The 56,034-nt window shown below is 71.9% G+C and carries 60 protein-coding genes (2 of these 60 running past the window's edge); 24 read left to right on the top strand and 36 right to left on the bottom strand.

The annotated features are described in order from the left end of the window. From FS825_RS00555 to FS825_RS00535, 5 genes are all read left to right on the top strand, one after another. A protein-coding gene (locus tag FS825_RS00555) for an ROK family transcriptional regulator (RefSeq protein WP_260980947.1) crosses the window boundary here: on the top strand, positions 1-789 show its 3' portion. Its footprint begins 348 nt before the window's first position; only the last 789 of its 1,137 coding nucleotides appear in the window; the start codon falls outside the window, past its left edge; its stop codon occupies positions 787-789. Next, positions 786-1,742 (top strand): Gfo/Idh/MocA family protein, encoded by a 957-nt coding sequence (locus FS825_RS00550; RefSeq protein WP_144709860.1) that lies wholly within the window; start codon positions 786-788, stop codon positions 1,740-1,742. The genes FS825_RS00555 and FS825_RS00550 overlap by 4 nt, the downstream gene beginning before the upstream one ends. After that, positions 1,730-2,749: a glycerate kinase gene (locus FS825_RS00545; protein WP_144709858.1), complete on the top strand. Its 1,020-nt coding sequence runs from the start codon at positions 1,730-1,732 to the stop codon at positions 2,747-2,749. The genes FS825_RS00550 and FS825_RS00545 overlap by 13 nt, the downstream gene beginning before the upstream one ends. Positions 2,750-2,861: 112 nt before the next feature. Continuing rightward, positions 2,862-3,908: an NAD(P)-dependent alcohol dehydrogenase gene (locus FS825_RS00540; RefSeq protein ID WP_144709856.1), complete on the top strand. Its 1,047-nt coding sequence runs from the start codon at positions 2,862-2,864 to the stop codon at positions 3,906-3,908. Positions 3,909-4,066: 158 nt separating this feature from the next. Then, positions 4,067-5,026 carry a helix-turn-helix transcriptional regulator gene (locus FS825_RS00535; protein WP_144709852.1) on the top strand — a complete coding sequence of 320 codons (960 nt, stop codon included), beginning with the start codon at positions 4,067-4,069 and terminating at the stop codon, positions 5,024-5,026. Positions 5,027-5,032: 6 nt separating this feature from the next. On the opposite strand, the gene FS825_RS00530 is transcribed toward FS825_RS00535, so the two are convergent. Further along, positions 5,033-5,611: a TetR/AcrR family transcriptional regulator gene (locus FS825_RS00530; RefSeq protein WP_260980945.1), complete on the bottom strand. Its 579-nt coding sequence runs from the start codon at positions 5,609-5,611 to the stop codon at positions 5,033-5,035. 98 nt (positions 5,612-5,709) lie between these two features. Between FS825_RS00530 and FS825_RS00525 the strand changes: the two genes are divergently transcribed. Next, complete coding sequence (locus tag FS825_RS00525) at positions 5,710-6,024, top strand: DMT family transporter (protein ID WP_144709850.1); 315 nt, start codon at positions 5,710-5,712, stop codon at positions 6,022-6,024. A 1-nt stretch (position 6,025) separates the two neighbouring features. Next, positions 6,026-6,424: a DMT family transporter gene (locus tag FS825_RS00520; RefSeq protein ID WP_260980944.1), complete on the top strand. Its 399-nt coding sequence runs from the start codon at positions 6,026-6,028 to the stop codon at positions 6,422-6,424. 96 nt (positions 6,425-6,520) lie between these two features. Here the strand turns inward: FS825_RS00520 and FS825_RS00515 are convergent, their stop codons facing one another. Both FS825_RS00515 and FS825_RS00510 read right to left on the bottom strand, forming a co-directional pair. After that, complete coding sequence (locus FS825_RS00515) at positions 6,521-7,660, bottom strand: CE1758 family FMN-dependent luciferase-like monooxygenase (protein WP_144709848.1); 1,140 nt, start codon at positions 7,658-7,660, stop codon at positions 6,521-6,523. Between the two features lie 93 nt (positions 7,661-7,753). Continuing rightward, positions 7,754-8,632 (bottom strand): phosphatase PAP2 family protein, encoded by an 879-nt coding sequence (locus tag FS825_RS00510; RefSeq protein ID WP_186376994.1) that lies wholly within the window; start codon positions 8,630-8,632, stop codon positions 7,754-7,756. 241 nt (positions 8,633-8,873) lie between these two features. Here FS825_RS00510 and FS825_RS18490 point away from each other — a divergent pair, with 241 nt between their 5' ends. After that, positions 8,874-9,326 carry a DUF4383 domain-containing protein gene (locus FS825_RS18490; RefSeq protein ID WP_186376993.1) on the top strand — a complete coding sequence of 151 codons (453 nt, stop codon included), beginning with the start codon at positions 8,874-8,876 and terminating at the stop codon, positions 9,324-9,326. A gap of 131 nt (positions 9,327-9,457) precedes the next feature. Here FS825_RS18490 and FS825_RS00500 read toward each other — a convergent pair whose 3' ends face one another. The 13 genes from FS825_RS00500 to FS825_RS00440 form a co-directional block, all read right to left on the bottom strand. Continuing rightward, entirely contained in the window at positions 9,458-10,777 is a 1,320-nt protein-coding gene (locus tag FS825_RS00500) for an ATP-dependent DNA helicase (protein ID WP_144709842.1), read from the bottom strand. After that, positions 10,774-12,681, bottom strand: a complete 1,908-nt coding sequence (locus FS825_RS00495) for a bifunctional copper resistance protein CopD/cytochrome c oxidase assembly protein (RefSeq protein ID WP_144709840.1) — start codon at positions 12,679-12,681, stop codon at positions 10,774-10,776. The genes FS825_RS00500 and FS825_RS00495 overlap by 4 nt, the downstream gene beginning before the upstream one ends. A gap of 166 nt (positions 12,682-12,847) precedes the next feature. Beyond that, entirely contained in the window at positions 12,848-13,135 is a 288-nt protein-coding gene (locus FS825_RS00490) for an HU family DNA-binding protein (RefSeq protein WP_144709838.1), read from the bottom strand. Between the two features lie 278 nt (positions 13,136-13,413). After that, complete coding sequence (gene rpsN, locus FS825_RS00485; RefSeq protein WP_071293225.1) at positions 13,414-13,719, bottom strand: 30S ribosomal protein S14; 306 nt, start codon at positions 13,717-13,719, stop codon at positions 13,414-13,416. Positions 13,720-13,721: 2 nt separating this feature from the next. Further along, positions 13,722-13,892 carry a 50S ribosomal protein L33 gene (rpmG, locus tag FS825_RS00480; protein ID WP_022908193.1) on the bottom strand — a complete coding sequence of 57 codons (171 nt, stop codon included), beginning with the start codon at positions 13,890-13,892 and terminating at the stop codon, positions 13,722-13,724. Next, positions 13,892-14,128: a 50S ribosomal protein L28 gene (rpmB, locus tag FS825_RS00475; protein WP_022903747.1), complete on the bottom strand. Its 237-nt coding sequence runs from the start codon at positions 14,126-14,128 to the stop codon at positions 13,892-13,894. Before rpmB ends, rpmG begins: the two co-directional genes overlap by 1 nt. Before the next feature lie 422 nt (positions 14,129-14,550). After that, positions 14,551-16,017, bottom strand: coding sequence for a lipase maturation factor family protein (locus FS825_RS00470; protein ID WP_186376992.1), 1,467 nt, complete (start codon positions 16,015-16,017; stop codon positions 14,551-14,553). 114 nt (positions 16,018-16,131) lie between these two features. Then, positions 16,132-16,827 (bottom strand): alpha/beta fold hydrolase, encoded by a 696-nt coding sequence (locus FS825_RS00465; RefSeq protein ID WP_144709835.1) that lies wholly within the window; start codon positions 16,825-16,827, stop codon positions 16,132-16,134. A gap of 10 nt (positions 16,828-16,837) precedes the next feature. Continuing rightward, positions 16,838-17,251, bottom strand: a complete 414-nt coding sequence (locus FS825_RS00460) for a Fur family transcriptional regulator (protein WP_186376991.1) — start codon at positions 17,249-17,251, stop codon at positions 16,838-16,840. Beyond that, positions 17,248-18,192: a metal ABC transporter permease gene (locus tag FS825_RS00455; protein WP_260980942.1), complete on the bottom strand. Its 945-nt coding sequence runs from the start codon at positions 18,190-18,192 to the stop codon at positions 17,248-17,250. Before FS825_RS00455 ends, FS825_RS00460 begins: the two co-directional genes overlap by 4 nt. Next, positions 18,192-19,088, bottom strand: coding sequence for a metal ABC transporter ATP-binding protein (locus FS825_RS00450; protein WP_395885218.1), 897 nt, complete (start codon positions 19,086-19,088; stop codon positions 18,192-18,194). The genes FS825_RS00455 and FS825_RS00450 overlap by 1 nt, the downstream gene beginning before the upstream one ends. Beyond that, complete coding sequence (locus FS825_RS00445; RefSeq protein WP_144709833.1) at positions 19,085-19,996, bottom strand: metal ABC transporter solute-binding protein, Zn/Mn family; 912 nt, start codon at positions 19,994-19,996, stop codon at positions 19,085-19,087. Before FS825_RS00445 ends, FS825_RS00450 begins: the two co-directional genes overlap by 4 nt. A 109-nt stretch (positions 19,997-20,105) precedes the next feature. After that, positions 20,106-21,371, bottom strand: coding sequence for a PTS transporter subunit EIIC (locus FS825_RS00440; protein ID WP_144709831.1), 1,266 nt, complete (start codon positions 21,369-21,371; stop codon positions 20,106-20,108). Between the two features lie 179 nt (positions 21,372-21,550). Here FS825_RS00440 and FS825_RS00435 point away from each other — a divergent pair, with 179 nt between their 5' ends. Together FS825_RS00435 and FS825_RS00430 are read left to right on the top strand one after the other, a co-directional pair. Continuing rightward, positions 21,551-21,787, top strand: a complete 237-nt coding sequence (locus tag FS825_RS00435; RefSeq protein ID WP_144709829.1) for a PTS sugar transporter subunit IIB — start codon at positions 21,551-21,553, stop codon at positions 21,785-21,787. Then, complete coding sequence (locus FS825_RS00430) at positions 21,784-22,236, top strand: PTS sugar transporter subunit IIA (RefSeq protein ID WP_144709827.1); 453 nt, start codon at positions 21,784-21,786, stop codon at positions 22,234-22,236. Before FS825_RS00435 ends, FS825_RS00430 begins: the two co-directional genes overlap by 4 nt. Positions 22,237-22,409: 173 nt before the next feature. Here FS825_RS00430 and FS825_RS00425 read toward each other — a convergent pair whose 3' ends face one another. Further along, positions 22,410-23,144 (bottom strand): GntR family transcriptional regulator, encoded by a 735-nt coding sequence (locus FS825_RS00425; protein WP_144709825.1) that lies wholly within the window; start codon positions 23,142-23,144, stop codon positions 22,410-22,412. A 106-nt stretch (positions 23,145-23,250) separates the two neighbouring features. Here FS825_RS00425 and FS825_RS00420 point away from each other — a divergent pair, with 106 nt between their 5' ends. From FS825_RS00420 to FS825_RS00410, 3 genes are all read left to right on the top strand, one after another. Beyond that, a complete protein-coding gene (locus tag FS825_RS00420; protein ID WP_186376990.1) occupies positions 23,251-23,886 on the top strand; it encodes a response regulator in 636 nt (211 codons plus the stop codon). Further along, positions 23,879-25,081 (top strand): sensor histidine kinase, encoded by a 1,203-nt coding sequence (locus tag FS825_RS00415; RefSeq protein WP_144709823.1) that lies wholly within the window; start codon positions 23,879-23,881, stop codon positions 25,079-25,081. The genes FS825_RS00420 and FS825_RS00415 overlap by 8 nt, the downstream gene beginning before the upstream one ends. A 162-nt stretch (positions 25,082-25,243) precedes the next feature. Continuing rightward, complete coding sequence (locus tag FS825_RS00410) at positions 25,244-26,551, top strand: alpha/beta hydrolase (RefSeq protein ID WP_144709821.1); 1,308 nt, start codon at positions 25,244-25,246, stop codon at positions 26,549-26,551. A gap of 143 nt (positions 26,552-26,694) precedes the next feature. Here FS825_RS00410 and FS825_RS00405 read toward each other — a convergent pair whose 3' ends face one another. From FS825_RS00405 to FS825_RS00385, 5 genes are all read right to left on the bottom strand, one after another. Then, the gene (locus FS825_RS00405) at positions 26,695-27,270 is read right to left on the bottom strand and encodes a GNAT family N-acetyltransferase (RefSeq protein WP_144709819.1); all 576 of its coding nucleotides are present in this window, start codon (positions 27,268-27,270) and stop codon (positions 26,695-26,697) included. A gap of 97 nt (positions 27,271-27,367) precedes the next feature. Then, entirely contained in the window at positions 27,368-28,948 is a 1,581-nt protein-coding gene (locus FS825_RS00400; protein ID WP_144709817.1) for a dihydrolipoamide acetyltransferase family protein, read from the bottom strand. A gap of 40 nt (positions 28,949-28,988) precedes the next feature. Next, entirely contained in the window at positions 28,989-29,948 is a 960-nt protein-coding gene (locus FS825_RS00395; protein ID WP_144711161.1) for an alpha-ketoacid dehydrogenase subunit beta, read from the bottom strand. Between the two features lie 86 nt (positions 29,949-30,034). Continuing rightward, a complete protein-coding gene (locus tag FS825_RS00390) occupies positions 30,035-31,171 on the bottom strand; it encodes a thiamine pyrophosphate-dependent enzyme (RefSeq protein WP_144709815.1) in 1,137 nt (378 codons plus the stop codon). A gap of 23 nt (positions 31,172-31,194) precedes the next feature. Further along, the gene (locus FS825_RS00385) at positions 31,195-32,274 is read right to left on the bottom strand and encodes a histidinol-phosphate transaminase (RefSeq protein ID WP_144709813.1); all 1,080 of its coding nucleotides are present in this window, start codon (positions 32,272-32,274) and stop codon (positions 31,195-31,197) included. Between the two features lie 72 nt (positions 32,275-32,346). Here FS825_RS00385 and FS825_RS00380 point away from each other — a divergent pair, with 72 nt between their 5' ends. The 3 genes from FS825_RS00380 to purB all read left to right on the top strand — a co-directional run bounded on the left by FS825_RS00380 (position 32,347) and on the right by purB (position 34,701). Then, positions 32,347-32,745 (top strand): phage holin family protein, encoded by a 399-nt coding sequence (locus FS825_RS00380; RefSeq protein ID WP_144709812.1) that lies wholly within the window; start codon positions 32,347-32,349, stop codon positions 32,743-32,745. Between the two features lie 61 nt (positions 32,746-32,806). Further along, positions 32,807-33,319 (top strand): low molecular weight protein-tyrosine-phosphatase, encoded by a 513-nt coding sequence (locus tag FS825_RS00375; RefSeq protein WP_144709810.1) that lies wholly within the window; start codon positions 32,807-32,809, stop codon positions 33,317-33,319. Beyond that, entirely contained in the window at positions 33,316-34,701 is a 1,386-nt protein-coding gene (gene purB, locus FS825_RS00370; RefSeq protein WP_144709808.1) for an adenylosuccinate lyase, read from the top strand. Before FS825_RS00375 ends, purB begins: the two co-directional genes overlap by 4 nt. 96 nt (positions 34,702-34,797) lie before the next feature. Here the strand turns inward: purB and FS825_RS00365 are convergent, their stop codons facing one another. Next, the gene (locus tag FS825_RS00365; RefSeq protein ID WP_144709805.1) at positions 34,798-35,712 is read right to left on the bottom strand and encodes a LysR family transcriptional regulator; all 915 of its coding nucleotides are present in this window, start codon (positions 35,710-35,712) and stop codon (positions 34,798-34,800) included. A gap of 71 nt (positions 35,713-35,783) precedes the next feature. Between FS825_RS00365 and FS825_RS00360 the strand changes: the two genes are divergently transcribed. Then, positions 35,784-36,713, top strand: a complete 930-nt coding sequence (locus FS825_RS00360) for an EamA family transporter (RefSeq protein WP_144709803.1) — start codon at positions 35,784-35,786, stop codon at positions 36,711-36,713. Here FS825_RS00360 and FS825_RS00355 read toward each other — a convergent pair. Together FS825_RS00355 and FS825_RS00350 are read right to left on the bottom strand one after the other, a co-directional pair. After that, complete coding sequence (locus FS825_RS00355) at positions 36,682-37,665, bottom strand: epimerase (protein ID WP_144709801.1); 984 nt, start codon at positions 37,663-37,665, stop codon at positions 36,682-36,684. The two genes, FS825_RS00360 and FS825_RS00355, sit on opposite strands and share 32 nt — an antisense overlap. After that, positions 37,662-38,336, bottom strand: coding sequence for a DUF4166 domain-containing protein (locus FS825_RS00350; RefSeq protein WP_144709799.1), 675 nt, complete (start codon positions 38,334-38,336; stop codon positions 37,662-37,664). The genes FS825_RS00355 and FS825_RS00350 overlap by 4 nt, the downstream gene beginning before the upstream one ends. A 48-nt stretch (positions 38,337-38,384) precedes the next feature. On the opposite strand from FS825_RS00350, the gene FS825_RS00345 reads away from it, so the two are divergent. Then, the gene (locus FS825_RS00345) at positions 38,385-39,305 is read left to right on the top strand and encodes a cation diffusion facilitator family transporter (protein ID WP_144709797.1); all 921 of its coding nucleotides are present in this window, start codon (positions 38,385-38,387) and stop codon (positions 39,303-39,305) included. A gap of 82 nt (positions 39,306-39,387) precedes the next feature. Here FS825_RS00345 and FS825_RS00340 read toward each other — a convergent pair whose 3' ends face one another. Together FS825_RS00340 and FS825_RS00335 are read right to left on the bottom strand one after the other, a co-directional pair. Beyond that, positions 39,388-39,999 (bottom strand): hypothetical protein, encoded by a 612-nt coding sequence (locus FS825_RS00340; RefSeq protein WP_144709795.1) that lies wholly within the window; start codon positions 39,997-39,999, stop codon positions 39,388-39,390. Positions 40,000-40,159: 160 nt separating this feature from the next. Further along, positions 40,160-41,419, bottom strand: a complete 1,260-nt coding sequence (locus tag FS825_RS00335) for an MFS transporter (protein WP_260980941.1) — start codon at positions 41,417-41,419, stop codon at positions 40,160-40,162. A gap of 48 nt (positions 41,420-41,467) precedes the next feature. On the opposite strand from FS825_RS00335, the gene FS825_RS00330 reads away from it, so the two are divergent. Next, positions 41,468-42,379: a LysR family transcriptional regulator gene (locus FS825_RS00330; protein ID WP_186376989.1), complete on the top strand. Its 912-nt coding sequence runs from the start codon at positions 41,468-41,470 to the stop codon at positions 42,377-42,379. 57 nt (positions 42,380-42,436) lie between these two features. Here FS825_RS00330 and FS825_RS00325 read toward each other — a convergent pair whose 3' ends face one another. From FS825_RS00325 to FS825_RS00295, 7 genes are all read right to left on the bottom strand, one after another. After that, positions 42,437-43,207, bottom strand: coding sequence for a superantigen-like protein SSL4 (locus tag FS825_RS00325; RefSeq protein WP_144709791.1), 771 nt, complete (start codon positions 43,205-43,207; stop codon positions 42,437-42,439). Beyond that, on the bottom strand, positions 43,197-43,736 hold the full coding sequence (locus FS825_RS00320; RefSeq protein WP_144709789.1) for an RNA polymerase sigma factor: 540 nt from the start codon (positions 43,734-43,736) through the stop codon (positions 43,197-43,199). Before FS825_RS00320 ends, FS825_RS00325 begins: the two co-directional genes overlap by 11 nt. 121 nt (positions 43,737-43,857) lie before the next feature. Then, entirely contained in the window at positions 43,858-45,267 is a 1,410-nt protein-coding gene (locus tag FS825_RS00315; protein ID WP_260981005.1) for a DHA2 family efflux MFS transporter permease subunit, read from the bottom strand. 55 nt (positions 45,268-45,322) lie between these two features. Beyond that, complete coding sequence (locus FS825_RS00310) at positions 45,323-45,586, bottom strand: hypothetical protein (RefSeq protein ID WP_144709786.1); 264 nt, start codon at positions 45,584-45,586, stop codon at positions 45,323-45,325. Continuing rightward, positions 45,583-46,242: a DUF308 domain-containing protein gene (locus FS825_RS00305; protein WP_144709784.1), complete on the bottom strand. Its 660-nt coding sequence runs from the start codon at positions 46,240-46,242 to the stop codon at positions 45,583-45,585. The genes FS825_RS00310 and FS825_RS00305 overlap by 4 nt, the downstream gene beginning before the upstream one ends. A gap of 197 nt (positions 46,243-46,439) precedes the next feature. After that, complete coding sequence (locus FS825_RS00300; RefSeq protein ID WP_144709782.1) at positions 46,440-48,506, bottom strand: DUF11 domain-containing protein; 2,067 nt, start codon at positions 48,504-48,506, stop codon at positions 46,440-46,442. 102 nt (positions 48,507-48,608) lie between these two features. Next, positions 48,609-50,246 (bottom strand): glycoside hydrolase family 13 protein, encoded by a 1,638-nt coding sequence (locus FS825_RS00295; RefSeq protein WP_144709780.1) that lies wholly within the window; start codon positions 50,244-50,246, stop codon positions 48,609-48,611. 103 nt (positions 50,247-50,349) lie between these two features. Between FS825_RS00295 and FS825_RS00290 the strand changes: the two genes are divergently transcribed. The 5 genes from FS825_RS00290 to FS825_RS00270 all read left to right on the top strand — a co-directional run bounded on the left by FS825_RS00290 (position 50,350) and on the right by FS825_RS00270 (position 54,161). Continuing rightward, positions 50,350-50,907 (top strand): NAD(P)H-dependent oxidoreductase, encoded by a 558-nt coding sequence (locus FS825_RS00290; protein ID WP_144709778.1) that lies wholly within the window; start codon positions 50,350-50,352, stop codon positions 50,905-50,907. Positions 50,908-51,039: 132 nt separating this feature from the next. Then, entirely contained in the window at positions 51,040-51,552 is a 513-nt protein-coding gene (locus FS825_RS00285; RefSeq protein WP_144709776.1) for a MarR family winged helix-turn-helix transcriptional regulator, read from the top strand. A 91-nt stretch (positions 51,553-51,643) separates the two neighbouring features. Then, entirely contained in the window at positions 51,644-52,150 is a 507-nt protein-coding gene (locus tag FS825_RS00280; RefSeq protein WP_260980940.1) for a Dps family protein, read from the top strand. An 8-nt stretch (positions 52,151-52,158) separates the two neighbouring features. Then, positions 52,159-52,959: an SDR family NAD(P)-dependent oxidoreductase gene (locus FS825_RS00275; RefSeq protein ID WP_144709773.1), complete on the top strand. Its 801-nt coding sequence runs from the start codon at positions 52,159-52,161 to the stop codon at positions 52,957-52,959. An 8-nt stretch (positions 52,960-52,967) separates the two neighbouring features. After that, positions 52,968-54,161: an NAD(P)/FAD-dependent oxidoreductase gene (locus FS825_RS00270; protein ID WP_144709771.1), complete on the top strand. Its 1,194-nt coding sequence runs from the start codon at positions 52,968-52,970 to the stop codon at positions 54,159-54,161. 97 nt (positions 54,162-54,258) lie between these two features. On the opposite strand, the gene FS825_RS00265 is transcribed toward FS825_RS00270, so the two are convergent. Together FS825_RS00265 and FS825_RS00260 are read right to left on the bottom strand one after the other, a co-directional pair. After that, the gene (locus FS825_RS00265; RefSeq protein ID WP_186376988.1) at positions 54,259-55,326 is read right to left on the bottom strand and encodes an alpha/beta fold hydrolase; all 1,068 of its coding nucleotides are present in this window, start codon (positions 55,324-55,326) and stop codon (positions 54,259-54,261) included. Positions 55,327-55,396: 70 nt separating this feature from the next. Continuing rightward, a protein-coding gene (locus FS825_RS00260) for an SMP-30/gluconolactonase/LRE family protein (protein WP_144709767.1) crosses the window boundary here: on the bottom strand, positions 55,397-56,034 show its 3' portion. It continues 238 nt past the right edge of the window; only the last 638 of its 876 coding nucleotides appear in the window; its start codon lies beyond the right edge, outside the window; the stop codon is at positions 55,397-55,399.

Here is a 56,034-nt window from a genome sequence, read left to right as displayed (position 1 = left end):
GACTCCCTCGTCGGGCTCCTCGCCGCGCACGACGCGGTGCTCGAGGGCGTCGGCGTCTCCGTCCCGGGACCGATCGACCCCGAAACCCGACGTCCCTCGGAACCGCCGATCATGCCCGGCTGGGACGCGTTCCCGATCGCCGAGCACATGCAGGAGACCTTCCCCGTCCCGGTCTCGGTCGCGAACGACGCGGACGCGATGGCCTTCGGCGAGCAGGCCGTGACGCACCCCGGCACCGGCTCGCTCTGCCTCGTGAAGGTGTCGACCGGCATCGGCGCGGGGCTCGTGATCGACGGCCGCCCGTACCGCGGATCGGACGGCGGCGCCGGGGACCTCGGGCACATCCGGCTCGCCGGCGAGGACGCCCTCTGCCAGTGCGGATCACGCGGCTGCCTCGCCGCGGTCGCCTCCGGTGGTGCCGTCGCCCGCGAGCTCCGGGGCCGCGGCCGCGACACCGCCTCCGGGCGGGACGTCCGCGCACTCCTGGCTGCGGGCGACGTCGAGACCGTCGGACTCGTCCACGAAGCCGGTCGGCGCATCGGCGAGGTCATGGCCACCGTCGTCACCATGGTGAACCCGCGGGTCCTCGTCGTCAGCGGCGACCTCGCCTCGGCGCAGCTCCTCGCCGGCCTGCGCGAGACGCTCTACCCGCGCACGCTCGCGCGGGCGACCCGACACCTCGACGTCGTGCTCTCGGCACTCGGCGAGGACGCCGGCGTCGTCGGCAACGCCCGCCTCGTCGCCGAGATGCTGTACTCCGCCGACGCCGTCAACGGTCGGCTCGCGTGACCCCGCTTCCCGGCACGGGCTCGGGAGGCGCGGTGCGGGTCGGTCTCGCCGGCGCCGGTCAGTGGGCGGCCGGCATGCACGCCCCACTGCACACCGCGGGCGCCGAGACCGAGCTCGTCGGGATCTGGTCGCACACCCCGGCGCGGACCGCGGCGCTCGCGGCGCAGCACGGCGTGCCCGCCTTCGAACGCTTCGCGGACCTCGTGGCCGCGAGCGAAGCCGTGGACTTCGCGGTGCCACCCGCGGTCCAGGCCGGCCTCGCGGTGGACGCGGCACGTGCCGGGCGCGCGCTCATGCTCGAGAAGCCGCTGGGCGCCTCCGGTCAGGATGCCGAGCGCCTGCACGACGCGGTCGTCGAGGCGGGGGTCCCCACGCTGGTGGCCTTCACCCGTCGGTACTCGGACGGCCTGCGGGCGTTCCTGTCGTCCGTCGCGGGCCGCACCGGCACGTCCGTCGTCGGCGGTCGGTACGCGCACGGCGGCCTCCTGCCCGGCGGGTTCGTCGGCGAGCGGGAGCGCTCCGGATGGCGTGCCGACGGCGGGATCCTGCTCGACCTCGGGCCACACCTGCTGGACGCCGTCGACGCCGCGGCCGGACCGGTCACGGCGATCCGTGCCACCGAGGTCCCCGGCGAAGCCGTGCTCCTCGACACCGAGCACGCGGGCGGTGCCCGCGGGCAGCTCGTCGTCTCCGGCCGGTTCGGCGGCGACGGGTCGGTGTTCGAGCTCGACCTGTTCGGCCAGGAGCCGCGCGCGCACTTCACCGGCGCGGTCATCGACACCGACGCCGTGTGGGCACGCATCCGCGCCGAGTTCGCCGCAGCCGTCCGGCTCGGGACACCCCCGACCGTGGACGTCACCCGAGGGCTGCACGTGCAACGCTTGCTGGACGCCGCGGTGCGTTCGCTCGCGGACGGCAACCGTTCCGTGGAGGTCTCCCCATGCGCGTCGTGATCGCACCCGACTCGTTCAAGGGCACCGCGACCGCCGCGCAGGTCGCGGGCGCGGTGCGCGACGGGTGGCTCACCTCGCGACCCGACGACACGGTGGTGCTCGCACCGATGGCCGACGGCGGCGAGGGCACGCTCGACGCCTTCGCGACGGCGTTCCCCGACGCCGTGCGCGTGCCCGTCACGGTCACCGGTCCCGCCGGGACGCACGTCGACACGTGGTGGCTCCGGCTGCCGGACGGTCGCGCGGTGGTCGAGCTCGCGGCGACGAGCGGGCTCCCGCTGCTCGGCGACCGGTTGCTGCCGGACACCGCGACGTCGGCCGGGTTCGGCCAAGCGATCGTCGCGGCGCTCGACGCCGGCGCCACCGGGCTCGTGCTCGGCATCGGCGGGAGCGCCTCGACCGACGGCGGCGCGTCGGTGTTCGACGTCATCGGCGACCGGCCGCTGCCGGCAGGGGGCGCGGTCGTGCTCACCGACGTGACCTCACCGCTGCTCGGGCCGACCGGCGCCGCCGCGGTCTTCGGGCCGCAGAAGGGCATCACGCCCGACCGCGTCGCCGAGTTCGACGACCGGCTCGCTGCCTTCGCCGCCCGGTTCCCGGACGTGGACCCGGCGACCCCCGGTGCGGGCGCAGCGGGCGGTGTCGGGTTCGGGTTGCTCGTCTGGGGTGCGGCCCTGGCTCGCGGGGCGGCAGCGGTCGCGGACGTGCTCGGGCTCCCCGCGCTGCTCGACGGTGCCGACGTGGTGGTCACCGGCGAAGGGCGGTTCGACGGGCAGAGTGCTGCCGGGAAGGTGCCGACCGTGGTCCGTGCGCTCGCGGACGCCCGGGCTCCCGGTGCTCGGGCGATGCTCGTCGCGGGGGCGATCGACGCGCCGCTCGACGACTTCGCCGCCGCGGCGTCGCTCACCGTCCTGGCGACGCAGACGACCGGGGAGCCGGACGACGCCCTCGGCGACCCGCTGCGGTTCGCGGCGATCGCGGGGCAGCGGTTGGCGCGGCTCGTCTGAGGCGCATTCCGGCCCAGGGGTGCCCCAACGGGACCTCCCACCCGATGGCGCGCTCCACCAGACTGGCCCGCGGGCCGGAACCGGCCCGGACGCACCACCCACGAGGAGACCATTGCGCACCGTCAACGCGTACGCCGCACCGTCGGCCACCGAACCGCTCGTCAAGACCACCATCACCCGTCGTGACCTCGGCCCGAACGACGTCGAGATCGACATCGCCTACGCCGGCATCTGCCACTCGGACATCCACACCGTCCGCGGCGAGTGGGGCGAGATCCAGTACCCGCAGGTCGTCGGCCACGAGATCGTCGGCCACGTCTCCGCCGTCGGCAGCGACGTCACGAAGCACCAGGTCGGCGACCGTGTCGGCGTCGGCTGCATGGTGAACTCCTGCGGCGAGTGCGAGAACTGCGTCAAGGGCGAGGAACAGTACTGCCTGAAGGGCAACATCCAGACCTACGCGGGCGTCGACCCGGCGGACGGCAGCATCACCCAGGGCGGCTACTCCGAAGCTGTCGTTGTCGATGAGGACTTCGTGCTGCGCGTGCCGGAGTCGCTCGACATCGAGAAGGTCGCGCCGCTGCTCTGCGCCGGCATCACCCTGTACTCGCCGCTGCACCACTGGAAGGCGGGTCCCGGCAAGCAGGTCGCGATCGTCGGCCTCGGCGGCCTCGGCCACATGGGCGTGAAGATCGCCGCGGCGCTCGGCGCCGAGGTCACCGTCCTGTCGCAGACCACCTCGAAGCAGGAGGACTCACTCCGCTTCGGAGCGAAGGCGCACTTCGCGACCAAGGACCCGAAGACGTTCGAGGAGCTCGCCAACTCCTTCGACCTCATCATCAACACGGTGTCGGCGAAGATCCCGATGGGCGCGTACCTCGGTCTCCTCAAGGTCGACGGCACGATCGTGAACGTCGGCGCTCCGTCGGAGCCGCTCGAGGTCCCCGCGTTCGCCCTCATCGGCTCGCGCCGCAGCTGGGCGGGCTCCGCGATCGGCGGCATCCGGGAGACCCAGGAGATGCTCGACTTCTGCGCCGAGCACGGGATCCTGCCGGAGACCGAGCTCATCTCGGCCGACCAGATCAACGAGGCGTACGAGCGCGTCCTGTCGTCGGACGTCCGGTACCGCTTCGTCATCGACGCGGCGACGCTGGCCTAGCGGCTCGCGTCTGAAAGCGATCGCCTGAGAGACGGGAGGCGCGGTGCCAGCTGGCACCGCGCCTCCCGTCTCTTGCCGCTTGTCCCCACAACGCGAGCCGCTCGTCCGACGCACGCATGTCCAGCACCGGTCGCGTCCGCCCACGCCAGACTGGACGGATGCGCAACACGGAGAACCCAGGGCCGTCGTCCCTCGTGTCCGTGGGCGGCTCCGACACGGACGCCGCCGTCGCTGACCTCGCCGGCATGTACGCGGGGCGGGCATGGCACTCGGGCCGCACCGACGGCGAGTACTGGTACCGCTACGTCGGCATCGGCGACGACCGGATGAGCATCCGGCGCTCGCAGATGCAGGGGTCGCTCCGCGGGGACGCCGCCGTCGAGGGCGAGGTCGTCGTCCAGTGGATCGACGCGGGCACCGCGTCGATCGACGCGGGCCGCGACGAGGTCCGGATGCAACCTGGGGTCCCGACGCTCTTCCCCGTCGAGAAGCGCTTCAGCATCGACTACCGCGACTGGGACCAGCGACTCGTGCACCTCGACCGCGACCTCGTGCTCGACGTCGCGGCGGAGCAGTACCTCGTCGACGGTGCGGTCGACTTCGAGCGGACCACTCCGCCGAGCGCCGAGTCGGTCGCGGAGTGGCGCCGGGCCGTCGCCACGTCGGTGCGGACGCTCCGCGAGTCCGGCACCGCCTCCCTCGCTTGGCACGAATCGCAGCGTGAGGTCGCCCGTGCCCTGCTCGGCATGTACCGGCTCCGCGCCGAGGCCGCTCCGCGCGGCTGGGGCGACCACCGCAACGCCCGTGTCCGCGCCGCTGTCGAGTACATCCACGAGCACGCCCACGAACCCCTGACGGTGTCCGACGTCGCACAGATCGCGGACCTCAGCGTCCGCGGTCTGCAGGAGGCGTTCCAGCGGGTGCTCGACCGCTCGCCGATGCAGTACCTCCGCGAGGTGCGCCTCCGGCACGCGCACGAGGACCTCCTCCGCGCGCAGCCCGGCCAGCTCTCAGTCGCGGACGTCGCGGAGCGCTGGGGCTTCACGCACATGGGACGCTTCTCGGGCGAGTACCTCCGACGGTTCGGCGAGTACCCGAAGCAGACGCTCCGGCGCTAACCCGGGTCAGGCGCCGACGATCCCGTCGAGGTGCCGCTGCAGCACGTCGACAGCCCACGCGGCGGGCTCCCCCGGGGCGAGCCGCACGACGTGCATCGCGAGCCCGTCGATGAGGGCGTGCAGGCGGCACGCCTCGTACTCGACGTCCGCGGAGGGCACCCCGAGCAGTCCGAGGATCTCCTCGCTCCACTCCCGCATCTCGGCGGCCACCCGGTCCAGGGCGGGCCGGAGCTCGGCGTCCGTGAGCGCGGCGTTCCCGAGGGCGAGGTACACGTCGAGTTCGATCACGCGCTCCTCGTCGAGGGGCAGCAGCTCGAGGACGATCCGGTGCGCCCGCTCGCGAGGGGGCAGGTCGACGGGGACGGCGTCGACGCGCTCGCGGGTGCGGTCGAACACGAGGGTGATGGTGTGTTCGCGCATGCTCGACTGCGTGGGGAACACGTAGCGGACGGTGCTCGGCGGCAACCCGGCCTCGGCGGCGACGTTCCGCACGCTGAGCGCCCCGATGCCGTCGCGGGCGAGGACCCGGCACGCCGCCTCGGACACGGTTCGGCGCCGCTGATCGACGTCCATGCTCCTGGCCACGAGGCCCATACTCGCACAGTCGTACGAACTCGTGCTACGGTCGAGGCCGTTGTCGCACACTCGTGCGACTTTCGGACCGCAAGCGGAAGGACCTCGTCATGGCGTGGGTGATCCTCGTCCTGTCCGGCGTGCTCGAGGCGGTGTGGGCCACCGCGCTCGGCGCCTCGAACGGCTTCAAGAAGGTGGTGCCGACGACCGTGTTCGTCGCGGGCATGGCGCTCAGCATGGTCGGCCTCGCGCTCGCGATGAAGGAGATCCCGGTGGGCACGGCGTACGCCGTCTGGGTCGGGATCGGCGCGTCGCTCACCGTGGTCGTCGCGGTCCTCCGTCGACAGGAGGCCGCCTCCGTCGCACGGATCGCCCTCGTGCTCGGGCTCGTCGCGTGCGTCGTCGGCCTCAAGGTGGTGAGCTGAGGTGGCGTGGATCGTGCTGTTCGTCAGCGCCGCCCTCGAGACCGTGTGGGCGACCGCCCTCGGTGCGAGCCACGGGTTCACCGAGCTCCGTCCGACCGTCGTGTTCGCGATCACGATCGTCGTGAGCCTCGTCGCGTTCGGCTACGTCCTCCAGCACATCCCGATCAGCACGGCGTACGCGGTGTGGACCGGGACGGGAGCAGCACTGACCGTGCTCTGGGGCATGGCGACCGGGGCGGAGCCGGTCACGTTCCTCCGCCTGCTCTTCATCGCCGGGATCGTCGGGTGCGTGGTCGGGCTCAAGCTCGTGCCGGCCCGCCCGGCGCCCGTGCGCCCGCGCGGGCCGAGACTCGGCCTGAGCGACGACTCTCGGGGCGAACGGCCCGAGAACGGTCGCTGACCCCGAGACTCGGGTCACGCGCGGGACGCGCGCCGAGACGGACGGGAGGCGCGGTGCCAGCTGGCACCGCGCCTCCCGTCCGTCGCCGGGTGCGGATCAGACGGACGCGCCGGTCCACTCGTCCTCGGCGGCGACGTGGTCACTGCCCGCCGTGCCGGCGGCCAGGGCCGCGGCGGCGCGCTCCGCGTGCGACGGCGGGTTCGACGGCACGCCGGCCGGACGACCCTCGTCGTTGATCTTCCGCAGCTCGGGGACGATGTCCTCGGCCAGGATGTCGATCTGCTCCAGGACCGTCTTGAGCGGCAGGCCGGCGTGGTCGATGAGGAAGAGCTGGCGCTGGTAGTGCCCGACGTGGTCCTTCATCGTGGCGTACCGGTCGATGACCTGCTGCGGGGAGCCCACCGTGAGCGGGGTCTGCTGCGTGAAGTCCTCCATCGAGGGACCGTGGCCGTAGACCGGGGCGTTGTCGAAGTACGGACGGAACTCGTCGATGGCGTCCTGCGAGTTCTTGCGGGCGAAGAATTGCCCGCCGAGGCCCACGATCGCCTGGTCCGCGGTGCCGTGACCGTAGTGCTCGAAGCGCTGCCGGTAGAGGCCGACCATCTGCTCGGTGTGCTGGATCGGCCAGAAGATGTTGTTGTGGAAGAAGCCGTCGCCGTAGTAGGCGGCCTGCTCGGCGATCTCCGGCGTCCGGATGGAGCCGTGCCAGACGAACGGGGCGACGCCGTCGAGCGGGCGCGGCGTCGAGGTGAAGCCCTGCAGCGGCGTGCGGAACTTGCCCTGCCAGTTGACGACCTCGTTCTCCCAGAGCTGGCGGACGAGCGCGTAGTTCTCGATCGCCAGGTTGACGCCCTGCCGGATGTCCTGCCCGAACCACGGGTAGACCGGGCCGGTGTTGCCGCGGCCCATCATGAGGTCCATCCGGCCGTCGGAGATGACCTGGAGCATCGCGTACTCCTCGGCGATGCGGACCGGGTCGTTCGTGGTGATGAGGGTCGTCGACGTGGAGAGCGTGATGTTCTTCGTCTTCGCGGCGAGGTAGCCGAGCATCGTGGTCGGCGAGGAGGCGACGAACGGCGGGTTGTGGTGCTCGCCGGTGGCGAAGACGTCGAGGCCGGCCTGGTCGGCGTGCTCGGCGATCGTCATGATGTCGCGGACGCGCTGGGTGTCGTCCGGGGTCGTGCCCGTCGTGGGGTCAGTCGTGACGTCACTGACCGTGAAGATGCCGAACTGCATGGTACCCGCCTTTCGCGATTTAGATGCGTTTGCATCGACTTGCTGGGTACAACGTAGCGCAGCGCGAGGCATTCCCGCCAGTGCCCGGCGCGGTCAGGCGTCGGTGCGGGTCGCGCGGTGCATGCCGTCGGCGATCCAGACGATCGTGACCACCGCGAGCACGCTGGCACTCGACGCCATCCGACCCGCCACGAGGATCGCGCCGTGGTCGTGCGCACCGCCGCCCCAGACGCCGTACACGAGCGCGCCGAGCCCGACCAGGAACGTGACCGCCGTCGCGACGACCAGGACACCGGTCACGATGCGGCGCACACCCCGGCGGCCGTCACGGTCGCCGCACTCGCCACGGTCGACGCGGGGTCCGAACGCGCGGACCAGCCCGAGCCAGAACAGCGCGATCGCACACGCCCCCACGATGTCGCTCACCCGGTGCCAGCCGTAGACCACCGTCTGGTTCGCCACGAACACCGCGTAGCCCGCGCCGAGCAGCGTCACGATCGGCCGGAACCGACGCGGCGTGACCATGAGCACCGCGAAGAGCGCGGCGAGGGCGATGGTCGCGTGACCAGACGGGAAGGAGTTCGGCGTCGTCGACTGAGCGATCTCCGGGCGCTCGGCGATACGCTTGACCAGAGTCGAGGTGGCTGCCGACGCGAGCACCACGACGCCCGCTCCGAGCCCCACCGCGAGCCGGCGCCGGGCGAACGCGACGGCGGCGATCACGACCAGCAGCAACAGGATCACCGGCACCGAGATGACGTTGAGCGCAGTGTCCGACGAGAACAGGTCGGATTCCCGGACCCCGCCGAGTGCGGCGTCCTCGACCCGCTGCCCCACCGGCGTCAGCACTGCTGCCGCGTAGACGAGAGGCACGATCACGAACCCCAGAGCCGCCAACAGGCCCCACCGCAACCGTCGCGAGACGTTCGTCCCACGCGACTCGGATGCGTTGCGTTCGGGCGTTCGGGTCACCGGGCTGGTCCTCCTCGGGGTCCTGGTCGTCGGTGTCGTCACGCGCCTCCTGGCGCGCCTGCGATTCGGACGGTCGCGGTCCGACACGATACCGTTGGAGCGCCGGTCGGAGCCTGGGAACCGCGGGGCAGCGACCTCCGCATCCGGGAACGCACCGATCGGCCGCGCGCGGGCGAACGCACCGGCGCACACCGCCGGATCGACGTACCCCGCGTCGGCTGCGTACGAGGAGGAAACCGAAGTGGCCATCAAGGAACCGAGCATCATCGCCTCCCCGAACCGAGGGCTCGCGCTGACCGTGGGCGGGATCCTGTTCCTCTGGGGCATCCTCGGGTTCTTCTTCGCCGCGGACGGCGACCCCGGCTTCTTCAACCGTCAGGGCGGCATGCTCTGGAACGCGTTCGGTGTGAACCCCGCGCTCGCGCTGCTCTGGGTGCTGCTCGCCGCGGCGCTCCTCATCGTCGGGCTCGGCAACACGATCGGTTCGCGCAACGTCAACGCCTTCGTCGGGGCCGTCCTCGTCGTGTTCGCGGTGTACGGGTTCGTGTTCGTGAACACCTCGGCGAACGTCTTCGCCCTCAACACGACGGACAACGTCTTCCACGCGATCGTCGGCGTGGTGCTGCTGCTCACGGCGTTCGGTGCCGACAAGCAGAACATCAGCGCGCTGCGTGCCGAGGCCGCCCGGGTCTGACCGGTCCGCGCTCGTTCGACGCCCCGCCCGCCCTCGTGGCCGGCGGGGCGTCGTGCGTCCGGGCTGGCGGGCCGCCCCGCGCGGCCGGACCGAGTCGGCGCGGCAGGGCCGAGCCGGCGCGGCCGGACCGGTCAGGCGTCGGGGCCGTCGGTGTCCGGGGCGGCCGGAGCTTCGAGCTCGGTGGCCACCACCCGGGGCGCCTCGGACATGAACCGCCGGACGTCGAGGTCCACGATGATGTCCTGCGGCCGCAAGGGACGGGTGAGGTACAGCCCCTCGAGCGAGGTCAACCGTGACAGCGCGACGTAGGTCTGCCCAGCGCTGAACACCCGGCTGCCGAGGTCCACCACGGCCCGGTCGTAGGTGCTGCCCTGCGACTTGTGGATCGTGACCGCCCAGGCCAGGCGCAACGGGAACTGCTGGAACTCGCCGACGGTGTCCTTCTTGAGTTCCTTCTTGTCCGGGTCGTACGAGTACTTGAACTTCTCCCACACCGACGGCTGGACCTCGAACGACTCCCCGTCGACGTCCACCCACACGGTGTCGCGGATGGCCGTCACGATGCCGAGAGTGCCGTTCACCCAGCGTTGGTCCTGGTCGTTGCGGAGGAACATCACGTGCGCGCCGGGCTTGAGTTCGAGGGCTTCGTCCGCCGGGAAGTTCCGGCCGCCGAAGTCGCCGTTGACGTCCGCGCGGGCGGTCTTCACCTTGCCGGGGAGCCGGTCGAGTGCTGCCTTGTTGATGCGCGCGACGGTGTCGTTCCGGGTCGCCAGGGTGATCGCGTCGTCGGGGGCCGGCCGGGCCCCGGCTGCGTTGAGCTGCCCGGCTACGTCGGCGGTCACGCGTCCGTGCCGCACGGCCGTCAGCATCGCGGCGAAGGCGTCGTCGCGCTGCCGGTGCACGGTCGCGAGTTCCACGATGTGGAGCTCGGCTTCGAGCCAGACCTTCGCGTCGAAGAACCACATCGACCGGTAGTGGTCGGTGAAGTACGCGCGCTCGTCCCCGTCGCCCGGCACCGGCGGCAGCTGGTACGGATCGCCGAACATGACGACCTGCACCCCGCCGAACGCCTCGAACTGGCGCCCACGGGCCTTGCGGAGCGAGCGGTCCATGGCGTCGAGGAGGTCGGCGTTCACCATCGAGACCTCGTCGATGACGAGGGTGTCGATCGTGTTGAGCAGCTTGCGGGTGTCCGGCCCCTGGCGGAGTTCGGCGTCCGCGATGAGCCCGATCGGCAGCCGGAAGAGCGAGTGGATCGTCTGGCCGCCGACGTTGAGTGCTGCGACCCCGGTCGGAGCGCAGATCACGACCTGCTTCTCGGTGTTCCAGGACAGGTGGTTGAGGAGCGTCGACTTGCCCGTCCCCGCACGGCCGGTGATGAACACGTGATCACGGGTGTGCTCGATGTACTCGAAGACCGCGCGCTGCTCGGCACTCAGTTCGACGCTCATCGCTCCCCCGCGGTGAGGACGGCCCGGTCGCGCCGGACCCGGACGACGACCACGGCGGCGACCGTGACGACCACCGCGACCCCGGCGACCAGGAGCAGGACCCCCGCGCGTGCCTGGTCGACGAGCGGGTCGGGGCCCCAGGTCCGACCCATCGCCCCGAACCACGACGCCTGGAGGAGCCCGAGCGGCCCCCGCATCGCGATGCCGAGCGAGACGAGCCCGGCCGCGACCACGACGGCGCCGACGACCCGGACCAGCGCTGCCGGCGTCGACGCGCGCCGCGCTCCGGCGACGACCGGGGTGAACAGGGTCGGCACGGCGAGCAGCCCGACGAGCAGGAACACGACGTCGATCACGGTGCGCCCGGTCGGGTCCCCGACGGACCAGCGGACCACCTGGGTCCCGTAGGAGGCCCACCACACCGCAGCGAGCAGCAGGAACGCCGGGAACGGCTGCGCGAGGTACCGCACGACGGCGTTGTCGACCAGGACCCCGGTCCACTCACGGACGCCGGTGCTGTCGTCGTCGCGCGGGTGCACGGCCTGCCGGATGAGCACCACGGGCGCCGCGGCCCAGACGAGCGCCGGGACGACGAGCCCGAGCACCAGGTGGGCCCCGACGTTGGCCGAGACGAGGAAGCGGTCGTAGGTGTGCAGGGCACCCGAGGTGGCGACGACGAGGGAGACCAGGGCGATGCCCGCGGCGACCGTGCGACGGACCGGCCAGTGCACGCCACGGCGGTGCAGCCGGACGATGCCTGCCGTGTACGTCGCCGCGAGGAGCACGGCCGCCATCAGCCAGAAGAGGTCGAGGTTCCACTGCGTCAGCCAGCCCCAGGCCCCGGGGGCGTGCGGGAGCGTGTCGTCGGTGAGCAGTTCGGCCGGGGACGGGTTCGTGGTCTTGCTCGGTGCGAGGTGGTCGTTCGGGGTGGCCGTGCGCCCGAGCGCCGCCGCGAACCCGCTGGCGACGCCCATGACCGCGAGTTCCACCACGATGAGGACCCAGAACGGCCCACGGCGCCCGGGGGTCTGGGTGAGCGACCGGATGGCCCGCCGGCGCTGCAGCGCCCCGAGGACCCCGAGCGCGACGATGGACGCGGTCTTCACGAGGACGAGCGCCCCGTACGGCGTCGCGAGGTTCGAGAACGCCCCGACGCGGATCTGCGCGGACGCGACCCCCGACACGGCGACGAGCACGAAGCACCCGAGCGCGATGCTCGAGTACCGCCGGACCACCACGGGGAGTCGGTCCCCGTCGATCACGGGGCGCAGGAGGACGAGCAGCACGAGCCCGCCGACCCAGAGTGCGGCGCCGACGAGGTGCAAGCCGAGCGCGGTGACCGCGGCGTCGTGGCTGGCCGTGCCCGCAGCGTGCCCCTGCTGGGCGAGCGGGAGGAGTCCGATGAGCGCCACCCCCGCCGTGAGTGCGACCATGCCCCGGGCACGGACGGCGAAGCACAGCACGGTGACGGCCGCCGCGACGAGGACGGTGACGAGCCACGCCAGCCCGAGGTCCGTCCCGGTGAGGAACACCCCCATCGACTGGCCGAACTGGTCGTCGAAGCTGATCTTCGACCCGGCGACGCTCAGGAAGGTGCAGAACGTCGCCACGGCGGACGCGACGGTCCACACCGCGGCTGCGCCGGCCGCGACGTCGATCGCACGGTTCCACTCCGGCGCGCTCCGGGACAGCCCGACGGTCGCGAGGCCCAGCCCGCCGATCGTCGCGGCGGCGGAGAGGTCGACGACGAGCCGGGCGATCGGCAGCCCGAAGCGGACGGCGACGCCCGGGTCCGCGATGAGCGCGGCGTTCGCCCCGCCCCCGACGACGAGGGCGACGAGCAGGGAGACGAACCCGACGAGCAGCAGCACGGCGGGGCCGGCGATGCGCGCGATCCGGTTCACCCGTCAAGCCTAGGCGCTGCCCCTCCCCGCCACGGAATCGAGCGGGCCGACCTGTGGAGCGCGAGCCGCGCCTCCTGGATGTGGAGGGATGCCGATGCCGGCAACCGCACCCGGGAACGACGGAAGGGACGGCCGAAGCCGTCCCTCCCGGTGTGGTGCAGAGGTCTTACTTGACCGCAGCCTTGAGCTTCGAGCCGGCGCTGACCTTGACCGAGTCGCTCGCGGCGATCTCGATGGCGTCACCCGTCTGCGGGTTGCGGCCGGTGCGGGCGGCACGGTGGGTCTTCTCGAAGGCGATCCAACCGGGGATCGTCACCTTGGTGCCGTCGGCGACCGAGCCGGAGACGACGGAGAAGAGCGCGTCGACGACGCCGTTGACGGTGGCCTGGCTCTGGCCGGACTCCTGCGCGACGGCAGCGACGAGCTCGGTGCGGTTCAGTGACTTGTCAGCCATGGATGTCCTCCTCGGACTTCTTGCAGTATCGGTCGGACGACTTCTCGTCCGAGCGCCCGGAGCGGGTGCCCCGTGCTTCGGTGCCGGTGGGCGGTCAGCCCGGCGGAACCGGAGTCGAACGTACCAGCCACATGGGACGAAATCTGCCGACTCGCCCGGATTTCCGGGGTTGTGGGGACACCAACGGGGCCAATGTGACGAATGAGACCCGGATGTACCCCGCGAACGGCGAACGCCCCGCCACCACAGGGGTGACGGGGCGTTCGCGGGAGTGGTGCTTACCAGGAGCTCTTCGTGATGCCCGGCAGCTCGCCACGGTGGGCCATGTCGCGGAAGCGGACACGGCTGATGCCGAACTCACCGAGGTGGCCACGGGGGCGACCGTCGATGGCGTCACGGTTGCGGTAGCGGACCGGCGACGCGTCGCGCGGGAGCTTCTGCAGACCGACACGGGCGGCCTCACGCGACTCGTCGGTGCCGTTCGGGTCCACGAGGGCCTTCTTCAGCTCGAGACGACGCTCGGCGTAGCGCGCGATGATGACGGCACGCTGGTTGTTCTTCGCGATCTTGCTCTTCTTCGCCATGCTTAGCGCTCCTCACGGAAGTCGACGTGCTTGCGGATCACCGGGTCGTACTTCTTGAGCACGAGACGGTCCGGGTTGTTGCGACGGTTCTTCTTGGTCACGTAGGTGAACCCGGTGCCCGCCGTCGAGCGGAGCTTGATGATCGGACGAACGTCCTGACCCTTCTTGGCCATCAGATCTTCTCCCCACGGGCGAGGAGATCCTTGACGACGGACTCGATGCCACGTGCGTCGATCACCTTGATGCCCTTCGCGCTGAGCGTGAGCGTGACGTTACGACGAAGCGAGGGCACGTAGTACGTCTTCTTCTGCACGTTCGGGTCGAAGCGACGCTTCGTCCGGCGGTGCGAGTGCGAGATGTTGTGTCCGAAGCCGGGGGTGGCTCCGGTCACCTGGCACACTGCTGCCATGGTTTCCTCCTGAGGTACCGTGCGACCGGACGGCCGCACCCAAGGTCACTTGCCTGGCGCGCACGCGCTGGTCCGGGGACCGAGCGAGGGGGTTGTGCGCACCGCCCAGGCCCGCGGACCCTGTCGAAGAGGCCGTGAGCACCGCGCGACCGCGGCGTACGCGACGGTCGGAGGGCTTGGAACAACTGGGTCTGCCGTGCGGACACGGCGAACCAAGGGTCTACGGTACGCGACGACCGGGCGTGTCGCAAGCCGCGCCTCCCGGCCGCATCGCCGAGCGGGCAGGTGCTGCCGCGCCCGTCGTCGCCGAGCGGGCAGGTGCTGCCGCTCCCGTCGTCGCCGAGCGGGCAGTTTCCGTCACTCTCGGCGCGGCCAGGCGGCGGGTTGTGCACGCTCGACGGCCGACGCGCGGCGTGTCTCGCTCACTCGCCACCCACCGACCGACCGGGCAGCGCCACCGGAGGCAGCAGCAGGGACAGCTCGTGCCGGACCCAGTACAGCCCCGTCGCCCGCCGCTCGGCCCGGGTCGCGAACCGGTACCGGAACACCCGCGCCCGGACCCAGCGGGGCCGTTGCCCGTCGAACGGGTCGTGCGCCAGCAGCCGGAGCGTCGGCCGGTCGGCCTCGAGCAGCCGGAGCACGAAGACGCGGAACCACCGGTCGTCGATGCCGAGGGCGAGGAACCACATGAGCCAGTCGAGCCGCAGGTGGTACGGCGCGAACTGGGCGGGACGCCGACGCGGGTCACCCGGCTTGCCGCGGAACTCGTACGGGAGCCAGTCCTCCTCAACCGGGACCTCGGCGAGGGTTCCCTCGACGATCACCTCGTCCCGCTGCTGCGTCACGCTGCCGAACGCCCCGTACGCGTTCGCCAGACGCCAACGGTTGAACGACGCGTTCATGAGCTGACGCCGGGACACGAGGTTCTTCGCCGCGGGCCAGGACAGCCAGGCGAGGAGCAGACCGACCGCCACAGTCACCGCGACGAACGACACCGGGGTCCCGGTCGGACCGTGCGCGATCGACGGCTCCAGCCACGGCAGCACCACGGCGACCGAACGGTCGTCCACCGCGGCGAACGCGAGCACGAGCGTGATCCAGTTGAGCCACGCGAAGTTGCCGGACACCACCAGCCACAGCTGCGTCAGCAGGACGAGCCCGGCGGCGATCGACGCGACCGGCTGCGGGGCGAAGAGGAAGAACGGCACGACGAGCTGGACGAAGTGACTCCCGAGCGTCTCGAACCGGTGCACCGGCCGCGGCAACAGGTGCGCCGTCCGGGCCACCGGGTTCGGCATCGGCTGCGTCTCGTGGTGGTAGTAGAGCGCCGTCAGGTCCCGCCAGCTCCGGTCCCCCCGCATCTTGATCATCCCTGCGCCGAACTCGAGGCGGAACACGAGCCAGCGCAGTGCGAACAGCACGACGACGGGCGGGGCCACGCCGTCCGCACCGAGGAACGCGACGGTGAAGAGGGACTCGACGAGCAGGGACTCCCACCCGAACGCCCAGAACGTCTGCCCGACGTCGGCGATCGACAGGTACGCCAGCCACAACGCCAGGAAGCAGAATGTCGGCACCCACCACGGCGCCCGCTGCGGCACCCCGACGACGAGGGCGAACGACACCACGGCTCCCCCGCCCGCGAGCATCCGCAGGCGCCGGTCGGTGTACGGCCACCAGCGCCAGACGACGGGGAGGCGCTGCGCGTACGGGCGCTGCATGAACCTCGGGACCGGCAGCAGCCCGTGGTCGCCGACGAGGGCGGGGAACTGGGCGATCGCGGAGAGGAAGGCGAGGCAGGTGATCGCCGCGACGCCGCGCTGCAGCACGAACCGGGCGACGTCGTACTCGGACGCGCCGGCCCACTGGGTCCAGCCTGCGAGGTCCACGGGGCGCAGGCTACGCGGCCGGCGCTGCGGCGGCCCGCGGCCGGCGGCCGGGCCACCACGCGGATCAGCCGGCGGCGGGCCCGCGGCGCGGAGCAGTCGGCGGCCGGCCGGGCGCTACGGCGCTTCGGTCGGCTTCGGCGCCAACGCCTGCACCATGAGCGCGCCCGACTCCCGCGGCGCGCTGAACATCGGCCAGTGCCCGGTGTCGAGCCCGACGATCGACAGCTCCTCGGTCGCCACGAGTTCCGCCGCCCAAGTCTGGTGGTCCGCGACCATCGTGGCGAGGTCCTTCGCGGGGATCTCGCACGTGATGATCGTCGCCGGGATCGTGTGCCGTGCGGCGTCGGAGTAGTGGAACCGGTCGGACGGCACGGCTGCCGGCTCGGGGATCGCCCGGTGCTCGAACGCCTCGCGCAGTTCCGGGGTCATGCCGCGCAGGGTCGCCGGCTCCCAGACGTCCCAGGCGGGCAGCGGGACGACTCCGTCGACGACCGGGAGCTCGTCGTTGACGCACCCGCCCTCGGGGCCGGGGAACGTGTCGACGTAGAGCAGGTGCGCCACGAGCGAGGGCCGCTGGTCGGCCGCCATGTAGGCGATCGGCCCGGCACCGGAGTGCCCGGCCAGGACCACGGGTTCATCGGGGGTGGCGACGTCGTCGAGCTTCTCGACGAGCGCGGCGACCTGATCGTCGAGGGTGTCGCCGTCGCGGGTGACGGCCTCGACCGAGTGGCCCGCTGCGCGGAGCGCGGGAGCGACGTCGTCCCACGCGCTCGCGTCGAGCCAGAAGCCGGGCACCAGGATCACGTGCATGACGCGGAGACTACGCGCCCGTGCGGGCAGCGGTGCACTCCGCGCAGTCGCCGAAGATGTCGACGACGTGGCTCGCGTTCGAGAAGCCGTTCGCCGCCGCGACCTCCTGCGCCCAGCGTTCCACCGGGTCCGCCTCGATCTCGACCGTGCGGCCGCAGTTCCGGCAGATGAGGTGGTGGTGGTGCTTGTCCGTCGTGCACGCCCGGTAGAGCGACTCGCCGTCCTGCTGGAGCGAGTCGGCGTCACCCTCGGTCGCGAGGTCGGCCAGCGCCCGGTAGACGGTCGCCAGCCCGATGGTGGAGCCGTCGTCCCGCAGGTGCTGGTGGAGTGCCTGCGCGCTGACGAACCCTTCGGTGGTCGACAGCGCGGTGCGCACGGCTTCGCGCTGCCAGGTGTTCCGCTTCGGCTTCTGCACGGCGTTCACGCGGTGACTCCTTCCTTGCGTCCTGCGTCCGACTCGTGGTCGTCGACAGCCTGGAGGCGCGGTGCGCCCCCGTCACGCTGGTCGCGGTCCACGATCCGGTCGCGTCCACGCTCGTCCTTGCGTCCGCCGACGATGCGGCAGACCACCCAGATCGCGAACGAGATCGTCGTCACGTAGGGGCTGATCGGCAGGCCGCCCCCGAGGGCGAGCAGGATGCCGCCGACGACCGACGCCACGGCGAACACCGTCGACAGGATCGGTACGACGACCGGGTGCGAGCTGAGCCGCAGTGCCGCGGCCGCCGGCGTGACGAGCAGGGAGAGCACGAGCAGCGCGCCGACGATCTGCACCGACACCGCCGTCGCGAGCCCGAGGGCGAGCATGAACACGAGCGCCAGGGTCCGCACCGGGACGCCGGCGGCCGCCGCCACGTCCGGGTCCACCGACGAGAACATCAGCGGGCGCCAGATCACGAGCAGCGTCGCGACGACGATCGCGGCGATGACGATGAGGAAGGTCAGCTGCGGGTTGTCGACCGAGACGATCTGACCGGTGAGCAGCCCGAACTTGTTGGCCGCCCGCCCCTTGTACAGCGCGAGGCAGAGGATCCCGAGCCCGAGGCCGAACGGCATGAGCACGGCGATGATCGAGTTGCGGTCACGGGCCTTCGAGCCGAGCAGCCCGATGAGGAGCGCGGCGATCACCGAGCCGACGAGCGACCCCGTGACGACGTTCACCCCGAGGAGCAGCGACGCCGACGCACCCGCGAACGAGAGCTCCGAGATGCCGTGCACCGCGAAGGGCATGTTCCGGGCGACCACGAACGGCCCGATGAGGCCGCCGACGATGCCGAGCACCGCGCCCGCCCAGATCGAGTTCTGCACGAGCACGACGAGCTCGCCGTAGTCCTGGAACGAGAAGATCGTCGACCAGACGTCCATCAGATCCGCCCTTCGTCCGGTGCCGGTGCGTGCGGGTCCGGGTCGCAGTGGTGGTCGTGGGTGCCGATCCCGCCCGGGGAGTCCGCGGCGCCGACGATGACGATCCGTCCCATCGTGCGGACGACGTCGACCGGCGTGCCGTAGAGGTCCGAGAGGACGTCGGCGCGGAGCACCTCGTCCGGCGAACCGATCCGGAACCGCCCGCCCGCGATGTAGAGGACGCGGTCGACGACGTCGAGGATCGGGTTCACGTCGTGCGTGACGAACAGCACCGCCGCGCCCTGCTGCCGGCGCTGGCGGTCAATGAGCTCGGTCACGCCGCGCTGGTGCCGCAGGTCGAGCGAGATGAGGGGTTCGTCGCAGAGGAGCAGCGCGGGGTCCGCGGCGATGGCCTGGCCAACGCGGGTCCGCTGCTGCTCGCCGCCGGAGAGTTCGGCGACGGGTGCGTCCGCGAAGTCCGTCGCCCCGACCTCGTCGAGGATCCGGTCGATCCGGGCCCGCTCGGCACGGCTCGCGGGCACGATCCCCCACCGGGACCCGGTGACGCCCTGGGCGATCATGTCCCGTGCGCGCAGGGGCGTGCCGGCGTCCATGAGGCGCTGCTGCGGGATGTAGCCGATCTTGCGGTGCCCGCGGCGGACGGGCTGCCCGAGGAACGACATCGTGCCGGCCGTCAGGCGCTGCTGGCCGAGGACGGTCCGCAGGAGCGAGGTCTTGCCGGCGCCGTTCGGACCGAGCACCGCGACGAACTCGCCCGGCGCGAGGTCGAGGTCGAGGTGCGACCACAGTTGCCGCGGGCCGTACGAGAGGCCGGCGTCCCGGAGCGCGAGCACGGCGGGACCGCCACTGCCGGTGGCAGTGACGGTCCGCGAGGGGGTCGGGTGGGTGACGGTCACTTCTGGAGCGCCGCCTGCACCGCGTCGATGTTCGCCTGCTGCCACGAGACGTAATCCTCCCCCTTCGGGAGCGTCTCCGTGACACCGACGACCGGGACGTCGTTGGTCTCCGCCGCCTTCTTCACCTGCTCGGTCTCCGGGCTGGACGTCTGGTCGTTGTAGGCGAGGAGCCGCACGGTCTTCTTCGTGAACAGCTTGAGGGTGTCGTTGAGCGCTGCCGGCGGAACGTCGTCACCCTCCTCGATCGCTTCCGAGAACGCCTCGGGCGTCACGTTGTCGAGGCCGATCGCGTCGAACAGGTACCCGGGCACGGGCTCCGTGTACGCCACCTCCTCGCCGTCGTGCGTCCGCTTGAGGTCGGCGGTCTCGGACTCGAGCCCCTCGAGCTTGGTCGTGAGGGCGTCCGCGTTCTTCGCGAACGTGCTCTTGTCGGCACCGTCGAGCTCGCCGAGGCGCTTCGACACGTCGGCCACGAGCTTCACCATCGTCGGGTAGCTGTAGAACACGTGCTCGTTGAACTCGGCGTCACCGCCCTTGTCGAGCCCGGAGAGCTTCACGACGTTGATGGTGTCGGCCGTGGTGTTCGACGAGTCCGCGAGGGTCGTCATGAAGTCGTCGTAGCCGCCGCCGTTCTCGATGAGGAGGTCGGCCTTGGACACCGCGAGCTGCGTCGTCGCGCTCGACTCGAACGAGTGCGGGTCCTGCGAGGGGTCGTCGAGGATGCTCGTGACGGAGACGTGATCGCCGCCGATCGTCTCGACGATCGAGCCGTAGACGTTCGTGGAGGCGACGACCTTGATCGTGCCGTCGCTCGAGGCGTTCCCGGAGGCGGAGGACGTCGCGCACCCGGTCAGGGCGAGTGCGGCGGCACCGACGACGAGCGGCAGGGCGAGGAGGCGGTTCTGCATGTCCTCGAGCGTAGGGCTAGATGATAATGATTGTCAAAACCGTGGAGCCGACGGACGGGAGGCGCGGTGCCAGCTGGCACCGCGCCTTCCGTCCGTCAGATGGTGCCGTCTACGCCTTCGTGGCCGCAGCGATCGTGTTCTCGGCGATCGTGTCCTCCTCGCGCCCGGGGGTGCGGAGGTTCCACTTCTTGATCACGAAGCTGAACAGGAAGTAGTAGACGACCGCGTAGCCGAGCCCGATCGGGATGAGCCAGATCGCCCCGTCGGCCTTGCCGAAGTTCAGCACGTAGTCGATCGCGCCGGCCGAGAACGAGAACCCGTCGTGGATCCCGAGCGCGTTCACGAGGGCGAGCGAGGTACCGGTGAGCACCGCGTGGATGATGTAGAGCGGGAACGCCACGAACATGAACGAGTACTCGAGCGGCTCGGTGATGCCGGTCACGAACGAGGTGAGCGCAGCCGAGAGCATGATGCCGCCGACGAGCTTCCGGTTCTGCGGCTTCGCGTTGCGCCAGATCGCCAGCGCACCGGCGGGCAGCGCGAACATCATGATCGGGAAGAAGCCGGTCTGGAAGATGCCCGCGGTCGGGTCGCCGGCGAGGAAGCGCGCGATGTCACCGTGGTAGGTGGTGCCACCCGTGGTGAAGCTGCCGAGCTGGAACCACGGGAAGAAGTTGAGCAGCTGGTGCAGCCCGACCGGGATGAGCATGCGGTTGACGAAGCCGAAGATGCCACCGCCGAGGACGGCGTTGTCCGCGACGGCCTGGCCGGCAGCGGTGAGCGCGATGTCGAAGTACCGGTAGAAGAACGACATCACGACGGCGATGAGGAGACCAGCGACCGCGGTCAGGATCGGCACGAGGCGGCGGCCCGAGAAGAAGCCGAGGAAGTCGGGCATCTTCGTCCGGTGGAAGCGTTCCCAGAGAACCGCGGAGACGAGACCCATCACGATGCCGCCGAGGACACCGAAGTTGATCGTGGCCTGGTTGCCGTTCGCGTCCTTCACGCCGTCGAGGACGATCGGGGACATGGCCGCGAAGACCTGGTACATGACCATGTAGCCGACGACCGCGGCGAGCGCCGTGGTGCCGTCCGACTTCTTCGCCCACCCGATCGCGATGCCGACCGCGAAGAGCAGCGGCAGCCACGTGAAGACGCCGTTGCCCGCGGCGGCGATGATCGTCGCGCCCTTCTCGAAGCCCGGGATCGCCCCGAGCATGTCGGCCTGACCGAGGCGGAGCAGGATGCCCGCGGCGGGCATGACCGCGATCGGGAGGAGCAGGCTCCGACCGAGGCGCTGCGCGTTGGCGAAGAAGCGGGACTGCTTCTTCGGGGTCTTCTTCTCCGGCACGTCCGTGGCTGTGGTGGCGCTCATCGGAGGTCCTCTCGTCATTGGGTGGAGCTGTCGGGGTGAGGTTGAGTCGTGCAGCCAGCGCAGGTAACCTCGGCGGTGTCGCCAGGTCCGGTCCTGTCCGGTCATGACCAGTTCCGTAGTCTGATCCGAGACCGGTCCCGTGTCAACCTGATGCGAGAACCTGTAACGAGGAGGAAACGATGGCCGACATCAAGGCAGCCGACATCATCGCCGCACTGGGTGGCGCCGCCAACATCGAAGAGGTCGAAGGCTGCATCACGCGCCTCCGCGTCGAGGTGGAGGACGGCGACCTCGTGGACAAGGCCGCGCTGCAGGCCGCTGGCGCCCAGGCCGTCGTCGGTGGTGGCACCGGCTGGCAGGTCATCGTCGGCACGGTCGCCGACAACCTCGCGCAGGACATCCAGGACGAGCTGTGACGAGCGTCCGGACCCCGTTCGCGGGCCCGGTCGTCTCGCTCGCCGACGTGCCCGACCCGGTGTTCGCCGGGCAGCTCGTCGGCGCCGGCGTCGCAGTGGACCCGACGGGCGTCGAAGGGGCGGTCACCGCGGTGGCACCCGTCGACGGCTCGATCGTGAAGCTGCACCCGCACGCGTTCGCGCTGCAGGGTTCGGCGGGGACCGACGTCCTCGTGCACATCGGCATCGACACGGTGAAGCTCTCGGGCGAGGGCTTCGAGCTGCTCGCGGCCGAGGGCGACACCGTCAGCGCCGGCGACCCGATCGTCCGGTTCACCCCGTCGGTGATCTCGGCCGCGGGCTACTCGCCGATCTGCCCCGTCGTGGTGCTCGGCTCCGCACCGGACTCGATCGCGCAGGACGCGGTCGGCACCACCGTCCGCGACGGCGACACCCTCTTCGACGCGTAGCCGCGGGGCGGGGGCGAGCCGCGCCTCCCGAGGGTCCCGTTGCCCGTCTCGCCCGCTGCCCGTCGCGCGAAAGCGACTGTGTGCCGCCGAACGTTCGCGGCACACAGTCGCTTTCGCGATGCTGATCGCGGGGCGTGGCGAGATGTGTCGCTCTCGCGATGCAGACCGCCGCGCTACGCGACCGCCTGGGACGCGGTGACCTCCATCTGCACGCGGTACCGGTCCGACCGGTACCACGAGCGGGTGTGCTCGACCGGGCGCTCCCCCGCGTACGACACCCGGTCGAACTCGAGCACCGGCGCACCCGTCTTCGTGCCGAGCAGGGTCGCGACGTCGTCCGCGGCCGGGTTCGCCGCGACGGTCTGCTGCGCGCGGTCGATGGGCGTGCCGTACTCGCTCGCGATGATCGAGTAGACCGATCCGGACAGGTCGTGGTCGAGCAGCCCCGGGAACGCGTCGGCGACGAGCCACGCGTCGTCGAGCGACACCGGCGCACCGTCCGCCATCCGCAGACGCTTCACGTGGAAGGCCGTGACGTCCGGGTCGAGCCGCAGTGCCGCGGCGGTGTCCGTCGGCGGCACGCGTTCCTCGCGGACGAGCACCACCGTCGTGGGCACGTGGCCCATCGCCCGCATCTCCTCGGTGAAGGACGCCAGGTGCAGCGTCGACTGCACCGGACGGTGTGCGACGAAGGTGCCCTTCCCGCGGACGCGCTCGAGGTAGCCCTCGTTGACGAGCTGTCCGAGGGCCTCCCGCACGGTGATCCGGGACACCCCGTACTCGGCGATGAGCTGGCGTTCCGACGGGATCGCCGCACCGGGTGCGAGCCGCGAGGTGGCCAGCTCGAGGAGGATGCGCCGCAGCTGCTGGTGCTTCGGTTCGGCGCCCTCGGTGATCCGGCTCGTCATGCGTCCCTCGTGCTCCGTCGCTGGTCCTTGGGGTGGTCATGCGCGGACATGACCAGTTCCCATCACAGTAGCGAGTCCCCCTCCGAACGCCAACGTGCATGACAAGATGACGGCCGTGACCACCGTGGTGATCGTCGACGACGAGACGCTCGTCCGGTACGGCTTCGAGCTCATCCTCGGCGCCGCGCCGGACATCGACGTCGTGGCGACGACCGGGGACGTCGACGCCGTCGCGGTGATCCGTGCGCACGCGCCCGACGTCGTGCTGCTCGACGTGCGGATGCCCCGGGTGAACGGGCTCGAGGTCCTCCGGGAACTGCAAGCGTTCCCCGACCCGCCCGCCGTCGCGATGCTCACCACGTTCGACACGGACGAGTACGTCGGCCAGGCGATGGAGCTCGGTGCAGCGGGGTTCCTGCTCAAGGACACCGACCCCGAGGGGCTGGCGGAGTACGTCCGCGTCCTCGCCCGCGGCGGGGTCGTCCTGGCACCCGGCGTCGACCGGTCCCGGCTGTTCGCCGCGCGGCCGGCGGGTGCGGCACTGCCACCGCTGTCCGATCGCGAGCACGCGGTCCTCCGGCTGGTCGCCGACGGCGCGAGCAACCCGGAGATCGGCCAGCGACTCGGCGTGAGCACCGGCACCGTGAAGGAGGACGTCCGCTCGCTCCTCGCCGCGTTCGGCGTGCCCACCAGGGTGCAGCTCGCGCTGCGCGCCGCCGAGGCAGGACTGCTGGATGGCTGAGCTGCGGACGAGCGCTCGGCTCCGGCGTGCGCTCGTGGCGACCGACGGGAGGCTCGACCGCCTCGTCGACGCCGGCCTGCGCTGGGCACGCACCCACCGTGCACCCTGGTGGCTGGTCGATGCGCTGTTCGTCGCGGCCGCGGTGGCCGACGCCGTGCTCGACATCTCCGGCGCGACCACGCTCGAGACCTGGCTGTCGCTCCTCGCGGCGGCGGCGCTGCTCCTCCGCCGACGGTTCCCCGTGCTCGCGTTCGCCCTGACGATGCCCGGGCTCTTCGTCGGCTCCGCCGTGGTCGCCGCGAGCGTCGCGCTCTTCACGCTCGGGGAACGCACGAGCCGCCGGTGGCTCATGCTCCTCGCCGCGCTCGTGCAGTTCGTCGGCTTCGGCGGGTTCGTCGGACCGCCGCAGACCCTCGACGAGATCGTCGTGTCCGTCGTCTACGCCCTCATCTTCGCGCTCGGCCCGCTCGCCGTCGGACTGCTCGTCCAGACCCGTGCCCGCCTGACCGACCAGCTCGCCGAGGTCCACCGGGCCCGCGAGGACGAACGCCGCCAGGCCGCCGCCGTGGCGCTCTCCCGCGAACGAGCACTCCTGGCGCGCGAGATGCACGACGTCGTCTCACACCAGGTCACCCTCATCGCGGTGCAGGCCGGGGCGATGCAGATGGCCGGGCGGGACGAAGCCGAGCGCGGGTTCGCGCGGACGATCCGGCAGCTGTGCGTCGTCACGCTGCAGGAACTGCGCGAGATGGTCCAGGTGCTCCGGGCATCGGGCGGCACCGACCGCGAGATCGCGCCGCAGCCCGTGCTCGCCGACCTGCCGCGGCTCGTCGCGGAGAGCGGCCTGGAGACGAGCACCACCGTCGACCTGCCCGACACCCTCGCGCAGCCGCTCCAGCGCGCCGTGTACCGCTTCGTCCAGGAGGGCCTGACGAACGTCTGGAAGCACGCTCCCGACGCGACCGTCCGGGTGAGCGGGCGCATCCACGGGGACCAGGTGCTCGTGGACGTCGTCAACGGTCCGGCGCGGAGGGACCGCCTCGAGCTGCCGGGGTCGGGGCTCGGTCTGATCGGCCTCGGCGAACGCGCGTCGCTCCTCGGCGGCAGCATGGAGTCGGGTCCGCAGCCCGACGACGGGTTCGCGCTGCACCTGCGACTCCCGGTCGAGCACGTGCCCGTGGCGCGGCCGGTCTGAGCCGTCATCCCGCGGGCCAGGGCCGGTGGCCGATCGGCCACCGCGGTTCACGCCACGGGTCGATGACGCCGCGCTGGCGGTCCGCTGTGATGAGAGCGTGGCACCCGCTCCGCTGATCGCACGACTCCGTCGCTTCCCGCTCTCCGTCGCGGTGGCGCGGTCGTGAGTCCGACGGAGTGGCTGCTCGCGACCCAGTTGCAGGCACCGTCGAAGCTCGTCCCGATCGACGTCGCGTTCGCGGTGCTCGCGGTCGTCGTGCTGCTGCCGGTCGTCCGGTCGTCGCCCGCACGATCCGCCGGCGGTCGTCGGCCGTCGTGGCGGGGCGTCGGCGTCCGGGCCGCGATCGCCGCAGCTGCCGCCGTCGTCACGCTCGTCGTCTGTTGGATCGTGAGCGACGTGCTCGACGTGTTCGGGGTCTCCCTCAGCCCGGTCACTCGGATGTGGACCGCGATCGCGGCGGCGGGACTCGCCCTGGCGGTCACCGGCATCGTGCAGGGCGGCCGCTGGCGCCGGGTGCTCGCCGTCGTGCTCCTGCCGGCCGCGCTGATCGTCCCCGCGCTCGGGGTGAACGTCGAGTTCGCCAAGTACCCGACGCTCGGGACCGTCGTGCAGAGCAACCCCTACCCGTCCCTCGACCTGCACGCCGCACCGGCGGCCGCCCTGCCTGCCGTCGGCGAGGTCCGCACCGTCGACATCCCCGGCGCCCGCTCGGGCTTCCCCGCACGGCCCGCCGTCGTGTACCTGCCGCCCGCCGCACTCGTCCGAGATCCCGCACCGCTGCCCGTCGTGCTCGCGTTCTCCGGCCAGCCCGGGGCCCCGAGCGACATGTTCACCGCCGGGCAGATGAGCACCGTGCTCGACGCCTCCGCCGCAGCGCACCACGGCCGGGCACCGATCGTCGTGTCCGTCGACCAGCTCTCCGCCCCGGGGCTGAACACGATGTGCGTCGACTCGCGGCTCGGGCGGTCGGCCACCTACGTCACCGAGGACGTCCCCCGCTGGCTCACCGACCACCTGCCCGTCACCACGGACCGGCGGGCGTGGGGGCTGGTCGGGTTCTCGCAGGGGGCGACCTGCGCCATGCAGTTCATCACCGCGGCCCCGGACCGGTTCGGCGCGGCGCTCGCGATCTCGAGCGAGATGCAGCCGACCGACCAGAACCCGCAGCACAGTGCCGACCAGGCGTTCGGCGGGTCGGTCACGGCGTGGAAGGCAGCTGCACCGATCGCGCAGATGCATGCACGAGGGACCCACGCGCTCGACGGGCACGACCTCTGGCTCACGGCGGGGTCCTCCGACCACGCGTTCAGTCGCAACGCCCGGGCGCTCGGTGCCGCTGCGCGGAAGGCCGGGGCGCACTGCGACGTCGCGTTCGCGCCCGGGAGCGGGCACGACTGGAACACCGTGCAGTGGTCGCTGCGCACGGAGTTGCCGCGCGAGGCCGATGCGCTCTTCGGGGCACTGCGGTGAGGCACGTCGTGCTGGCGGTGGTGGCGCTCGTGGGGGTGGTCGTGCTGACGCTCGGACCCGCAGCGATGGCTCCGCTCGCCGCCGTGGTGCTCGCCTTGTGCTCGATCGCCGGGGGCGCATCCGCTCCGGCGGCCGGGCGCGGGTCAGGCGTTGGCGACGAGCCAGGCCCGCTGCGCCCGTGACAGCGCGCGGTCGGCCCAGACCTGCCGCTCGACGCCGTCCGGCAGTGCGGCGGAGGTCGACCCCTGCCACACGAGCGAGAGCCCCGCGCGCGCGAGCGCCGCAGCCGACGCGGGGTTGCTCGTGAGCACCCGCCCGGTGATCGGTGCTCCGGGTCCGACGTCGTGCGCGGCTCCGACAGCTGCTCGCGCGATCTCCGTCGCGTACCCCTTGCCCCAGGCGGACGGCGCGAGCCGGTAGCCGAGGTTCCACACCCCCGCGGCGGTCATGTCGACACCGCCCACCCCGAGGAACGCGTGGTCCGTCGCATCGCGGACCGCCCAGGAGCCGAGGCCGTGGCGAGCGCGACCGCCGATCTTCCGCTGGACGAGGTCCACGGTCGAGGCCCGCACCGCGTGCCGCCCGGCGGGGAGGTGGGTCCACGTGCGGGCGTCGGAGTACACACCGTGGACGTCGTCGATGTCGGCGGGGGTCAGCGGTGTGAGCAGGAGGCGATCCGTTCGGATCTCCTGCGAGGGCATCAGGAGCTGGTGGACCATGGCTCGATCATCGCCCCGCCCACCGACATCCGGGTGAACAGCGCGCCACGATTGCGGAAGTCCGCACGGGGCATGATCGAGGGCTGACCCGCGACACCTAGTCGAGCAGCAGCGCCGGCTCCTCGAGCACGGACGCGACGTCGTGCACGAACCGGGACGCCACGTCCCCGTCGACGACCCGGTGGTCGAACGACGCGCCGATCGTGGTCACCATGCGCGAACGGACCTCGCCGTCCACGACCCACGGCTTCGGCTTGATCGTGCCCATGGCCACGATCGCGACCTCGCCCGGGTTGAGGATCGGCGTGCCGGTGTCCATGCCGAACACCCCGATGTTCGTGATCGACACGGTGCCGTTCGCCATCTGCTTCGGCGTGGTCTTGCCGTCCCGGGCCGTCAGGGTCAGTTCCTCGAGGGCCTGCGCCAGCTCGAGCAGCGACATGTCCTGCGCGTCCTTGATGTTCGGCACGATGAGGCCGCGCGGGGTGGCCGCCGCGATGCCGAGGTTCACGAAGTGGTGGACGATGATCTCGCGGTCGGTCCAGGTCGAGTTCACCGAGCGGTTCCGGCGGACGGCCCAGATCACGGCCTTCGCGACGATGAGGAGCGGGGAGACCTTCACGCCGGCGAACGTCGGGGACGACTTCAGCCGCTTGACGAACTCCATCGTGCGGGTCGCGTCGACGTCGACGAACAGCGAGACGTGCGGCGCGGTGAACGCGGACGTGGTCATCGCGGTCGCGATCGCCTTGCGGACGCCCTTGACCGGGATCGTCTCGCTGCGGACGTCGCCCCACTCCGGGGTCTCGATGTTGCGGAAGACGCTGGCCTGCTTGGCGTGCCGGATGACGTCGTCGCGGGTGACCTCGCCAGCGAGCCCGGTGGCGACGACCTCGGTCAACTCGACGCCGAGGTCCTTCGCGAGCTTGCGGATCGGCGGCTTCGCGAGGACGTTGGTCGCGGCGCTCTGCTTGCGGGCGGAGCCTGCGGTCTGGGCGGTGATCGCTTCGGCGGTGGTCTCCTCGCCGGGGTCGGTGGCGGCTTCCGCCGCGGCGGCTGCGTCCGCACTGGAGGCGCGGCTCACCTCGGCCGCGAGGGCCGCGGCCCGGCGCGCACCCGGCTTCCGACGGGACGGGGACGAGGTCGCGGAGCCGTAGCCGACGAGGACGGCGCCGGAGGACTCGTCGGTGCCGACGACCGTGGCGTCGATGGCGACCGGCTGCGCCGGCGCAGCCCGAGCAGGCGCGGGAGCCGCGGCGGGAGCTGGAGCGGGCGCCGCGACCTGCGCGTGCACTGCCGGCGTCTGCGCGACCGGAGCGGCGGGTGCGGGCGGTGCCGGCGGGGTGGGGGCGACCACGGGACTGGTCGGGACGCTGTCGGCGACGGGAGCCGCACCTCCCGACAGACCACCGAGCGGCGCACCCGACGCGACCGTCGCGTCGGACTCGACGCGGATGATCGGCTTGCCGACCTCGACGGTGTCGCCCTCGGAGACGAGGAGCCCGGTCACCGTCCCCGCGAACGGCGAGGGCAGCTCGACGAGGGACTTCGCCGTCTCGATCTCGACGAGCACCTGGTCGACGGCGATCTCGTCACCGATCGCGACGCGCCACTGCACGATCTCGGCCTCGGTGAGGCCTTCGCCCACGTCGGGCAGGGGGAATTCGGCGGCGGCCACTACGGCTCCTTCGGCGTTCTGGTCGGGCTCGGACAGTGGGTCAGTAGGCGAGGGCGCGGTCGACGGCCTCGAGGACGCGGTCGGCGTCCGGCAGGTGCAGGTGTTCGAGCTTCGACACCGGGAACGGCACGTCGAAGCCGGAGACCCGGAGCGGCGGCGCCTGCATCGTGTAGAACGCCTTCTCGGCGACCGTCGCGGCGATCTCGCTGCCGACGCTCACGAAGCCGGACGCCTCCTGCGCGATGACGAGGCGGCCCGTCTTCCGGACCGAGGCGAGCAGCGGCTCCCAGTCGATCGGCGAGATCGAGCGGAGGTCGATGACCTCGCAGCTGGTGCCTTCGGACTCGGCGATCTCGGCCGCCTGCATGAGGGTCGCCACCATCGCGCCGTGGCCGACGAGGGTGACCTCGGTCCCGGTGCGGGCGACGCGGGTCGTGTGCATCGGGACGTGCCCGTCGACCAGGTCGACCTGACCCTTCGGCCAGTAGCGGGACTTCGGTTCGAGGAAGACGACCGGGTCCTTCGAGGCGATGGCCTCCTGGATCATCCAGTACGCGTCGTTCGGGGTGCTCGGGCTCACCACGCGGAGGCCCGGGGTGTGCGCGAAGTACGCCTCCGGGGACTCCTGGTGGTGCTCCACGGCGCCGATGTGGCCGCCGTAGGGGATCCGGATGACGACGGGCAGCGACATGTGCGCGGGCAGCCGGTTCGCCATCTTCGCGAGCTGCGAGGTGATCTGGTCGAAGCCCGGCCACACGAAGCCGTCGAACTGGATCTCGACGACCGGACGGTAGCCACGGAGCGCCAGGCCGATCGCGGTGCCGATGATCCCGGCCTCGGCGAGCGGGGTGTCCCGGACGCGCTCGGGGCCGAACTTCTCCTGCAGGCCCTCGGTGATGCGGAAGACGCCGCCGAGGGCGCCGATGTCCTCGCCCATCAGCAGGACCTTGTCGTCGGACTGCAGCGCGGCGGCGAGTCCGGCGTTGAGCGCCTTGGCCATCGTGAGGGTCGGCGTGGGGTCGCTCGGGACCTCACCGGCACCCGGGTGGGAGCGGAGCGTGTAGTCGAAGAGCTGCTCGGTGGTGCTCATGCGTGGGCGTCCCCTTCGTGAGCCGCTTCGTACCGTTCGAGCCAGGCCTTCTGCTCGGCGACGAGCGGGTGCGGCTCGCGGTACACGTTGTCGAACATGACGTCGACCGACGGCGGCGTCAGGGCCACCGTGCGACGACGGACGTCGGCGGCGATGTCCTCGCCCTCCTCGTCGAACGCGGCGAACTGCTCGTCGGTGACGCCCTTCGAGCGGAGGTACGCGGCCGACCGGGTGATCGGGTCGCGCTCGACCCACGCGGACAGCTCGTCGTCACCCCGGTAGCGGCTCGGGTCGTCCGAGCTGGTGTGCGCACCGATGCGGTAGGTGTCCGCCTCGATGAAGGCCGGGCCCTGCCCGCTGCGCGCGTGGTCGGTCGCGACGACCGATGCCGTGTAGGAGGCGAGGATGTCGTTGCCGTCGATGAGCACGCTCGGGATCCCGAAGCCGCGCGGCCGGTCGACGAGCGGCGTCGGCGACTGCACGGACACCGGCACCGAGATCGCCCAGTGGTTGTTCTGCAGGAAGAACACGACCGGTGCCTTCGTCGAGGCGGAGAACACGAACGCCTCGTTGACGTCGCCCTGGCTGGTCGCGCCGTCGCCGAAGTACACGATCGAGCATGCGTCCCGGTCGGGGTCGCCCGTACCGACGTCGCCGTCGAGCTTCTGGCCGAGGGCGTACCCGGTGGCGTGCAGCGTCTGCGACCCGATCACCAGCGTGGAGATGTGGGTGTTGCCGCGCTCGTCCGGGTCCCAGCCGCCGTGCGTCTGCCCGCGGTACATCGCGATGATCTCCATCGGCTCGACGCCGCGGTGCATCGTGACGGCGTGCTCGCGGTACGACGGGAACACGTGGTCCTGGGCGCGCAGGGCGAACACCGACCCGGTCTGGGCGGCTTCCTGCCCGTGGCTCGGCACCCAGAGCCCGAGCTGGCCGGTGCGCTGCAGGTTGTGGCCGGCGTGGTCGAACCGACGGGTGAGCACCATGCGGCGGTGCATCGCCAGCAGGGTCTCGTCCGGGATCGCCCGCGCGGCGGCGGCGAACTCGGCGTTCTCGTCGGTCTCCACGAAGCGACCCTGAGGGTCGAGGAGCCGGACGGTGGTCGTCGCGGGGGCCGCGGCGCGGAATGACATGCGGGCCAGCGTAGCGGCAGCGACTACCGGGCTGCCTGGAGGTCCCCCACAAGCGAGCGTGCGGTTTCGAGGAGCGTTCCCACAGCCTCGTGCTCGCCGATCGAGACACGGATCCCCTCGGGTGCGAAGGCCCGGACGATGATCCCGGCGCGCTCGAACGCTTCGGCCGCGACCGCCGTGGACTCGCCCGTCGGCAACCACACGAAGTTGCCCTGCGCGTCGGGGACCGCCCAGCCCTGTTGCCGCAGCGCTGCGACGATGTGGTCGCGGGAGGCGGCGAGTTCGGCGACCCGCTCGAGCAGCTCGGTCTCGCGCTCGAGGCTGGCGAGTGCGGCGGCCTGCCCCTGCGCCGTGACGGACAGCGGGATGGCGCACGCGCGGACGGCGTCGAGCACGTACGCCGGGCCGAGGGCGTACCCCACCCGGAGCCCGGCGAGCCCGTAGGCCTTCGAGAAGGTCCGGAGCACGACGAGGTTGGGGTACCGCTCGAGGAGCGCGGGGCCGCGGACCGCGTCCGGGTCGGTGACGAACTCGGCGTAGGCCTCGTCGAGGACGACGAGCACGGTGGCGGGCACCCTGGCCATGAACGCCTCGAACTCGGTGCCCGTGACGATCGGACCGGTCGGGTTGTTCGGGGTGCAGACGATCACGATGCGGGTGCGTTCGGTGACCGCGGCGGCCATGGCGTCCAGGTCGTGCCCGCCGTCGGCACGGTTCGGCACCTGCACGCTCGTGGCGCCGGCGACCGTGACGACGCCCGGGTACGCCTCGAAGGACCGCCACGCGTAGACGATCTCGTCGCCGGGTCCGGAGGTGGCCTTCGCGAGCTCGTGCAGGATCGCGACGCTGCCGGGGGCGACGTGGACCTCGTCGACGGTGGTGCCGTAGCGGTTCGCCAGGACGGCCCGGACGGCGAGGGCGGTGGCGTCGGGGTAGCGGTTGAACGCGGTCTGCGCCTGCACCGCCTCGACGACGCCGGGCAGCGGCGGGAACGGGTTCTCGTTGCTGGACAGCTTGAAGGCGTCGGCTGCGGCCTGTCGTCCCTGCTTGTACGGGGGCAGGACCGCGATCTCGGGCCGGATGTGCACGCGCTCGTCACTCACGTGACCAGGCTACCCGGGCGGGGCGCGGACCCCACCGGCACGAGCGCGGGGAACCGAGGGCATCATGGACGCATGCGATTCCTCGTCCGCCTCGTCGTCAACGCCGTCGCGCTCTGGCTCACCACGCTCATCGTGAGCGGCGTCTCCGTCACGCCGTTCGGCGACGGCGGCACCACCGCGACGGTGCTGACCTTCCTGCTCGTGGCGTTCGTGTTCGGTCTCGTGAACGCCGTGATCGGCACGCTCATCCGGATCGTGGCGTTCCCGCTCTACATCCTCACGCTCGGCCTCATCTCGCTCATCGTCAACGCGGTGCTGCTCCTCATCGTCGCCGGGATCTCGGACGCGATCGGGTTCGGGCTCGACGTCGACTCGTTCGGCTGGGGCATCGTCGGGGCCTTCGTGCTCGCGGTGTTCTCGTGGCTGATCGGCCTGTTCGTCCGGCCGGTGCTCAACCGCCCGCGCGCGTGAGGCGAGCCCACGACGCCGCACCGGCGTCGCGGACCGGACTCCCCTGCGTCATGATGTCCCCATGACCACGGACGCCGGAGCCCTCTTCCGCGTCTCGTTCGTCTGCAGCGGCAACATCTGTCGTTCCCCGATGGCGGGCATCGTGTTCGCGCAGCTCGCGGCGGACGCCGGCATCGCCGACCGCTTCCAGGTGGACTCCGCCGGCACCGGTGACTGGCACGTCGGCGAGCCCGCCGACGAGCGCACGATCGCAGCCCTCGCCGCGCGCGGATACGATGGGAGCAGGCATCGCGCCCGTCAGTTCGACCCGGACCGGTTCCCGGACCTCGACCTGGTGGTCGCACTCGACCGCTCCCACGAACGCATCCTGCGGTCGTGGGCCCCGACGATGGACGACGCCGCCAAGGTGACGCTCCTGTTGCGGTACGACGACGCCTGGCCCCAGCAGACCGACGTACCGGATCCGTACTACGCGGACCGGCACGAGTTCGACCGAGTGCTCTCGACCGTCGAACGGGCCTGCCGGGCGCTCTTCCGCCAACTCGAGCCGGCAGTCCGTCAGGGAGCCCCATGACCCCCCTTCCCCCGCAGCCGATCAGCCCGCTCGACGGGCGCTACTACCCGATCGTGCACACGGTGGGCGAGCACCTCTCCGAGGCCGGCCTCAACCGCGCGCGCATCGTGGTCGAGGTCGAGTGGCTCATCTTCCTGACCGACCACGCGATGTTCACCACGTCGCCGCTCAGCGTCGACGACAAGGCCGCACTCCGACGGGTCGTGGAGACCTTCGGCCAGGACCAGATCGCCGAACTCGCCGAGATCGAGGCGACGACCCGCCACGACGTGAAGGCGGTCGAGTACTTCGTCCGTCGTCGTCTGGCCGACCTGGGCCTCGACGCGATCGCCGAGCTGACGCACTTCGCCGCGACGAGCGAGGACGTCAACAACCTGTCCTACGCGCTCACCGTCCGCGACACCGTGGAGCAGGTCTGGCTGCCGGCCTACCGGGCCGTCCTCGCCGCACTCCGCGCGATGGCCGAGGAGCTCAAGAGCGTCCCGATGCTCTCGCACACCCACGGGCAGCCGGCGACGCCGACGACGCTCGGCAAGGAGCTCGCGGTCGTCGTCTACCGCCTCGAGCGCGTGCTCGCCCAGATCGAGGGCGGCGAGTACCTCGGCAAGTTCTCCGGCGCGACCGGCACGTTCTCGGCGCACCTCGCGGCCGACCCCGAGGCCGACTGGCCGGCACTGTCGAAGGAGTTCGTCGAGGGGCTCGGACTCACCTGGAACCCGCTCACCACGCAGATCGAGTCGCACGACTGGCAGGCCGAGCTGTACGACCGGGTCCGCCACGCGAACCGGATCCTGCACAACCTCGCGACCGACGTGTGGACCTACATCTCGATGGGGTACTTCACGCAGATCCCGGTGGCGGGCGCCACGGGGTCGTCGACGATGCCGCACAAGATCAACCCGATCCGGTTCGAGAACGCCGAGGCGAACCTCGAGATCTCGACGGCGCTGTTCTCCACGCTGTCCGAGACCCTCGTGACCTCCCGCCTGCAGCGCGACCTCACCGACTCCACCACGCAGCGGAACATCGGCGTCGCGTTCGGGCACTCGCTGCTCGCGCTCGACAACCTGCGTCGCGGGCTCGGCGAGATCTCGGTGAACGAGGCACGGCTCGCCGAGGACCTCGACCACAACTGGGAGGTCCTCGCCGAGGCGATCCAGACGGTGATCCGGGCCGAGGTCACCGCCGGGCAGTCGAACATCGAGGACCCGTACGCGATGCTCAAGGAGCTCACCCGCGGCAAGCGCATCGGGCAGGCGGACCTCGTCGCGTTCGTGAACGGCCTCGACATCTCGTCGGGCGCCAAGGCGCGGCTGACGAACCTGACGCCGGCGACGTACACGGGGCTCGCGGACGAGCTGGTCGACCACCTCGACGTCTGACGCGTCGGTCCCGTCGTGCGCCGACGCGTCGGCGCCGTCGTGCGCTGACGCGTCGGCCTGGAGGCGCGGTGCGGCCCCGCCGCCCATCGCACCACCTCAGGCGGTGACGTCGCGCGCCTCGGCGACCAGCGCCTCCAGGACCGTGCGCACCGCGGGACGGACCGCGCGGTCGGGTCGGACGAGCGCCTCGATCCGCCTGCCCGCGCGGACGTCGGCGAGCTCGGCGAGCCGGAACCGTCCGGGTGCCCTCGTGCCCGACGTGTACCGGGGCACGAGCGCGATCCCGTGCCCGGCAGCCACGAGGTTCTCGATGACGGGCAGGTGGATCGTCCGGAACCCGACGCTCGGTGGGGTGTCGGTCGCCGCCGCCATCGCGGTGAGGACCCGGTCGATCGGGTAGCCCTGCGGGACGCCGATCCACGCCTCGCCGACGACCTCGCCGATCGCGACCCTGGCGCGGTCCGCGAACCGGTGTCCGGGCGGCAGGGCGACGTCGAGCGGTTCACGGAGCAGCGGGACCGTCTCCAGGGCCTCCCGTCCGGCCGGTGGCGCTCCGTCCGGCCGGTGCCCGATGACGACGTCGTGGTCGGCGGCGAGCGGGCCGAACTCGTCCTCGCTGACGTCCACGTCGACCAGCACCAGCTCGATGCCGGGGTGCTCGCGCATCCGGCTGAGGAGTCCGGGCAGGAGCAGCTCCGCCGCCGACGGGAAGATCGCCAGGTCCACCCGGCCCGCTTCCCCGCCGAGGTGTTCCCGCCACGCGGCGTCCACCTGCGCGATCGCGGTCGCGACGCCCGTGGCCAGGCTCGCGAGCACGCGGCCGTCCTCGGTGAGCCGGACGCCGCGCCCGATCCGCTCGATGAGCGGCACGCCGACCTGCCGTTGGAGCGTCTGCAGCTGCTGGGACACCGCGCTCGGTGTGCGGTGGGTGGCGGACGCGACGGCGGTGACGCTGCCCCGCTCGGCGAGCTCGCGGAGGACGGCGAGGAGCTGGACGTCGAAGTCGACCATGCAGGGAGGCTACAACGTCCCTTCCGCAAGTGTCGCTGGTGCTACATCGTCAGGGGCGGCACGCTGGAGCCGTGCACGCCCGTGATCGTCTCCTCGCCGTGGTCGTCGCCGTCGTCTGGGGCCTCAACTTCCCCGCGACGGCGCTGGCGCTCGAGCACTTCCCGCCGTTCCTGCTGGCTGCGATCCGGTTCACCCTGCTGGCGGTACCGACGGTGCTGCTCGTGCCGCGGCCGCGGATCCCGTTCGGACGACTGCTGCTCGTCGGCCTGGGGCTCGGGGTCCTGCAGTTCGCGTTCCTGTACCTCGGGATGGCCGCCGGGCTGCCCTCCGGGCTCGCCTCGCTCGTGCTGCAGGCGTCCGCACCGTTCACGGTCGTGCTCGCCGGGGTGTTCCTCCGCGAACGACTGACCGGACGGCAGGTGATCGGCGTCACGGTCGCCGTCCTCGCCCTGGCCGCCATCGCCGTGCACCGGGCGCAGGCGGCGGCGCTGCTGCCCGTGGTGCTGGCGTTGTGTGGTGCGCTCGGGTGGGCGATCGGCAACGTCGCCACGCGGCGGGCGGGCGCGTCGAACCCGCTGCACCTCACGCTCTGGTGGTCGATCGTGCCGCCGATCCCGATGGCCGTGCTGTCGTTCGTCGTCGAGGGGCCGTCACGCATCGGGAACGCGCTCGGGACGGCCTTCACCGCGGAGGCACTCCCGGCCGACCTCGGGCTGCTCTACATCGTGCTGGTCGCGACGCTCGTCGGGTACGGCATCTGGTCACGGCTCATGGCGACCTACCCGTCGAGCACCGTCGCCCCGTTCTCGATGCTCGTGCCCGTGGTCGGGGTGCTCGCGTCGTGGGCGGCGTTCGGCGAGGTGCCGGACGTGGTGGAGGTCGTCGCGGGCCTGGTCGTGGTCGCGGCGGTGCTCTGGTCGTCCCGCCCGGCTCGGGTGCCGCTCGTGCCGGGGGTCCGGCCGGCGGCGGTCAGCCCCGGTGCTGCCGACGTTCCGCGATGATCCCGGCGAGCGCCCCGCGCAGGTGCGGGTAGCGGAACTCGAACCCGGCCTCGACCAGCCGGGTGGGCACCACCCACCGGCTCTTCAGCACGAGTTCGGTCTCGGTCCGGATCGCGAACGACCCGATCTCGAGCATCCACCGCCACGTGGGGAGACCGAACCGTCGCCCGACGGCGTCCCGGATCGTCGCCATCACGGTGCGGTTGTCCGAGGGGTTCGGGCTCGAGACGTTCACCGGTCCGTCGATGTGCTCGTGGTCGCGGACGAAGCGGATCGCGCCGAGCACGTCGGCGATGTGGACCCAGCTGAACTTCTGCCGCCCGTGGGTGTGCCGGTCGTGGTGGTACGTGCCGGCCCGGAGCCGGGAGCGGGTCGGGAACCACGGCCCGTCGTACTGCGGGCCGCCGAGTCCCGCCTGCGCGAGCCGGAGCAGCGGCACCAGGGCGCTGCCGTCACCGAGGACGATCGCCATGCGGAGCGCGACCCGTCGGGTACCGGGCAGGTCGGCGGCGAACAGGGCGTCCTCCCACGCCTTCGCGACCGAGACGGAGAAGCCCTCGCCGAGCTCCCCAGTCGCCTCGTCCTGGGGACGATCGTCGGCGTGCCGGTAGATCGTCGCGGTCGAGGCGTTCACCCACAGCGGCGGCGGCTGCTCGCTCGTGCGGATCGCCTCGGCCAGCTCGAGCGTGGTGTCGACCCGGGAGCGGATGATCTCCGCACGGTTGCGCCGCCCGTACCGGCAGTTCACGCTCTTGCCCGCCATGTTCACGACGAGCGCGGCACCGTCGACGAGTTCGCGGATGCGCAGGGTGTTGCCCCAGACCGCGTCGCCGGTGCGGCCGATCGTGACGACCTGGTAGCCCTCGTCGCGGAAGGCGTCCTGCAGGTACCGCCCGACGAAGCCGCTCGCCCCCGCGATCACCACCCTGCCCGTGGTCGCTGCGTCGTTCATCGTGTCCCCCTGTCTCGGTCCGGCGCGATCTCGTACCGGAACGCCCCCTCGTACCGGTACAGCGTGCCGATGACCGGGGCGCTGAGCACCAGGGACACGCGCTGCAGGTCGGCATCGTCATCGAATCGTTCCACGAGCGTCACACGCGGGCTCAGAGCGGCCGGGAGGCGCACCTCGCGTCCCAGCGCACGGAACGTCACACGCGTGGAGACCAGGCGCAGGGCGCCCGCGTCGGGACCGGTCCCGTCGACCTCCGTCCGGAGCAGGGCGCTGACGCGCCCACGGCGACCGAGGTGGTCGACGAGGCCGGCCGGTTCGGCGGTGATGGCGTCCACCATCGTGCGGGATCCGGAGCGGAAGCGGAAGGTGCGGTGCGCGCGGACGGCGACCCGAGCCTCCTGGCCGCTCCGGGCCCCGCGCTGGACGCGAGCCGGGCGGTTCTCGACGGTGAAGGGGACGTCCCGTTCCCATACCGGGAACATGACGGCGTCGCGGGCGAACCAGGCGAGCAGCGGCCAGAGCCAGCGTCGGGGCGTGCCGACGACGTCGAACGTGCCCTCACCCCGGCCGACGTGACCGGCCGGGATCGGGCCGAAGTACGCCTGCAGTCTCGGGTGCAACCGCGCGAGGACCTCCGGTGGGGTGCTCAGCTCGTACGGCGACCTGGTCACGTCCCCGATCCTGGCATGTCGTCGGTGCCGGTCCCTACGATGTCGCTCATGGGACACGACCACGGTGCAGGGCACGCGCACGGACACGCGTCCGAGCGTGCGCTGCTCGTCGCGTTCTGCATCTCGGCGGGGATCCTCCTGACCGAGGTGGTCGGCGCCGTCGTCACCGGATCCCTCGCGCTGCTCGTCGACGCCGGGCACATGGTGGTCGACACGGGCGGGCTCGGCATCGGGCTCGTCGCGACACGCCTGGCGCGCCGGAGCCCGACCGCGCAGCGGACGTGGGGGTTCCAGCGGGCGGAGGTCCTCGGTGCCACCGCGCAGGCGGCGATCCTGCTCGCGGTCGGGGTCTACGTGATCATCTCGGCGGTCCAGCGGATGGTGGTCCCGGCGGAGATCCACTCCGGGCCGCTGCTCGTGTTCGGTGTGATCGGGCTCGTCGGCAACCTCGTCGCCTACGCCGTGCTGGTGCGGGCGTCGGGCGAGGGGTTCACCTCCCGCGCCGCGCGGCTCGAGGTCCTCAACGACACGCTCGGCTCGGTCGCGGTGATCGGTGCGGCAGTCGTGCTCATGGCCACCGGGTGGGAGCGGGCGGACTCGGTGGCGGCGATCCTCATCGGGCTGCTCATCCTGCCGCGGGCGGTCCGGCTGCTCCGCGAGACCGCGAACGTCCTGCTCGAGTCGACGCCGCCGGGGCTCGACCTCGACGACGTGCGCGGGCACATCCTCGAGCTCGACCACGTCATCGCGGTGCACGACCTGCATGCGACGCTCGTGGCGACCGGGGTCCCGAACCTGACCGCGCACGTGGTGGTGGATGACGAGTGCTTCTCGACGGCGCACGCCCCGCGGATCCTCGACGAGCTGCAGCAGTGCGTGGCGGAGCACTTCGACGTGCCCGTGGAGCACTCGACGTTCCAGTTGGAGCCGGCGTCGCACCGGCGGCACGAGCACGAGGTGCACGCGTAGGGCGCAGGGCGCGGAGTGCGCGCGCTGCGTCACTGTGAAACGACATCGCCGATGTCGTACGACGACCGCGATGTCGCCCCGGTCAGCAGCCGCCGTCGGACGTCGGGAACGCCGTGATCACGCGGTCCGTGGTGGCCGACACGATGACGCGGACGAACGGCTCCGCGGCAGGCCGGGAGCCGTCGTCGAACCGCACGGGCGCCGCGTAGCAGACCTTGCCGTCGCCGGCGTCCTGCGGGTACCCCGCCGCCGGGGACTCGAGCGCGGTCTGCACCGCGGTGAGCATGGCGTCGTCCCAGTCCCGGGAGCCGTGGCCCGACACCACGTCCTGCCAGTCCTGGGTGTGGCGGATCCTGATGTGCTCGTAGCCCTGCCCGGAGGTCCCGCACTGCAGCACGACCTCCCCGAGTGAAGCGGTGTCGTAGCGGGCGACGGTCCCTCGGGAGTCCGTGCTGCACCGGTCGAGGACGGCGTCGCCGGGGATGTCCGGCCCCGTGCGGGTGATCGTGACCGTCCCGTCGGTGGCCGTGCCGTCGCCGGCGGTCGCACTCGGGACCACCTCCACGCTGGACCCGCCGAGCACGGGGTCGTCCGAGCCGCGCTGTGCGGTCAGGGCGACGCCCCCTGCGATGAGGCCCGCGGCCAGCACGGCGGCGACGCCCGTGATGACGGAACGGCTGCGCTTCTGGGACACGCGCCCAGTATGCCGGAGGGGAGCCGCGCCTCCAGGCGGCTTCGCCGGCTCCCGCCCCCCCAACGGAACCAGGTTCCGGGCACAACACCGCGAAGACGCGTGGTGCTGTGTCCGGAACCTGGTTCCGGGGGCAGGGGGCGGCGCGGCGGCGCGGCGCGCCCTACGCGCGCGCGGCCAAGCGCGAACCGGCGACCACGGCGAGGACCGCCACGAACACGACGTACCCGAGCAGCACCGGCAGCGTCGGCAGCACGAGCAGCGCCGCGCCGACCGCGACCACCGGCACAGTCAGCCCGGCGTAGGCGATGAGGAAGGTCGCCGCGAGGACGCCACCTCGGCGGGAGGGCTCGACGAGCGCCCCGGCACTGCCGATCGACGCCCGGAACAGCAGCCCGACACCGGCACCGGCGATGACCCCGCCACCGATGAACCCGGCGACCTGCAACAGCACCGCGGCCACGGCGAGGATCACGAGCCCGCCGACGAGCAGGACCATCCCGAGCCGGATCTGGGTCCGCTGCGCGAGCTTCGCGAACACGATCTGCGAGACGGCACTGGCAGCGAAGACTCCGAACGTGGTCGCACCCGCCGCGAGCCGGTCGGTCACGTGGAACGTCGTCCCGAGGAACGTCGGCGCGACCGAGGTGAAGAGCCCCTGCACCGCGAGTGCGGCGAACGCGGCGGTGCCGGCGGCCCAGAACGCACCCGCCTTGCCCTCGGGAGCCTGCAGCCGCTGGGGACTGTACGGCACGGGTGACGTCGGACGGTCGACGGTCTCCGGCGCTGCGAGCACCACCACGAACGCGACGGCGAGCGCGATGACGAACACGACGTACGGCACCATGAGCGGCTGCCCGACGAACTCCGCGAGGGCTCCGCCGACGAGCGCACCGAGCGACAGGCCACCGAGGTTCACCGCTCCCGCGACGACACCGGCGCCCGACGCGGACGACGAGGACCCGGTCGCACGGACCCGGAGCTCGCCGAGGTGCGCGGTCGCGGTCGCGGTCAACAGGCCGACCCCGAGGCCGGTCACGAGCCGTGCCACGATGAGGCCGCTGACGTCGTTCCAGAGCAGGAACAGCACCGCCGCGACGAGTTCGAGGGCGATGGACACGAGGATGAGCGGCCGGCGGCCGTGCACGTCACTGAGGTGTCCGGCGAGGAACAGCGCTCCCACGACACCGACGCCGTACGCCGCGAACACCACGGTCGTGGTGAACGTCGGGAACCCGTCGCGGGCCTGGTAGATGACGTAGAGCGGGGCGGGGACGGTGGCGAAGGCCATCACCGAGAGGAACGCGAAGGCCACGGCCCAGAAGCCGAGACCGTGGCGGCGACGGGTGTGCGCGCGACGCCCACGGGGAGCGGGGACGACGGCCGGTGCGGGAGCGGTGGACGTGTCGGTGATGGTTGCCATGCTCCGATGGTGCCGTCCGCCGGCCATCGAGTCCAACGGACCTTCTTGATGACGAGCATCGATCTGGTCGATACTCGGGAGATGGAGACGCGTCTGCTCGAACAGTTCGTGACCGTCGCTGCCGAGGGCAGTGTCACCCGTGCCGCCGAGCGGCTCTGGGCGGCGCAGTCGACCGTCTCCGCGGGGATCGCCTCGCTGGAACGCAGCCTCGGCGTCCGACTGTTCGACCGCACCGGGCGGCACCTCGTGCTCACCACCGCGGGCGCGGACCTGCTCCCCCACGCCCGCGCCGTGCTCGAGTCGCTCGACCGGATGCGCGACCTCGCGACGGCCTCGGACGCGGACCTCCGCGGACGGGTCCGTCTCGGCATCTTCACGAGCATGGACATCGTCGACCTCATCGGCGTCTTGCGGCGGTTCCGGCAGCGGCACCCGCTCGTCACCGTCGAGCTCATGACCTCGCCGTCCGGGACCACGGGCCTCGTGCAGGACCTCGTCGCCGGCCGGCTCGACATCGCATACAGCGGGCTGCCGGGCGTCCCGAGCGGCGTCCACGTGGAACCGTTGCGCGAGATGCCCTTCCGGGTGTTCACCGCCCCGGACCACCGGTTCGCGGACCGCGCTTCAGTCTCGCTCGCCGAGCTCGCCGACGAACCGTTCATCGACACCGCCTACGGTTTCGGCAACCGGGTGATCCTCGACACGGCACTCGAACGGCTCGGGATCCGCCGGCGGATCGTCGCGGAGATGAACGACATGCCCGCGGTCGTCCGGTTCGCCTCGGCCGGCCTCGGAGTCGGCGTCGTCCCGGACTCCGGGGTGCGCCACGACGGCGCGGTGCTGGAGCTCACGGACGACGTGGAGCCGCTCCGGATCGGGCTCGCCACCCGGACGTCCCCGGAGCCCACCCGCGCAGTGCGGACGCTGGCCCGCGACATCGTCGCGGCCCGCGTCGTCTGAGGTCCGCCACTGACGGACTGAAGGCGCGGGTCGTCCCCGCCGCGCGCCTCCAGGCCGTCAGTCCCCCCAGATCGTCCCGATCAACGCTCCGAGGAGGTTGTCGGTCGGGACGTTGGTCTGGTCGATGACGACCCACCCGTCGCCGCGCGTGTAGTACGTGTAGGCGCGGTCGACGCCGTAGGGCTCGACGACGGACACGGTCTGGCAGAAGGTCCCACCGTCGCGTTCGCTGCAGGTGCCGCCCTCGCCCCTGATGATCGCGAGGTTGTCCGCGATCTTCTGCGGTGTCCAGACACCCGCGGTGATCTCGATCCCCGTGATGTCCGCCTGCGGATCCCGCCACAGGCACCGCAGGTCGGCCTCGTCGCTGGACGTTCCGAGCTCCCGGTACTCCTGCGGGGTGTTCGGGAGCTCGGGCTTGATCTGCACGAGCGGAGTGGTCCCGAAGAGCCGGTCGTAGTCCGCGGCCGGCACGAGTGCGCGGCAGTCGGTCGGGATCGTGGGGGTCACGTTGCGCACGGGCGTCGGCGATGGGCGGGGCGTCGGCTTCTCGGTGATGGGAGCGGACGTCGGCGTCGTCGCGGACGGTGCCGGCACGGGCTGCTGCGTCTGCGTCGGCGCGGCGACGGGCTGCTCGTCCTGCTGGGAGAGCGACAACGCCACGGCGCCGGTCGCGGTGCCGATCGCGAGGAGACCGACGACCCCGAGCGCGATCCCCGGACGGAACCGACGGCGCGTCCGATGCGGGGTGGCGCGTTCGAGGACGTGCTGCTTCATCGAGACGAGCATGCGCTGCAGGTCGTCTCCCTCGGGGGGCTCAGTGTTCATCGTGCATCACCACCTTCTTCAGTCGGCGTCGGGTGCGGGAGACCCGTTGGGTGACCGCCCCGACGCTGAGGCCCAGCATCTCGGCGGCTTCGGCGTAGGAGTGCCCGTCGAGCAGGCAGAGCTCGCAGATGCGTCGGTCGGTCTCGGGGAGCGCGGCGATCTCGTCGCGCACCCAGCGGAGGCGCTCCCGGGCGTCGGTGTGGTCCTCGGGTGCCGCGAGCTGCTCGGGGAGCTCGTCAGCACGGCGTCTGGCCTGCTTCCGTCCGGTGTTGAACGCGTGGTTGCGGCACACGACGAGGAGCCAGGGCAGCATCGTGTCGGCCGGGAGCTCCAGGGTCCCGGCGCGTTGCCAGAGCGTCAGGAAGGAGTCCTGCACGATCTCCTCGACGTCCTGCCGGTCGTCGGCGAGTGCCCAGGCGTACCGGGTCAGTGTCGCGGCGTACCGGTCGAACGCCCGGGCGAGGGCCGCCTTCTCGCCCCGTGCCATCGCCCGGACGATCGCCTCGTCCGTGTCGGTGCCGGTCGTCACGTCCACATCCCACCCCCTTCGAACAGAGGTGTCGGCAGGACCCGCGATCCTGACAGGACCGTGGCGGAATCGTGATCCCGGGCGTGTCGGTCGGTCGCGAGCGCGCCGCCGGACGAGCCGGTCAGTCGAGCAGGTGGGCGATCCCGTCGACCGAGCGCTTCGCCGCTGCGGAGGTCGAGACGAAGCCGACGACGACGATCCCCACGCCGATGCCGACCACGATCCACCACATCGCGTGCGTCGCGACGGCGAACCCGGCTCCGACGCTCGCCACCGCGCTCGCGCCCGTGACCGTGCCGGCGAGCGCGACGCCGAGCGAGACCCCGGTCTGCCGACTCGTGGACGCGACCGCTGCGGCGGACCCGGACTGCGCCCGCGGCATGCCCGACACCGCGGTGTTCGTGATGGGGGCGTTCACCATGCCGAACCCCAAGCCGAACAGCACGAAGGCGAGGACCAGCACCCACATCGGGGTGTGCGCATCGATCGTGGTGAGGATCGCCCCGGCGCCGCCGACACCGATGCCGGCCAGGACCAGCGGCACCCGTGTCCCGATCGAGCCGACGAGCCGGCCGGACAGCGGTGACACGAGCATGGTCGCCACGGCCGCGGGGAGGGTCCAGAGGCCGGCCTCGAACGGCGACATGCCTCGCACCTCTTGGAGGTACAGCGCGTTGAGGAACAGGAACGCCCCGTTCGCGCCGAACGCCGCGATGGCCGTGACGACGGCCGACGAGAACGGGATGCTCGTGAAGAAGCGGACGTCGATCAGGGGTTCCCGACGGCGGCGTTCCACGGCGACGAGCAGCACGAGGCTCGCGGCGGCGACCACGAACAGCCCGAGGGCGGCCGGCGATGCCCAACCGAGGCGCGGCCCTTCGATCAGGCCGCCGACCAGGGTCGCGAGGAGGACGATGACGAGCACCTGCCCGACGGGGTCGAGCCGCCGGGGCTTCGGGGACTTCGACTCGGGGACGAACAGGAACGTGAGCACGATCGCCGCGATGCCGATCGGCACGTTGATCCAGAAGATCGCGCGCCAGCCGACCGTGTCGGTGAGTGCGCCGCCGACAAGAGGACCGAGGCCCATCGAGACCCCGACCACCGCGCCCCACACACCGACCGCGCGTGCACGTTCCTTCGCGTCGTCGAACGTGGCGGTGATGATCGACATCGCCACCGGGTTCATCATCGAGCCGCCGACGGCCTGCACCATCCGGAAGACCACGAGCCAGCCGACGCCGGGTGCCACGGAGCAGAGCAGGGACCCGACGGTGAACAGGGCGAGACCGATCTGGAACGTGGTCCGACGACCGATCCGGTCCGCGGTGGACCCCGAGAGCAGCAGCAGACTGGCGAGCACGAGCGTGTAGGCGTCGATCGTCCACTGCAGTCCGGAGATGGTGCTGTGGAGCTCGCGTCCGATCGAGGGCAGTGCGACGTTCACCACGGTGGCGTCGAGCGACACGATGAACAGGCTCATGCAGCACACCGCGAGGATCAGGTACCGGTGTCGGTACCGTCCGGGCAGGTCCGGATCACCCTGGTAGGGGCGGCGCGAGGGCAGCGATCGAGCGCTGCGCGACTCAGTGGAAGTCGTTGCCGTCTCCTTCAGCCGGGGTCTTGTGACCGCCGAGCATGTCGTTGTCGTCCTGGTCGCTCGAGGATGCGAGCTGCAGCATCGCGAGGACGACCACGACGACGATGAACGCGACGCCGAGGAAGATCACCGCGAGCTGGAGTTCCCGGGTCGAGAAGAGCACGACGAGCCCGGTGAAGACCGCGACGATCGCGGAGATCCCGAGGAGCTCGACCGGGCGCAGGCGGTCGCGGCGGCTGGGGGTGGTCATGCGTGTGGTGCTCCGTCCGGGGTGGCGGCCGGAGCGGCCGTCCCCCACTTGTGCGAGAGGCCGGCGATCACGTGGAAGACCGCCGTGATGGCGAGGTACGCGCCGAGCAGGCCGACGAGGACGATCGACGCGTCCAGGGTGCCGGTGACCTGCTCGACGCCACCGAGTTGCTGCGAGTAGTCCGGGGGCGTCACGAGGAAGCCGATCGCCAGGAGCAGCGTGAGGCCGCCGACGGTGACCCAGTCCCGCGAGAACGGTGACCGCCCGCGGGCCCGGAGCCCCTGTGCGAGCTCGAGCGCTCCGGTGATGACGGCGAAGGCGACGACCACGGCGATGAACGCTGGCAGGCCGAGCCCGTTGCACGCGAAGGCGGCGACCGCGGCCAGCAGGGTGACGACGGCCTGGACGAGGGTGGTCCGACGCGAGCGGCCGTCGGCGGGGAGTCGTGTGAGCCCGGCCAGGAAGAGCACCAGCCCGTCGACCACGGCGAACCCGCCGAACAGCAGCAGGCCGTAGCCCGCCGCGTGGTTGGACGAGAAGGTGATGACGAGGGCCACGATCGCGGCTGGGACGGCCCGGAGGACGGGGATCGGCCAGTACCGCGAGCGCTGGCCGGAGTCGTCCACGGAGTCGGACACGAGACCTCTTTCGGGCATGCGGATCGTGGATCGATCCTACCGCCGGACCGGTGCACGGCCGACCGGGGAGGCACTCCGGCCGCTGAGGATGCTCGAACCACGGCGAGCGCCACGGCCCGCGCCCGGGCCAGCGCCACGGCGAGCGCCACGGCGAACGCCGCGGCGGGTGGCCGGCGGCAGGGCGGCGACCGCACCGCCCCGCCGCCGGACCGGCTTCACGCGCGCGGATCGACGTCGGCAGCTGCCCGCGCCCGGCGACGCCGTCGCGCCAGCCACCAACAGGTCCCACCGGCGGTGACGGCCACCGCCCCGATCGCGGCCAGGAGTCCGAGATCGCCGGCTCCGGTGTACGCGAGCGTCCCGGTGCGTGGGGAGCCCTTGCCGGGGACCTGGGCGTCGCCTCCGGAGCCCGCGCCGGCGTCGCCCCCGGAACCGCCACCGTCGCCGCCGCCCGGCCCACCGCCGCCGCCGGGCCCACCGTCACCCGGACCGTCGTCGCCGGGGCCACCGTCGTCGCCCGGACCGTCGTCGCCCGGGCCCCCGTCGTCCCCGGGCTGGACGACACCGATGCCGACCTCGGGCGAGGGACGACCACCGTCCGGATCGGTCGGTGAAGTGGCCGTCGCGACGTTCACCACGTCCGAGCCGTCCCCCTCGTACGCCGGGTCGAGCACCGCCCGGATCCGGAACGCCGTGGTCTCCCCGACCGCGAGCGCCCGGCCGGACGAGCATGTCACGACCTGACCGGCGGCGGTGCAGCCGTCGTCGGAGCCGACGAACCGCATCGCGGCGGGCAGTTCGTCCGCCGCCCCGACGTCCTGCGCCACGTCCGGGCCGACGTTCCGTGCCGTGACCGTGTACTCGACCTCGTCCCCGGGTGCGACGCCGGTCGACGGCGTGACGGACTTGTCGGTCTCGACGTGGGCCTCGGCCGCTGCCCCGGGCTGGACCTCGGTGCTGGCGGTGGAGACGTTGTCCGACTCGTTCGTGTCGGCGAGCGGAGGCGCCGGGGCGATCGTGGCGACGCTGTCGAGGCTGCCGGTCGTCCCCGGCGGGACGGTCCCCGTGATCGTCACGGTCGCCGAGCCCCCGCGCCGGAGGTCGACCCCGGCCGCCACGTCACCGGTGCCGTCCTGGACGTCGCAGCCGGATCCGTCCGCCGCGGCGCAGGTCCACGTGACGTCCTCGAGCGCATCGGGCACGTCGACGTCGAGGGCGCTCGGGTCGGACGCGTTCTGACCGACGTTCGACGCGGTCACCGAGTACTCGATGGTGTCTCCGGCGGTCACGGTGGCCGGCAGGTCGTGCGCCACCGCGAGGTCGGCGGGCTGCCAGACCCGCAGCGCGTCGATCTCGTGCGTGTTCACGTGGACGCCGGTGGCGCCGGCGAACCCGAGGCGCAAGGTGCTCGGTAGCGGCGCCTGACCGTTGCCGTGCAGGGGGACCCGGTCGAGCACGGTCCGCAGCGCCCCGCCGGCTTCGAGGCGGAGGGTCACGGAGAGTTCGCCGGCGCCCTCGGGCTGGAGCGTCATCCGGACCTTCCGGGGCGTCCCGCCGTCGGTCTCGACGCCGCCCGGTGCGACCGCTCCGTCCACGTACCGGTAGCCCGTCAGCCCCTCGCCCGAGCCGCGGACGACGACCGACTCCGGCGTGGCACCCGGCCCGGAGCCGTTCAACGGCAGGGAGAAGTTGCCGTACCGGTCGAGCGCGATGCCCGCGAAGCCGCCGGGGACCCCCGGCAGGTCGCAGGGGAACTCCGCGCCCTGGCTCGCCTCGTGCCGGCAGGCGTAGCCGAGCGCTGCGCCGAACGCGCCGACGCCCTGCGGCGCGGCACCGTCGGCGAGGAAGAGCAGGAGGCCGTCGGCGCCAGGGTCGCCGACGTCGTTGTGCATCGCGTACTCGAACTCGATCTCGAGCCCGAGGTCCGACGGGAACGTGTCGTCGGTGGACCAGGCTCCGGCCTGCTTGCGGACGTCGTCGGTGAGGCGGAGGCGTCCCCGGGTGACGACGGCGTCCCCGCTGAGCGTGCCGCCGTCGGCGGTGTCGAAGCGGTTCTCGTACGGGAAGGTGAGTTCGCCGGCGGACGAGGGCGACGGGGTGAGCGCCGGCGCGGCGAGCACGCCGAGCGCGGTGAGCACGCTGGCGAGCGCGACCACGCGGCGCGCGGGGCGTGCGGCGCGTGCGCCGCGCGCGGGGCGTGGGCCGCGTGCGCCGCGTGCGCCGTGTTCAGGACGGGTCCGGGCGGCGCCACGGCCGCCCGTCGGGGTGGTGGGTTCTCTCATGCCCCGATGGTCGCGATCGGGAGGCGACCACCGGGCGGGCTCCGGCCGATCTGTGGACGGCCGAGCCGCGCCTCCAGTCTGTGGAGGAGGGAACCGGCCCGGTCAGACCAACCAGACTGTCGTCTCGCCGGGCAGTTCCCCGGCCGTGACCGGTCCGGACGCGACGACCACCTCGCCGGGCGGCATCGGGACCGCCTCGGTGCCGAGGTTGGTCACCGACCGCCACCCGTCGTGCCGGGCGAAGGCGACGACGTCCGCACCGCCCTCGATCCAGGTGAGGTCCTCGCCCTGCTGCAGCCGGCGCCGAGCCGCGATGGCCTCCCGGTAGAACGAGAGCGTGGACGACGGGTCGCCGTCCTCCGCCTCGACCGACCAGGCGCCGAAGTCCGCCGGTTGCGGCAGATGCGGCGGGACCGACCCGAACCCGAACGAGGGGCCCGACGTCGTCCACGGGATCGGCACGCGACAACCGTCCCGACCCTTCACGGTGTGCCCGGTGCGGATCCACTTCGGGTCCTGCAGCGCGTCGTGCGGGATCGCCGCGGCCTCCTGCAGCCCGAGTTCCTCGCCCTGGTACACGTAGGACGAGCCGGGCAGCGCGAGCACCAGCAGGGTCGCGGCACGAGCGCGCCGCAGCCCACGCGCACGGTCGAGCACCGGGGACGTTCCGTCGGTCATGAGCCAGGCGTCGGTGTCGGTCCCCTCCGGCAGACCGTACCGCGTGGCGTGCCGGACGACGTCGTGGTTGGACAGCACCCACGTGCTCGACGCCCCGGACTGCTCGGCCATCGCCGTGTTCCGCGTGATGATCGTCCGGAACGCCGAAGCGTCGAACGGCGCCTCGAGCAGGTCGAAGTTGAACGCCTGGCCGAGCTCGGTGGGACGGGCGTAGAGCACCCGGCGCGGAGCGGGCGCCCAGGCCTCCGCGACCGCGGCGCGGGGCGGGTCGTACTCGTCCAGCACGGTCCGCCACGACTCGAAGATCGCGTGCACCTCGTCACGGTCGTAGAGCGGGTCGGAGCCGTCGAGCGGCAGGTCGTGCTCGTTCGACGGGCGGTACGGCGTGGACAGGTCCTTCGCGAGGCCGTGCGCCACGTCCACCCGGAACCCGTCGACGCCGCGGTCGGACCAGAAGCGGAGCGTCTCCTCGAAGTCCGCCCGCACCTCGGGGTTCGACCAGTCCAGGTCGGGCTGCTCCGGGGCGAACAGGTGCAGGTACCACTGGCCGTCCGGCACACGGGTCCAGGCGCTGCCGCCGAAGTTCGACACCCAGTCGCTCGGCGGCTGCTCGCCGGACGGACCCGACCCGTCGCGGAACACGTACCGCGCGCGGGCCGGGGATCCCGGTGCGGCTGCGAGGGCCTCGCGGAACCAGGCGTGCTCGTCGGAGGTGTGGTTCGGCACGACGTCGACGATCACGCGGATGTCGTGCTCGTGCGCGGACCGGATCATGGCGTCGATGTCGTCGAGCGTCCCGAGCCGGGGGTCGACCGCACGGTAGTCGGCGACGTCGTACCCGCCGTCGGCCAGCGGGGACGGGAAGAACGGCGACAACCAGATCGCGTCGACCCCGAGCGTCGACAGGTAGGGCATCCGGCTCGTGACCCCCGCGAGGTCCCCCAGGCCGTCGCCGTCGGTGTCGGCGAAGCTGCGCGGGTAGACCTGGTAGACGACGGCGTTCCGCCACCAGTCGGGGTCGGTGGTCCGAGGCGTGCTGGCGGGGGTCCGGAGGGTGCTCACGCCGCCACGGTACCCACGCGCAGGTGATCGGGAATAGCGGTGCCGCCCGACGCATTGGTTGTCGCTGACACCTTTCCGTCGAAGAACCAGTTAGGGATCCCCCATGACGAACGTCCTCGCCCTCGTCGGCAGCCTCCGCGCCGAGTCCATCAACCGCAAGCTCGCCGAAGCCGCCGCGCACCACGCCCCGGAGGGCATCGAGCTCACGACGTTCGACGGCATCGTCGACCTGCCGTTCTACAACGAGGACATCGACGGCGAGACCCCGCCCGCTGCGGCCGTCGCCTTCCGTGCCGCGATCGAGGCAGCGGACGCCGTCCTCCTCGTCACCCCCGAGTACAACGGCACGATCCCGGCCGTGCTGAAGAACGCGCTCGACTGGGCCTCACGTCCGTTCGGTGCCTCGCCGATCGTCGGCAAGCCCCTCGCCGTCATCGGCTCGGCCTTCGGTCAGTACGGCGGGGTGTGGGCGCACGACGACGCCCGCAAGGCAGCCGGCATCGCCGGGGCCAAGGTCCTCGAGGACGTCAAGGTCGCCATCCCGCAGTCGATCGTCCGCTTCGCCGAGACGCACCCGCGCGAGGACGCCGAGGTCACGCAGCTCGTCCAGGGCGCGCTGAACGCGCTCGCCGAGGCCGCCGACGAGCAGGTCGCCGCGTAGGACCGTTCGGACCAGCCGACGGGAGGCGCGTGGCGGGCCCGCCACGCGCCTCCCGTCACGTCGCGGGGCGACACGATCGCCCGTCCGGACGTCCCTAGACATCCTGACAACCAGGAAGACTAACCTCGACCCATGGCAACGCAGGAGATCACGGAAGCGTCCGGGTACTGGTTCCCCGACGACGACGCGACCCAGCGCGGCGTCGCCGTGCTCAACGCGTTGCGCCGGTACCGCTCGGCGGAGACCGCGATGCGTCGGCGGACGCGCGACTCGATGGGCATGGGCGAGACCGATCTGCTCGCCGTGCGGTTCCTGCTCCAGGCGCAACGGTCCGGACGCTCGGTCAGCCCGAAGGACCTCGCCGCCCACCTCAAGATCTCCTCGGCCTCGACGACGATCCTCATCGACCGGCTCGTGAAGTCGAACCACGTGCGACGCGACCCGCACCCGACCGACCGGCGCGCCCTCGTCATCACGCCGACGACCGAGACCGACGACGAAGTCCGGGCCACGCTCGGCGTCATGCACCGCAAGATGATGGCGATCGCCGAGGGACTCTCCCCGGAGGACGCCCGTGTGGTGGCGTCGTTCCTCGAGCAGATGCGCTCGGCGGTCGACGACATCGACCCCGCCGCCGCGCACTGACCGAGCACGGGGGACGCCTCCTCTGAGCACACACCCTGCCGCACCGCGTAGACCGGACTGGTACTGCTCACCAATGCGGAAGGAGCCGATCGTGCACGCATCGGACAAGCTCGCCAAGAACCTCCAGGCGGTCCTCGTGGACCTCATCGACCTGCACCTCCAGGGCAAGCAGGCGCACTGGAACATCCTCGGGACGAACTTCCGGGACCTCCACCTCCAGCTCGACGAGATCGTCGACGCAGCGCGTGAGTTCGCCGACGACACCGCGGAGCGCATGCGTGCCCTCTACGCCGTGCCGGACGGCCGCTCGGCCACGGTCGCCGCGTCGAGCCACCTCGACGCCTTCCCCGAGGGCGAGATCACCACGCACGACGCCATCGACCAGGTGACGCTCCGCCTCTACCAGGCGACCGGCACCATGCGCGACGTCCACGACGAGGTCGACGAGGAAGACCCGACGACCGCGGACCTCCTGCACGGCTTCATCGAGCGCCTCGAGCAGCTCGCGTGGATGGTCTCCGCCGAGAACCGCGCACCGAGCACCCCGCTCGCATCGGCGACCACGCCGGCCGTGGCCGACGCCTCGGCACACGCGTAGGGACCCGCGTGGACCTCGGGATCCAGGGGAAGACCGCGCTCGTCTTCGGCGGTGACTCCGGCATCGGTTGGAACACGGCCCGCATCCTCCTCGCGGAGGGTGCGACGGTCGTGGTCAGCGACCTCGACCAGGCGCAGCTCGACAACAGCGCCGACCAGCTCGAGGCGCCGCAGGGCAAGCTCCACGCCTTCGCGGCCGACGTCCGGAGCGCCGCGAGCCTCGCCGACCTGCACACGAAGGTGCGCGACGCCGTCGGGGAGATCGACATCCTCGTGCAGTCGTCCGGTGTCACGGGCGCGCAGGGCATGTTCCACCAGATCGACGAAGCCGGCTGGGCGGAGACGATCGACATCGACCTGATGGGCCCGGTCCGCATCACGCGCGAGTTCATCGGCGACCTGCGGCAGGGCGGGTGGGGTCGCATCGTGTACCTCGTCTCCGAGGACGCCTCGCAGCCCTACGACGACGAGCTCCCCTACTGCGCCGCCAAGGCCGGGGTGCTCTCGTTCGCCAAGGGACTGTCGCGGAGCTACGCGACCGAGGGTCTGCTGGTGAACACGGTGTCGCCGGCGTTCATCCACACCCCGATGACCGACGCGATGATGGACAAGCGCGCCAAGGAGACCGGGCAGAGCTTCGACGACGCGATCCGGAGCTTCCTCGACGAAGAGCGTCCGTACATGGAGCTGCAGCGCCGGGGCGAGCCGGAAGAGGTCGCGAACGTGGTGGCGTTCCTCTGCTCCGACCTCGCCAGCTTCGTCAACGGCTCGAACTACCGGGTCGACTCCGGCTCGGTCGCAACGATCTAGGAGACGCCATGACCGACTTCCGCTACCTCATCGTCGGCGGCGGGATGGTCGCGGACGCCGCAGCACGGGGTGTCCGCGAGCTCGATGCCGACGGCTCGATCGGCATCGTCAGCGAGGACGTCGACCGGCCCTACGCCCGGCCGGCGCTCTCGAAGAAGCTGTGGACCGACCCGGACTTCAGCTGGGACGAGAAGGTCGACCTGCACACCGAGGAGACCGGGGCGACGTTCGTCCTCGGGACCACGGTGGCGTCGATCGACCGGGCAGCGAAGACGGTGACGACGACGGACGGGCAGACCCACGGCTACGAGCGTCTGCTCATCGCCACGGGCGGGAAGCCGCGCGGTCTCCCCGGGCTCGAGCCGTCGGACCGCGTCCTCGACTACCGGAGCGCGACCGACTACCGCCGGCTCCGACAGCTCGCCGACGCCGGCGCCCACGTCGCCGTCGTCGGCGGCGGGTACATCGGTCAGGAGATCACCGCCGGGGTGGTGCAGAACGGCGCCCGGGTCACGCTCGTCGACCCGGACGAGGTGGTCGGCGGCCGGATGTTCCCGGACGACCTGGCGCGGGCGTTCCAGCAGCGGTTCGTCGACCACGGCGTGGAGCTGCGGCTCGGGCGTCGCGTCACGTCCGGCTCCGAACACGAGGGCGGCGTCGTGCTCACGCTCGACGACGGCTCCGTGGTCGAGGCGGACGCGGTCGTCGCCGGACTCGGCATCGAACCGGCCACGCAGCTCGCCGCGGACGCCGGACTCACGGTGCGTGACGGCATCGTCGTCACCTCGACGCTCCTCACCGACGACGACTCGATCTTCGCCGCCGGGGACGTCGCCGAGTACCCCGACCGGATCCTCGGCACACGTCGGGTCGAGCACGTCGACAACGCCCAGCAACAGGGGCGGCAGGCCGGCCGGAACCTCGCCGACGCCGACGAGACCTACGACCACACGCCGATGTTCTACTCCGACGTCTTCGACATGGGGTACGAGGCGGTCGGGCGGGTCAGCACGTCGCTCCGGACCGTCGAGGACTGGCAGGAGCCGACCGTCACCGGCGTCGTCTACTACCTCGACGAGGACGACCTCGTCCGGGGCGTCCTGCTCTGGAACGTGTGGGACAAGACCGACGATGCCCGCAAGGTCCTCGCCGAGGCGCACGCCCTCACGCCCGACATGCTGCCTGGTCGCATCACGCCCTGACCGGCCCCGGTCGCCCTGCAGGTGACCGCCTGGAGGCGCGGTGCCGGTCCCCGAGACCGGCGCCGCGCCTCCAGTGCGTCACGACCAGGGCCGTGGTTCAGCCCGCCCGGCGCGTCTCCGGTGCCACCTCGTCGACGACCGCCCGGCGGTCGGCCGGGTCGACCGGGAGCCCGTCGCCGTCCGCCATCGCGACCGCGTGGGCGGACTTCGCTGCCTCGAGCGTCTCGTCGTCGTTCCGGGCCATCCCGAGCAGCTCGATGAACCGAGACTTCACGAGGAGCAACGCGTCCCGCGGGCCGAGCCGTGCGAGGTCCGACGACGTCGAGTGGTCCTCGACGCGCTGCAGCGAGGACACCCCGCGGTCCGGGAGCCGGTGCGCGACGTGCGCCACCGCGAGCTGCGCGACCGCATCGGCCTGCGCGTGCATCACCGAGTGCGCGCCGCCCACCACCTCGCGGAGGACCGCGTAGGGGAACACCCGCGCGAGCCGACGGATCCAGTCACGTGGCACCATCGCGTCGTGCTCGCCACGGACGATGAGCGTCCGGGCCTGCACGTGTGCTGCCCGCTCCTCGATCGGGAACGCGATCATCCGAGGCAGCACCTTCGAGAACCAGTGCCATCCGCACAGGACGTACGCCGTGATGCCGTGCCACCGGACCGCAGCCGGTTCGTGCAGGGTCGAGCGGAGGAACCGGAACGCCGACTGCCGGATCGTCCGGGCCCGGGAGTCCACCACCGGGCTGATGAGCACCAGGTCCGAGACGTCCGGACGGCGGGCGGCGACCTCGGTCACGACCTGCGTCCCCATCGAGTGGCCGACGAGGACCGGGTCGACGAGCCCGAGTTCGTCGATGACGTGCTCCACCGCGTCGGCGTAGCGCTCGATCGAGACCTTCCCGCGGAACCGCGGCACACCCGCGAAGCCCGGCAGGTCCAGCGCGTGCACGGGGCCGTTCTCGTTGAGGTGCGGGGCGAGCCGCTCGTAGTACGTCGCCGCGATGCCGAGCCCGGCGACGAGCACGAAGGCCCGGTCGCCCGGCGCGCCGATCGAGCTCACCCGGACGTAGGTGCCGTCGACGGCGACCCGGTCGACCTCCACCGTGACGTCGGCGTCCTCGGCCTGGGCGAGACGGCCGGCGGGGTCCGGCTTGTCCTGGTCCACGTGGTCTCCTCGGGTCGGGCGGTCGCCCAGGATACCCGCGACACCCGCGCGGAGCCGTGCGGCCCGGCCGTCAGCCGCTGAACGTGTTCGCGGGGAACCCGTGCACGCGGGTCGGAACGGCGAAGACCGCGCCCGAGTGCGGGTGCTCGGCGAGCTGCTCCTCGGTGGCGTTCTCCCGCGCGGACCCGACGAAGAGCGTCGAGAAGTCGGGGCCACCGAACGCGACCGAGGTGATGTTCGGTGCCGGGAGCTCCACGGTCTCCAGGTGCGACCCGTCCGGGCCGTACCGTTCGACCCGGCCGGCGCCGTAGACCGCGCTCCAGGAGCAGCCCTCGTCGTCGCGGACCAGGCCGTCGTGGGCCGCCCCGACGATGAACGGCTCGAGCTCGCCGAGGACGCCGTCCGCGCCGTACGGGGCGCGGTAGATCGTCGAGGTGCTCGTGTCCGTGACGTACATGACGTCGCCGTCGTCCGACCACTCGAAGCCGTTCGTCACACCGAAGCCCCCGCGGAGGACCCGGACCGAGTCGTCGGGCTCGATCGAGTAGAGGGCGGCGGCCGGTTCGTCGCCGCTGAGGTCCATGCTGCCGACGAGGAAGCGGCCGAACGGGTCGCACTTGCCCTCGTTGAACCGCATGCCGTCGGAAGCGTGCTCGACGCGGGCGATCTCGCGCTCGACCACGCCGTCCGGGTCCGTCACGACGACGG

The sequence above is a fragment of the Curtobacterium pusillum genome, assembly GCF_007680845.1.
Lineage (GTDB): Bacteria > Actinomycetota > Actinomycetes > Actinomycetales > Microbacteriaceae > Curtobacterium > Curtobacterium pusillum_B.
The sequence above is the reverse complement of the archived record's forward strand: the minus strand, read 5'-3'. Positions and strand labels throughout refer to the sequence as shown.

Coding starts and splice junctions, on each gene's coding strand:
- FS825_RS00545 (WP_144709858.1), top strand. CDS start 1,730: ATGCGCGTCGTGATCGCACCCGACTCGTTCAAGGGCACCGCGACCGCC.
- FS825_RS00535 (WP_144709852.1), top strand. CDS start 4,067: ATGCGCAACACGGAGAACCCAGGGCCGTCGTCCCTCGTGTCCGTGGGC.
- FS825_RS00525 (WP_144709850.1), top strand. CDS start 5,710: ATGGCGTGGGTGATCCTCGTCCTGTCCGGCGTGCTCGAGGCGGTGTGG.
- FS825_RS00515 (WP_144709848.1), bottom strand. CDS start 7,660: ATGCAGTTCGGCATCTTCACGGTCAGTGACGTCACGACTGACCCCACG.
- FS825_RS00500 (WP_144709842.1), bottom strand. CDS start 10,777: ATGAGCGTCGAACTGAGTGCCGAGCAGCGCGCGGTCTTCGAGTACATC.
- FS825_RS00490 (WP_144709838.1), bottom strand. CDS start 13,135: ATGGCTGACAAGTCACTGAACCGCACCGAGCTCGTCGCTGCCGTCGCG.
- rpsN (WP_071293225.1), bottom strand. CDS start 13,719: ATGGCGAAGAAGAGCAAGATCGCGAAGAACAACCAGCGTGCCGTCATC.
- rpmG (WP_022908193.1), bottom strand. CDS start 13,892: ATGGCCAAGAAGGGTCAGGACGTTCGTCCGATCATCAAGCTCCGCTCG.
- rpmB (WP_022903747.1), bottom strand. CDS start 14,128: ATGGCAGCAGTGTGCCAGGTGACCGGAGCCACCCCCGGCTTCGGACAC.
- FS825_RS00465 (WP_144709835.1), bottom strand. CDS start 16,827: ATGCACGTGATCCTGGTGCCCGGCTTCTGGCTCGACGCGAGCGCGTGG.
- FS825_RS00455 (WP_260980942.1), bottom strand. CDS start 18,192: ATGGACGTCTGGTCGACGATCTTCTCGTTCCAGGACTACGGCGAGCTC.
- FS825_RS00445 (WP_144709833.1), bottom strand. CDS start 19,996: ATGCAGAACCGCCTCCTCGCCCTGCCGCTCGTCGTCGGTGCCGCCGCA.
- FS825_RS00440 (WP_144709831.1), bottom strand. CDS start 21,371: ATGAGCGCCACCACAGCCACGGACGTGCCGGAGAAGAAGACCCCGAAG.
- FS825_RS00435 (WP_144709829.1), top strand. CDS start 21,551: ATGGCCGACATCAAGGCAGCCGACATCATCGCCGCACTGGGTGGCGCC.
- FS825_RS00425 (WP_144709825.1), bottom strand. CDS start 23,144: ATGACGAGCCGGATCACCGAGGGCGCCGAACCGAAGCACCAGCAGCTG.
- FS825_RS00420 (WP_186376990.1), top strand. CDS start 23,251: ATGACGGCCGTGACCACCGTGGTGATCGTCGACGACGAGACGCTCGTC.
- FS825_RS00415 (WP_144709823.1), top strand. CDS start 23,879: ATGGCTGAGCTGCGGACGAGCGCTCGGCTCCGGCGTGCGCTCGTGGCG.
- FS825_RS00405 (WP_144709819.1), bottom strand. CDS start 27,270: ATGGTCCACCAGCTCCTGATGCCCTCGCAGGAGATCCGAACGGATCGC.
- FS825_RS00395 (WP_144711161.1), bottom strand. CDS start 29,948: ATGGCCAAGGCGCTCAACGCCGGACTCGCCGCCGCGCTGCAGTCCGAC.
- FS825_RS00390 (WP_144709815.1), bottom strand. CDS start 31,171: ATGTCATTCCGCGCCGCGGCCCCCGCGACGACCACCGTCCGGCTCCTC.
- FS825_RS00380 (WP_144709812.1), top strand. CDS start 32,347: ATGCGATTCCTCGTCCGCCTCGTCGTCAACGCCGTCGCGCTCTGGCTC.
- FS825_RS00375 (WP_144709810.1), top strand. CDS start 32,807: ATGACCACGGACGCCGGAGCCCTCTTCCGCGTCTCGTTCGTCTGCAGC.
- purB (WP_144709808.1), top strand. CDS start 33,316: ATGACCCCCCTTCCCCCGCAGCCGATCAGCCCGCTCGACGGGCGCTAC.
- FS825_RS00365 (WP_144709805.1), bottom strand. CDS start 35,712: ATGGTCGACTTCGACGTCCAGCTCCTCGCCGTCCTCCGCGAGCTCGCC.
- FS825_RS00355 (WP_144709801.1), bottom strand. CDS start 37,665: ATGAACGACGCAGCGACCACGGGCAGGGTGGTGATCGCGGGGGCGAGC.
- FS825_RS00345 (WP_144709797.1), top strand. CDS start 38,385: ATGGGACACGACCACGGTGCAGGGCACGCGCACGGACACGCGTCCGAG.
- FS825_RS00335 (WP_260980941.1), bottom strand. CDS start 41,419: ATGGCAACCATCACCGACACGTCCACCGCTCCCGCACCGGCCGTCGTC.
- FS825_RS00330 (WP_186376989.1), top strand. CDS start 41,468: ATGACGAGCATCGATCTGGTCGATACTCGGGAGATGGAGACGCGTCTG.
- FS825_RS00325 (WP_144709791.1), bottom strand. CDS start 43,207: ATGAACACTGAGCCCCCCGAGGGAGACGACCTGCAGCGCATGCTCGTC.
- FS825_RS00310 (WP_144709786.1), bottom strand. CDS start 45,586: ATGACCACCCCCAGCCGCCGCGACCGCCTGCGCCCGGTCGAGCTCCTC.
- FS825_RS00305 (WP_144709784.1), bottom strand. CDS start 46,242: ATGCCCGAAAGAGGTCTCGTGTCCGACTCCGTGGACGACTCCGGCCAG.
- FS825_RS00300 (WP_144709782.1), bottom strand. CDS start 48,506: ATGAGAGAACCCACCACCCCGACGGGCGGCCGTGGCGCCGCCCGGACC.
- FS825_RS00290 (WP_144709778.1), top strand. CDS start 50,350: ATGACGAACGTCCTCGCCCTCGTCGGCAGCCTCCGCGCCGAGTCCATC.
- FS825_RS00285 (WP_144709776.1), top strand. CDS start 51,040: ATGGCAACGCAGGAGATCACGGAAGCGTCCGGGTACTGGTTCCCCGAC.
- FS825_RS00270 (WP_144709771.1), top strand. CDS start 52,968: ATGACCGACTTCCGCTACCTCATCGTCGGCGGCGGGATGGTCGCGGAC.